Annotated in this window: 44 protein-coding genes (1 of these 44 running past the window's edge); 13 read left to right on the top strand and 31 right to left on the bottom strand. The window is 71.5% G+C overall.

The window, feature by feature from the left end; translation table 11 throughout:
* Positions 1–147: 147 nt before the first annotated feature.
* The 3 genes from ACIQMV_RS34535 to ACIQMV_RS34545 form a co-directional block, all read right to left on the bottom strand.
* A complete protein-coding gene (locus ACIQMV_RS34535) occupies positions 148–1,740 on the bottom strand; it encodes a cation acetate symporter (protein ID WP_141357612.1) in 1,593 nt (530 codons plus the stop codon).
* Positions 1,737–2,291: a DUF485 domain-containing protein gene (locus tag ACIQMV_RS34540; protein ID WP_141357614.1), complete on the bottom strand. Its 555-nt coding sequence runs from the start codon at positions 2,289–2,291 to the stop codon at positions 1,737–1,739. Before ACIQMV_RS34540 ends, ACIQMV_RS34535 begins: the two co-directional genes overlap by 4 nt.
* A 176-nt stretch (positions 2,292–2,467) precedes the next feature.
* Complete coding sequence (locus tag ACIQMV_RS34545; protein WP_402597126.1) at positions 2,468–4,591, bottom strand: type IIA DNA topoisomerase subunit B; 2,124 nt, start codon at positions 4,589–4,591, stop codon at positions 2,468–2,470.
* A 442-nt stretch (positions 4,592–5,033) separates the two neighbouring features.
* Between ACIQMV_RS34545 and ACIQMV_RS34550 the strand changes: the two genes are divergently transcribed.
* Complete coding sequence (locus ACIQMV_RS34550) at positions 5,034–5,264, top strand: hypothetical protein (RefSeq protein ID WP_141357618.1); 231 nt, start codon at positions 5,034–5,036, stop codon at positions 5,262–5,264.
* 97 nt (positions 5,265–5,361) lie between these two features.
* Here the strand turns inward: ACIQMV_RS34550 and ACIQMV_RS34555 are convergent, their stop codons facing one another.
* The 6 genes from ACIQMV_RS34555 to ACIQMV_RS34580 form a co-directional block, all read right to left on the bottom strand.
* The gene (locus tag ACIQMV_RS34555) at positions 5,362–6,219 is read right to left on the bottom strand and encodes a serine protease (RefSeq protein WP_402597127.1); all 858 of its coding nucleotides are present in this window, start codon (positions 6,217–6,219) and stop codon (positions 5,362–5,364) included.
* A gap of 120 nt (positions 6,220–6,339) precedes the next feature.
* A complete protein-coding gene (locus ACIQMV_RS34560) occupies positions 6,340–7,878 on the bottom strand; it encodes an RNA polymerase sigma factor (RefSeq protein ID WP_402597128.1) in 1,539 nt (512 codons plus the stop codon).
* A gap of 440 nt (positions 7,879–8,318) precedes the next feature.
* Positions 8,319–9,206, bottom strand: a complete 888-nt coding sequence (locus ACIQMV_RS34565; protein WP_402597129.1) for a FadR/GntR family transcriptional regulator — start codon at positions 9,204–9,206, stop codon at positions 8,319–8,321.
* 162 nt (positions 9,207–9,368) lie between these two features.
* Positions 9,369–12,449: an ATP-binding cassette domain-containing protein gene (locus ACIQMV_RS34570; protein WP_402597130.1), complete on the bottom strand. Its 3,081-nt coding sequence runs from the start codon at positions 12,447–12,449 to the stop codon at positions 9,369–9,371.
* A gap of 172 nt (positions 12,450–12,621) precedes the next feature.
* A complete protein-coding gene (locus tag ACIQMV_RS34575) occupies positions 12,622–13,380 on the bottom strand; it encodes an NUDIX domain-containing protein (protein ID WP_141357628.1) in 759 nt (252 codons plus the stop codon).
* A 108-nt stretch (positions 13,381–13,488) separates the two neighbouring features.
* A complete protein-coding gene (locus ACIQMV_RS34580; protein ID WP_402597131.1) occupies positions 13,489–15,042 on the bottom strand; it encodes a DUF4192 domain-containing protein in 1,554 nt (517 codons plus the stop codon).
* A gap of 156 nt (positions 15,043–15,198) precedes the next feature.
* Between ACIQMV_RS34580 and ACIQMV_RS34585 the strand changes: the two genes are divergently transcribed.
* Positions 15,199–17,364 (top strand): RecQ family ATP-dependent DNA helicase, encoded by a 2,166-nt coding sequence (locus ACIQMV_RS34585; RefSeq protein ID WP_402597132.1) that lies wholly within the window; start codon positions 15,199–15,201, stop codon positions 17,362–17,364.
* 261 nt (positions 17,365–17,625) lie between these two features.
* A complete protein-coding gene (locus ACIQMV_RS34590; RefSeq protein ID WP_402597133.1) occupies positions 17,626–18,240 on the top strand; it encodes a hypothetical protein in 615 nt (204 codons plus the stop codon).
* 225 nt (positions 18,241–18,465) lie between these two features.
* Here ACIQMV_RS34590 and ACIQMV_RS34595 read toward each other — a convergent pair whose 3' ends face one another.
* The 5 genes from ACIQMV_RS34595 to ACIQMV_RS34615 form a co-directional block, all read right to left on the bottom strand.
* On the bottom strand, positions 18,466–19,095 hold the full coding sequence (locus tag ACIQMV_RS34595; RefSeq protein ID WP_402597134.1) for a hypothetical protein: 630 nt from the start codon (positions 19,093–19,095) through the stop codon (positions 18,466–18,468).
* Positions 19,096–19,163: 68 nt separating this feature from the next.
* A complete protein-coding gene (locus tag ACIQMV_RS34600; protein WP_141357638.1) occupies positions 19,164–19,865 on the bottom strand; it encodes a ribonuclease HII in 702 nt (233 codons plus the stop codon).
* 429 nt (positions 19,866–20,294) lie between these two features.
* Positions 20,295–21,203 (bottom strand): ADP-ribosylglycohydrolase family protein, encoded by a 909-nt coding sequence (locus ACIQMV_RS34605; RefSeq protein ID WP_141357640.1) that lies wholly within the window; start codon positions 21,201–21,203, stop codon positions 20,295–20,297.
* A 3-nt stretch (positions 21,204–21,206) separates the two neighbouring features.
* A complete protein-coding gene (locus ACIQMV_RS34610; protein WP_402597135.1) occupies positions 21,207–21,875 on the bottom strand; it encodes a histidine phosphatase family protein in 669 nt (222 codons plus the stop codon).
* 115 nt (positions 21,876–21,990) lie between these two features.
* Entirely contained in the window at positions 21,991–22,596 is a 606-nt protein-coding gene (locus ACIQMV_RS34615) for a YdbC family protein (RefSeq protein WP_402597136.1), read from the bottom strand.
* Positions 22,597–22,752: 156 nt separating this feature from the next.
* On the opposite strand from ACIQMV_RS34615, the gene ACIQMV_RS34620 reads away from it, so the two are divergent.
* Entirely contained in the window at positions 22,753–23,286 is a 534-nt protein-coding gene (locus tag ACIQMV_RS34620; RefSeq protein WP_402597137.1) for a TerD family protein, read from the top strand.
* A 63-nt stretch (positions 23,287–23,349) separates the two neighbouring features.
* Here ACIQMV_RS34620 and ACIQMV_RS34625 read toward each other — a convergent pair whose 3' ends face one another.
* The gene (locus tag ACIQMV_RS34625; protein WP_402597138.1) at positions 23,350–26,244 is read right to left on the bottom strand and encodes a vitamin B12-dependent ribonucleotide reductase; all 2,895 of its coding nucleotides are present in this window, start codon (positions 26,242–26,244) and stop codon (positions 23,350–23,352) included.
* Positions 26,245–26,404: 160 nt separating this feature from the next.
* Positions 26,405–26,959, bottom strand: a complete 555-nt coding sequence (gene nrdR / locus ACIQMV_RS34630; RefSeq protein WP_402597139.1) for a transcriptional regulator NrdR — start codon at positions 26,957–26,959, stop codon at positions 26,405–26,407.
* A gap of 564 nt (positions 26,960–27,523) precedes the next feature.
* Here nrdR and lexA point away from each other — a divergent pair.
* Positions 27,524–28,303, top strand: a complete 780-nt coding sequence (gene lexA, locus ACIQMV_RS34635; protein WP_141357653.1) for a transcriptional repressor LexA — start codon at positions 27,524–27,526, stop codon at positions 28,301–28,303.
* 169 nt (positions 28,304–28,472) lie between these two features.
* Here the strand turns inward: lexA and ACIQMV_RS34640 are convergent, their stop codons facing one another.
* The 4 genes from ACIQMV_RS34640 to ACIQMV_RS34655 form a co-directional block, all read right to left on the bottom strand.
* Complete coding sequence (locus ACIQMV_RS34640; protein ID WP_401772693.1) at positions 28,473–30,446, bottom strand: ATP-dependent DNA helicase; 1,974 nt, start codon at positions 30,444–30,446, stop codon at positions 28,473–28,475.
* Positions 30,447–30,591: 145 nt separating this feature from the next.
* Entirely contained in the window at positions 30,592–31,332 is a 741-nt protein-coding gene (locus ACIQMV_RS34645; protein WP_402597140.1) for a GNAT family N-acetyltransferase, read from the bottom strand.
* A gap of 90 nt (positions 31,333–31,422) precedes the next feature.
* Positions 31,423–33,351 (bottom strand): IucA/IucC family protein, encoded by a 1,929-nt coding sequence (locus ACIQMV_RS34650; RefSeq protein ID WP_402597141.1) that lies wholly within the window; start codon positions 33,349–33,351, stop codon positions 31,423–31,425.
* 356 nt (positions 33,352–33,707) lie between these two features.
* Positions 33,708–35,282, bottom strand: a complete 1,575-nt coding sequence (locus tag ACIQMV_RS34655; RefSeq protein ID WP_402597142.1) for a diaminobutyrate--2-oxoglutarate transaminase family protein — start codon at positions 35,280–35,282, stop codon at positions 33,708–33,710.
* 495 nt (positions 35,283–35,777) lie between these two features.
* On the opposite strand from ACIQMV_RS34655, the gene ACIQMV_RS34660 reads away from it, so the two are divergent.
* The 3 genes from ACIQMV_RS34660 (at position 35,778) to ACIQMV_RS34670 (ending at position 39,692) form a co-directional block, all read left to right on the top strand.
* Positions 35,778–36,815, top strand: coding sequence for a MerR family transcriptional regulator (locus ACIQMV_RS34660; protein WP_402597143.1), 1,038 nt, complete (start codon positions 35,778–35,780; stop codon positions 36,813–36,815).
* A gap of 217 nt (positions 36,816–37,032) precedes the next feature.
* Positions 37,033–38,271, top strand: a complete 1,239-nt coding sequence (locus ACIQMV_RS34665) for a trypsin-like serine peptidase (RefSeq protein ID WP_402597144.1) — start codon at positions 37,033–37,035, stop codon at positions 38,269–38,271.
* 203 nt (positions 38,272–38,474) lie between these two features.
* On the top strand, positions 38,475–39,692 hold the full coding sequence (locus tag ACIQMV_RS34670) for a trypsin-like serine peptidase (RefSeq protein WP_402597145.1): 1,218 nt from the start codon (positions 38,475–38,477) through the stop codon (positions 39,690–39,692).
* Positions 39,693–39,762: 70 nt separating this feature from the next.
* Here the strand turns inward: ACIQMV_RS34670 and hflX are convergent, their stop codons facing one another.
* The 6 genes from hflX to miaA form a co-directional block, all read right to left on the bottom strand.
* Complete coding sequence (hflX, locus tag ACIQMV_RS34675; RefSeq protein ID WP_402597146.1) at positions 39,763–41,274, bottom strand: GTPase HflX; 1,512 nt, start codon at positions 41,272–41,274, stop codon at positions 39,763–39,765.
* Between the two features lie 190 nt (positions 41,275–41,464).
* Positions 41,465–42,943, bottom strand: a complete 1,479-nt coding sequence (locus ACIQMV_RS34680) for a M1 family metallopeptidase (RefSeq protein ID WP_402597147.1) — start codon at positions 42,941–42,943, stop codon at positions 41,465–41,467.
* Positions 42,944–43,055: 112 nt separating this feature from the next.
* Complete coding sequence (locus ACIQMV_RS34685) at positions 43,056–45,281, bottom strand: RelA/SpoT family protein (RefSeq protein WP_402597148.1); 2,226 nt, start codon at positions 45,279–45,281, stop codon at positions 43,056–43,058.
* A gap of 298 nt (positions 45,282–45,579) precedes the next feature.
* Positions 45,580–46,449, bottom strand: coding sequence for a diaminopimelate epimerase (gene dapF, locus ACIQMV_RS34690; protein ID WP_402597149.1), 870 nt, complete (start codon positions 46,447–46,449; stop codon positions 45,580–45,582).
* Between the two features lie 195 nt (positions 46,450–46,644).
* The gene (locus ACIQMV_RS34695) at positions 46,645–47,142 is read right to left on the bottom strand and encodes a hypothetical protein (protein ID WP_141366182.1); all 498 of its coding nucleotides are present in this window, start codon (positions 47,140–47,142) and stop codon (positions 46,645–46,647) included.
* A 108-nt stretch (positions 47,143–47,250) separates the two neighbouring features.
* Positions 47,251–48,189, bottom strand: a complete 939-nt coding sequence (gene miaA, locus ACIQMV_RS34700) for a tRNA (adenosine(37)-N6)-dimethylallyltransferase MiaA (protein ID WP_141357677.1) — start codon at positions 48,187–48,189, stop codon at positions 47,251–47,253.
* Positions 48,190–48,376: 187 nt separating this feature from the next.
* Between miaA and ACIQMV_RS34705 the strand changes: the two genes are divergently transcribed.
* Positions 48,377–48,703 carry an antitoxin gene (locus ACIQMV_RS34705; RefSeq protein WP_402597150.1) on the top strand — a complete coding sequence of 109 codons (327 nt, stop codon included), beginning with the start codon at positions 48,377–48,379 and terminating at the stop codon, positions 48,701–48,703.
* Positions 48,704–48,770: 67 nt separating this feature from the next.
* On the opposite strand, the gene ACIQMV_RS34710 is transcribed toward ACIQMV_RS34705, so the two are convergent.
* Together ACIQMV_RS34710 and miaB are read right to left on the bottom strand one after the other, a co-directional pair.
* Positions 48,771–49,484: a class III extradiol dioxygenase subunit B-like domain-containing protein gene (locus tag ACIQMV_RS34710; protein WP_401772667.1), complete on the bottom strand. Its 714-nt coding sequence runs from the start codon at positions 49,482–49,484 to the stop codon at positions 48,771–48,773.
* A gap of 58 nt (positions 49,485–49,542) precedes the next feature.
* Entirely contained in the window at positions 49,543–51,072 is a 1,530-nt protein-coding gene (gene miaB, locus ACIQMV_RS34715) for a tRNA (N6-isopentenyl adenosine(37)-C2)-methylthiotransferase MiaB (protein WP_402597151.1), read from the bottom strand.
* A gap of 179 nt (positions 51,073–51,251) precedes the next feature.
* Here miaB and ACIQMV_RS34720 point away from each other — a divergent pair, with 179 nt between their 5' ends.
* A complete protein-coding gene (locus ACIQMV_RS34720; protein WP_253266043.1) occupies positions 51,252–52,526 on the top strand; it encodes a glycosyltransferase family 87 protein in 1,275 nt (424 codons plus the stop codon).
* Here the strand turns inward: ACIQMV_RS34720 and ACIQMV_RS34725 are convergent.
* Positions 52,463–52,867, bottom strand: coding sequence for a MazG nucleotide pyrophosphohydrolase domain-containing protein (locus tag ACIQMV_RS34725; RefSeq protein ID WP_141357687.1), 405 nt, complete (start codon positions 52,865–52,867; stop codon positions 52,463–52,465). The two genes, ACIQMV_RS34720 and ACIQMV_RS34725, sit on opposite strands and share 64 nt — an antisense overlap.
* A gap of 95 nt (positions 52,868–52,962) precedes the next feature.
* Between ACIQMV_RS34725 and ACIQMV_RS34730 the strand changes: the two genes are divergently transcribed.
* Positions 52,963–53,961, top strand: coding sequence for a TAXI family TRAP transporter solute-binding subunit (locus tag ACIQMV_RS34730; protein WP_402597152.1), 999 nt, complete (start codon positions 52,963–52,965; stop codon positions 53,959–53,961).
* On the opposite strand, the gene ACIQMV_RS34735 is transcribed toward ACIQMV_RS34730, so the two are convergent.
* Both ACIQMV_RS34735 and ACIQMV_RS34740 read right to left on the bottom strand, forming a co-directional pair.
* Positions 53,951–55,366, bottom strand: a complete 1,416-nt coding sequence (locus tag ACIQMV_RS34735) for a sensor histidine kinase (protein ID WP_402597153.1) — start codon at positions 55,364–55,366, stop codon at positions 53,951–53,953. The genes ACIQMV_RS34730 and ACIQMV_RS34735 overlap by 11 nt on opposite strands.
* Before the next feature lie 9 nt (positions 55,367–55,375).
* Entirely contained in the window at positions 55,376–56,062 is a 687-nt protein-coding gene (locus tag ACIQMV_RS34740) for a response regulator transcription factor (protein WP_402597154.1), read from the bottom strand.
* A gap of 284 nt (positions 56,063–56,346) precedes the next feature.
* Here ACIQMV_RS34740 and ACIQMV_RS34745 point away from each other — a divergent pair, with 284 nt between their 5' ends.
* Together ACIQMV_RS34745 and ACIQMV_RS34750 are read left to right on the top strand one after the other, a co-directional pair.
* Entirely contained in the window at positions 56,347–57,123 is a 777-nt protein-coding gene (locus ACIQMV_RS34745) for an amino acid ABC transporter ATP-binding protein (protein ID WP_141357695.1), read from the top strand.
* Between the two features lie 99 nt (positions 57,124–57,222).
* Positions 57,223–57,671: the 5' portion of a glutamate ABC transporter substrate-binding protein gene (locus ACIQMV_RS34750; protein ID WP_141357697.1), read on the top strand. It continues 397 nt past the right edge of the window; the window shows 449 of its 846 coding nt (coding positions 1–449); it begins with the start codon at positions 57,223–57,225; the stop codon falls past the right edge of the window.

Raw genomic sequence — 57,671 nt, forward strand, 5'->3', positions numbered from 1 at the left:
CCCTGCCGACCGACGACAACGCGGCTGGGGGTACCCCCTGCTCGAAGAGCTTGGGGGAACGGTGCCAGGACCCGCGAGCCCGGCATGATCCAAACGAGAGGCCCGAGGGGCCGGGACGGACGCACGGCAGTACGCCGCCGCGCGGCGCTACACGGCTCCCGCGCCCGTCAGCGACCTCACCTCCGTCTCGGCGTGTTTGGCCTCGTCCGGCGCCTCGGTGGAGGTGACGGTGCCCAGCCAGCCGGCGAGGAATCCCAGCGGGACGGAGACGATGCCGGGGTTCTCCAGCGGGAAGAGCTGGAAGTCGACACCCGGGAACAGCGCGTCGGGGCTGCCGGAGACCACCGGGGAGAACACGACGAGCCCGAGCGCGGGAACCAGCCCGCCGTACACGGCCCACACCGCGCCGCGGGTCGTGAAGCCGCGCCAGAACAGGGAGTAGAGCAGCACCGGCAGGTTCGCCGAGGCGGCGACGGCGAACGCGAGGCCCACCAGGAAGGCCACGTTGAGGTTGCGGGCGAGCAGGCCGAGGGCGATCGCGACCACGCCGATGCCGACCGCGGCGACGCGCGCCACGGCCACCTCGCCGCGCTGCCGGGCACCGCGGCGCCGCAGCGACGCGTACAGGTCGTGGGCCACCGACGCCGAGGAGGCGAGCGTGATCCCGGCGACCACCGCGAGGATCGTGGCGAAGGCGACCGCGGCCACCACCGCGAACAGGACCGTGCCCGCCGTGGAGTCGGCGCCGCCGCCGAGGTCGAGGGCCAGCAGCGGGACCGCCGTGTTCCCGGACGCGTTGGACCCGCGCAGGGCGTCCGGTCCGACGATCGCGGCCGCACCGAAGCCGAGGACGATCGCCATCAGGTAGAAGCCACCGATCAGTCCGATGGACCAGATCACCGAGCGCCGGGCAGCCCGCGCGGTCGGCACGGTGTAGAAGCGGGACAGGATGTGCGGCAGCCCCGCCGTGCCGAGCACCAGCGCCAGTCCGAGACTGATGAAGTCCAGGCGCGCGGTCAGGTCCCCGCCGTACTTCAGTCCGGGCACCAGGAAGGCGTCCCCGTGGCCGCTGCGCTCGGCCGCGGTGAGCAGCAGCCGGTCGAGGTCGCCGTGGAACCTGACCAGGACGAGCACGGTCAGCACGACGGTGCCGCCCAGCATCAGGACCGCCTTGACGATCTGGATCCAGGTGGTGGCCCGCATCCCTCCCAACGACACGTAGATCACCATCAGCGCGCCGACGCCGATGACGGTCCAGGTCTGCACCCCTGCGCCGGTCCGGCCCAGGAGCAGCGCCACCAGGCTGCCCGCGCCCACCATCTGCGCCACCAGATACAGAACGGACACGGTGACCGAGGAGGTTCCCGCCGCGATCCGCGCCGGCCGCTCGCTCATCCGCGCGGCGACCACGTCGGCGAGCGTGAACCGCCCGCAGTTGCGGACCAGTTCGGCGACGAGGAAGAGCACGACCAGCCAGGCCACCAGGAAGCCCACCACGTACAGCACCCCGTCGTAGCCGAACAGGGCGATCAGTCCGGGGACTCCGAGGAAGGAGGCGGCCGAGGCGTAGTCACCCGCGACGGCAAAACCGTTCTCCATGGGCGTGAACAGCCGCCCGCCTGCGTAGAACTCCTCCGCCGATCCGTGCCGGTTGCGGCTCACCCAGGTGGTGATCCCCAGGGTGACCGCAACGATCACGCTGAACAGCACCAGTGCCAGCGTCTGGTGGTTGCCCGTCACGAGGCACCTCCGCGCGCGCCGCGCGTCAGCTCCTGGGTGTCCCAGCGCAGTTCGAGCGCCACGCGGTCCCTGCGCAGCCGTGCGTGCCGGGCGTAGGCCCAGGCGAGGAGGAAGGTGCTGAGGAACTGCCCGAGGCCCGCCAGCATCCCCACGTTCACCGCGCCCGCCACCGGTCGCGCCATGAACCCCGGCGCGGTCGTGGCGGTCACGACGTAGCTCACGTACCAGACGAGGAAGAGGGCGACCGCCGGCATCACGAACCTCCGGTAGCGGCTGCGCACCTCCTGGAACGCCGCGCTGCGCTGCACCTCGAGGTACGCCTCGGCCGCCGCACCGGCCTCCGGCCCGGTCCGCCCCTCCCGGCGAGCCGCCGGTACCGGTGCGGCGGGAGCTCCCGTGCCGTTGCCGTCGCCCCAGCCGGAGGCCAGCGCGTCGTACCAGGGGTCGCGGTACCTGATGTCCTCGGGCTCCGGGTCCTGGCCTTCGTCGGTCCCGGGCACGTTCCCGGGATCGTCACCGCCAGCATGGAAGCGGTCGTTGCTTGACTGCATGCCCAAGGATGGACAGAACCGGAAGTTCCCTGACTTCTCTTCCCCCCGCTCTTCACCCCATCAGGTGACGCAACCCTGTCGGTGGACGCGCCGGCACCGACAAGTCGGCGCGGGCCTCCCCCGGAAGGGAAGGCCCGCGCCGGAAGGGACCGGAAAGGACCGGAAGGGCCGGTGCCCTAGGCGTCGATGCGCGAGCGGTCCAGGGTCGCGGCCGAGCTGGCGATGAACTCCTTGCGGGGTGCCACGTCGTTGCCCATCAGGAGGTCGAAGACCTGCTCGGCGGCCTCCAGGTCGGAGAGGTTGATCCGGCGCAGGGTGCGGTGGCGCGGATCCATGGTGGTCTCGGCGAGCTGGTCGGCGTCCATCTCACCGAGGCCCTTGTAGCGCTGGATCGAGTCCTTGTACCGCACGCCCTTGCTCTGGAACTCGAGCAGCTTGTCGCGCAGTTCGCGGTCCGAGTAGGTGTACACGTACTTGTCCTGGCCCCTCTTCGGCTGGACCAGCTCGATGCGGTGCAGCGGCGGCACCGCGGCGAACACCCGGCCCGCCTCCACCATGGGGCGCATGTAGCGGTGGAACAGCGTCAGCAGCAGGGTCCGGATGTGGGAGCCGTCCACGTCGGCGTCGGTCATCATGATGATCTTGCCGTAGCGGGCCGTGTCCAGGTCGAAGGTACGGCCCGAGCCGGCTCCTATCACCTGGATGATCGCGCCGCACTCGGCGTTCTTCAGCATGTCCGTGACGGACGACTTCTGCACGTTGAGGATCTTGCCGCGGATCGGCAGCAGCGCCTGGAACTCGGAGTTCCGCGCCAGCTTCGCCGTACCGAGCGCGGAGTCGCCCTCGACGATGAACAACTCGCTGCGGTCGACGTCGTCACTGCGGCAGTCGGCGAGCTTGGCCGGCAGCGAGGAGGACTCCAGGGCCGTCTTCCGGCGCTGCGCGTCCTTGTGCTGACGGGCGGCGATGCGCGTGCGGGCCGCGGCGACCGCCTTCTCCAGCACCACGCGCGCCTGTTGTGCGGCGTCGCGCTTGGTGGAGGTCAGGAACGCCTTGAGTTCCTTGGTGATGACGTTGTTCACGATGCGGCGGGCCGCCGAGGTGCCGAGGACCTCCTTGGTCTGGCCCTCGAACTGGGGCTCGGCCAGGCGGACCGTGACGACCGCGGTGAGGCCCTCCAGGGCGTCGTCCTTGACGATGTCGTCCTCGGCGACGCGCAGCATCTTCTTGGCCCGCAGCACCTCGTTCATCGTCTTGGCGACGGCCTGCTCGAAGCCGGCCACGTGCGTGCCGCCCTTGGGTGTGGCGATGATGTTGACGAAGGACCGCAGCGTGGTGTCGTAGCCGGTCCCCCAGCGCATGGCGACGTCGACGCCGAGCTCGCGGGTGACCTCGGTGGGCGTCATCTGGCCGTGGTCGTCGAGGACCGGGACCGTCTCCTTGAAGATCCCGTGCCCGGTGAAGCGGAGGACGTCGCAGACCGCCCTGTCGCTCGCCAGGTACTCGCAGAACTCACTGATGCCGCCGTCGTAGCGGAAGGACTCCTCACCCTTGCTGCCGCCGTCGCCGAGACCGTACTCGTCACGGACGACGATGGTCAGCCCCGGCACCAGGAACGCCGTCTGGCGGGCGCGCTGGTGCAGGGTCTCCAGGGAGAGCTTGGCGTCCTTGAGGAAGATCTGGCGGTCGGCCCAGTAGCGCACGCGGGTGCCGTTGCGGCTCTTGGGGATCTTCTTGGCCTTGCGCAGCCCGCTCCCGGCCTCGAACCTGGCGTCGGGGCCGCCCGCCGTGAACGCGCCGGGCACGCCGCGCCGGAAGCTGATCGCGTGGGTGTGGCCGCCGCGGTCCACCTCCACGTCCAGCCGGGCGGACAGGGCGTTGACCACGGAGGCGCCGACGCCGTGCAGACCGCCGGAGGCGGCGTACGAGCCGCCGCCGAACTTGCCGCCCGCGTGCAGCTTGGTCATCACGACCTCGACGCCGGACAGGCCGGTCTTGGGCTCGACGTCGACCGGGATGCCGCGGCCGTTGTCCCGCACCTCCACCGAGCCGTCGTCGTGCAGGACGACCTCGATGTGGTCGCAGTAGCCGCCGAGGGCCTCGTCGACGGAGTTGTCGATGATCTCCCACAGGCAGTGCATCAGACCGCGGCTGTCGGTCGAGCCGATGTACATGCCCGGGCGCTTGCGCACGGCTTCCAGTCCCTCGAGGACGAGCAGGTGCCGAGCGGTGTAGTTGGAACCGTCGCGGTCTGCTCCTGCCAGCAGCGCTGTGGACGGCACGGACGTCTCGGCGGTCACGCGGTTCGCTCCTCGCTGAATTTCAGTTGGGGCCCTGATGGGTAAGGGCACGGCTCGGGTAGCCGCTCAGAGAGTACCGAGGCCTGGTAGAGCCCTTGTAACGCAACCCTCGGCAGAAACACAGACTAGTAGAGAGTCGCATACACGTTCGATCCTTCAGCCGAGTGAAGCACATATCACGTTCCCTTCGAGGCATGAACCATTTAGGCTCCGGGCACGTCCTCATGAACAACCGGCAACCCGGCCGGGGAGGACCGACCATGACCGATAGCGCGAACCCGTACGACACATAGACACGCAATACGGCACATTCGCCGCCAAACCGGCAGCAGCCGACCGCCCCGAAGCAGAATCTTCGAGGAAAAGCCACGATCGGGAACGTTTGGGGCTGGTTGGATGTTGACCCTGGTACGACAGCTCGTCGAGCTAGAGAAGAGGCGACGTGACTACTGTTCTGACCCCCGCGAGCCCACTGACGGCCGCTGATCGCTGCGACCGCTGCGGCGCCCAGGCATACCTGCGCGTCGTCCTGCTGAGCGGCGGAGAACTGCTCTTCTGCGCCCACCACGGTCGCAAGTTCGAGCCAGAACTCAAGAAGATCGCCGCTGAGATACAGGACGAGACCGAGCGTCTGACCTCCGTTCCGGCGAACGCCTCCGAGGAAGAGCGCTGACCTCCCCGCCCGACGAGCTTCCGGCGCAGGCCGGCGAACGGGCGGTCGCTTCTGGCACCCAGGAGCGACCGCCCGTCCTCGTGACCCGCGACGCCGATCAGGACTCGCCGGACGACGGGCGGGGCGCCTTCGTGTGGGCCCGGCTCAGCGCCCGGACCACCTCGGACACACGCGTGTAGACGCCGGGGCTCCCGGCGCGCCCGCAGCCGCTGCCCCACGACACAAGCCCGATCAGCCGCCCCTGCGCGACCAGGGGCCCCCCGCTGTCCCCCTGGCATGCGTCACGGCCCCCGGCGGTCTCCCCCGCGCACAGCATGCTCTGGGGCAGGTATGTGCCCTCGCCGCCGCCCGGATAGGCCTTCTTGCACTCGGCGTCGGGCAGGATATGGAGAGGCGCGGCATACAGGCTGTGGGCATAGGCGCCGGTACCGGTGGTGTCCCCCCATCCGTAGACCGTGGCACTCATGCCCGGCGAGTACGCCGGGTCGCCCGCCCTCGCCATGGGGATGACGGCACTCTGCGGCAAGGACTCGGCAAGAGTGAGCACGGCGAAGTCACCGGCATTGGTGGTGGAATCGTAGTGCGGATTGACCCAGGTGCCACGCACGGAGACCTCCTTGCCCTGCTGTGAGAGCAGATCCGTACGTCCCGTGATCACCTTCAGATCCGGCGTCGGTGGCGCGCCCACGGCCTCTCCGGACAGACAGTGGGCCGCGGTGAGCACCGCGGTGCGGCCGATGGCCACGCCCCCGCAGAACTGCCCCGCACGGGTGCCTCCGAACCGGTCACGGCTGGAGAGCGCCACCGTCCACGGGCTCTGCGAGACATCGACGGGGAAACCGCCGATGACAACGCTGTCGGCGGCGACGGGCGCCGCCGCGGCCAGCGGTATCACGCCTCCGGCGGCCGCCATGACCAGCGGCCCGATCAGGGCACGGGCAATACGGCGTCGCATGGATGCTCCTCACTCTCAGGTGATCACGGAACACCCAGAGTCATGCACGGTAGCGCGACGCGCAGCACGAGGGCCCGGTCCCCGCTGGGGGGACCGGGCCCTCGGTGTCATAGGTCCGGACTAGTCGAGGTAGTCGCGCAGCACCTGCGAACGCGACGGGTGGCGCAGCTTCGACATGGTCTTGGACTCGATCTGACGGATCCGCTCACGCGTGACGCCGTAGACCTTGCCGATCTCGTCGAGGGTCTTCGGCTGACCGTCGGTGAGACCGAAGCGCATGGAGACGACGCCCGCCTCACGCTCGGACAGGGTGTCGAGGACCGAGTGCAACTGCTCCTGGAGCAGCGTGAAGCTGACCGCGTCGGCCGGGACGACCGCCTCGGAGTCCTCGATGAGGTCACCGAACTCGCTGTCGCCGTCCTCGCCCAGCGGGGTGTGCAGCGAGATGGGCTCGCGGCCGTACTTCTGGACCTCGATGACCTTCTCCGGGGTCATGTCGAGTTCCTTGGCCAGCTCCTCCGGGGTGGGCTCGCGGCCCAGGTCCTGGAGCATCTGGCGTTGCACGCGCGCGAGCTTGTTGATGACCTCGACCATGTGCACCGGGATACGGATGGTGCGGGCCTGGTCGGCCATGGCGCGGGTGATCGCCTGACGGATCCACCAGGTGGCGTACGTGGAGAACTTGTAGCCCTTGGTGTAGTCGAACTTCTCCACCGCGCGGATCAGACCGAGGTTGCCCTCCTGGATGAGGTCCAGGAAGAGCATGCCGCGGCCGGTGTAGCGCTTGGCCAGGGAGACCACCAGACGGAGGTTGGCCTCCAGGAGGTGGTTCTTGGCGCGGCGGCCGTCCTCGGCGATGATCTCCAGCTCGCGCTTGAGCTTGGGGGCGAGCTTGTCCGAGTTCGCCAGCTTGTCCTCGGCGAAGAGACCCGCCTCGATGCGCTTGGCCAGCTCCACCTCCTGCTCGGCGTTGAGCAGGGGGACCTTGCCGATCTGCTTGAGGTAGTCCTTCACCGGGTCGGCGGTGGCACCGGCCGCGGCGACCTGCTGGGCGGGCGCGTCGTCCTCGTCCTCGTCGGAGAGCACGAAGCCGGCACTCTCGGCGCCCTCGGGCTCCTCCGCGCCCTTGGCCTCCTCGATCACCTCGTCCTCGAGAAGCTCGGCGTCGTCCTTCTTGGCGGAGGTGGTCTTCTTGGCCACCGTCTTCTTGGCGGCCGTCGTCTTCTTGGCCACCGTCTTCTTGGCGGCGGTCGTCTTCTTGGCAGCGGCCTTCTTCGCGGGGGCCTCTTCCTCGACGGACGCGCCGGCGGCGGGCGCCGCCGGAGCGGCGGCGGTGGCCTTCCTGGTGGTCACCGTCTTCGCCGCGACCGTCTTGGTGGCGGTGCGCTTGGCCGGACTCTTCGCTGCGACGCTCTTTCGGGTGCGCTTGTTGGGCTCCGCGGCACTGACCATCAGCGTCACACCCTCTTCCTCGAGGATCTGGTTGAGGCTGCGCAGTACGTTCTTCCACTGAGTGGCCGGAATCTGGTCAGCTTCGAAGGCCCGACGCACATCGTCGCCGGCGATCTGCCCCTCAGCCTTTCCCCGCTCAATGAGCGCCATGACAGAGACGGACTCGGCGATCTCCGGCGGGAGCGTACGGGATGTGCTGGCCGACACGAACAACCTCTCGGAACGTTGGAAAACGGCTTCCGGCCCCGTCCATCGTGGACAGGAGCCGACCACCGGCCTGGGGATTGGGCCGACGGCGCGGGCGGGGGCCGGGAAGTTGCACAGCGCCGTGTACGGCGTCCGTATTCCCTCCGCGGCTGTCACCTCTTAGGTCATCGCGTTGTACCCAGGAGTGTTACGCCCAATCTGCGTGGCCCCAGTCACACCCCGTAAGTGCGTAAAAACGGCCAGACGTGGGCAGATGGAGTGGGCTGGTCGCCACGCACATACGACCCCACCGGCGGCTCGCCCCAGTCACTTGTGACCCCGCCGACTCGCGGAGGGATCCGCGTCCGCGGTCGGCCGGCGAACCGCCTCTCACCGGACCCCGCCGGAGGACGGCAGGGCCACAGCCGTGCCGCCCACGCAGGGATCGCCGCCCGAGCGGTTCAGTGCTCGCGCGGCGCGGGGACCACCCGCTCGACCTCCGGGTGCACCGTGAGCAGTTGGCGCATGGCGTTCTCCGCCGCGGTGCCGTCCCCGCCCGCGACCGCGTCGACGATCCGGGCGTGCTGCGCCAGGGAGGCCTCGTTCGGCCGGTCGCATCCCGTGACGGGGCCGCCGGACACCTGGAGGGCGGCCGAGACGATGCCGGAGAGGTGCTCCAGCATCCGATTGCCCGCGATCTGGATGAGCAGCGAGTGGAACTCGGCATCCGCGCGGGAGAAGGTGAGCGCGTCGCCCTGCCCCAGGGCGTGCCCCATGATCTCGACCATGTCGGACAGGCGCTGCTGGATGTCCTCGCGCGCGTGTCCGGCGGCGAGACGCGCGGCGAGCGGCTCGATCGTCCAGCGCAGTTCGCTGAGCTCGCGGCGCTGGTCGTCGCGCTGCGGCCCGAAGGCCCGCCACTCGATGATGTCGGGGTCGAGGAGATTCCAGTCGCTGACCGGGCGCACCCGCGTGCCGACATTCGGGCGAGCGCTGACCAGGCCCTTGGCCTCCAGGACGCGGAGCGACTCGCGGACGACGGTACGGGAGACCTCGAAGCGCTGGCCGATCTCCTCGGGCACCAGCGGACGGTCCGCGCCCAGGTCCCCGGAGACGATCATCTGACCCAGCTGCTGGACGAGTTGGCCGTGCAGCCCGCGGCCGCGGCTGCCCGCGGTACGCCGGCCCACGCGCCCCAGTTCCGAGTCGGCGCCCTCCCAGGCGGGGCTCGCGACGCGGTCGGGGGCGGTCGCCTCGGTGTAGGGGTAACGGTCGAGTTCGCCCGGGCCGACGAGACCTGAGTCTGTGGAGCGGGCGGCGGTCATCATGGTGTGCGCAAGGGTACTCACGGATCCTTTGTCGGCGTCGCCTCCAACTCCCTTGAGGTCTTTGGTGAAAAGCACACGAAAGGGTGATCGCTCACTTCGCCTCAATTGACGCCTTATCGGAAAGAAATGGGCTCTCCCTGGGAAGTTGCGTGCAGAGCCCGACCGAAAGGGAGCGAACCCCCGTCATCGGGTCCGGCTCCGCAGGGCTGTCAGCAGGTAGGCGCAGAGCAGCGCGACGAGCGTCAACGCCAGGGCGCCGCCCACGGGTTGGGCGATCATCCGCGCCGCGGCGGCCAGGCAGCGGCCACCGCCGAAGGGCCACTGGAGCAGGAGGACGTGGCGCAGCCGGGCGGCCAGACCGGTGGCGTTCCACGCCTTCCCTCCCATCGCCCACCGCACCAGGGGTACGACGAGCACCGGTACGGAGAGCACGGCCGCGAGACCTCCCGTGGTGGACCGGAGCACTCCCCCGGCCAGCACGCCGGCCCAGGCGCATCCCACCACGAGGCCGATCCAACTCACGCTCAGTGAGGGCCAGTCGCCGAGAACCTGGGTGAGTTCCTGCCCGTACACGGCATAAAGCACTTCGGCGTTGCAGCCGACCGTGAGGAAGGCGAGCAGCAGCGCGGTCGCGGTGGCCACGATCAGCTTCGCGGTCAGCAGCCCGAGCCGGCGCGGGACGGTGCCCCGGTCCGCCGCCAGCGCGGGGTGGCGGAACTCGTCGCCGAAGGCGAGCGCTCCGAGCAGTCCGGCGCCGAGCGCCGCCGGCGGCAAGGGCAGTTGTCGCGGCCATGCCGCCAGCAGCCGGGGCTGGGGGGCGTGCCCGATCCGCCCCATGACCAGGGCCGTGACGGCGGAGCAGACGAGGACGGCGGCACTGACGAGGAAGCCGGTGCGGACACCGGCGGCCCGGCGCAGTTCGTACCGCAGGGGACGCAGGGGGCTGGGCCCGGGGCGGACGGAGATCGGGGGTGGGAGAGCGGACGAGACATCGAGTGCGACGACCTCGGCGGAACGCGGAGTCGGGATCGAGGGCTGTGGGTTCGAGGGCTGTGGGATCGAGGGCTGCCCGGTCGTGGGGTGGCCGGGTGCGGGGTGTTCGGTCGTGGGGTGGCCGGGTGCGGGGTGTTCGGTCGCGGGGAGGCCGGGTGCGGGGTGTTCGGTCGCGGGGAGGCCGGGTGCGGGGTGTTCGGTCGCGGGGAGGCCGGGTGCGGGGTGTTCGGGCGCGGGGAGGCCGGTCGCGGGCAGGCCGGTCGCGGGCAGGCCGGTCGCGGGCAGGCCGGTCGCGGGCAGGCCGGGTGCGGGCAGGCCGGTCGCGGGCAGGCCGGTCGCGGGCTGCCCGGCCGAGGGGTGGACGGTCGCGGAGTGCGCGGCCACGGGCTGCCCGGTCGTGGCGTGGCTAGCCGCAGAGTGCCCGACCACAAGGTGCCCGGCCGCGGGATGCCCGCTCGTGGGGTGCACGGCCACGAGGTGCGCAGTCGCGGGATGTGCGGCCGCCCGCTGCTCGGCGGGGGGTTGGTCGGGGCGCGTGGTTGCCGCGGCGGCTCCGTCCGGGGCTTCCGCAGGCGCAGACGGCTCCCGGGAGGGCGAGGAGACGCGGACGGCGCCGGTGGCGGTGGCGGCCCTGGCCTCGGAGCCGGCGGTCGAGTCGCGGGGTTCGGGGGTGGTGGGGCCGAGGGCTTCGGAGCCGCTGGTCGAGTCGCGGGTTTCGAAGTCGGCAGTGGAGTCGAGGGTCAGGGAAGCGGTGGCCGGGGTGCTGGCCCCGGGGATGGCAGCCGGTCCCGGCGGCTGGGAACCATTGGTGTGAGCCGCACCGCCGGGGTGGGTGGTGGGCCACGAAGCACCGGCACCGGCACCGGTTAGAGCGACCGAGTCGTCGGGGTGAGTGGTGACGTCCGGGCCGTCGGAACCGGGTGTGAGATCCGGGCCGTCGGAACGGGTGGTGGGCACCCCCTCGCCGGGGCCGGCCGCCAAGACTCCGCTTCCCGTGTGAGTCGCGGAGGAAGCCACCTTCGCCCGCGGCTCCGGGGGCGCGCCGAGACCGTGCGCGGTGCCTGACGCATTGTCGGGACGGGGACTGACCGACGACGTCTCGCGCGTGGCGACGGACGGCTCCCCTGGGCACGTGGTGACGGACAGTTCCTCCAAGCTCGGGCTGATGGAGCCGCCGCCTCTGGCCGAGGCGACGTGGATGCCCTGTTCACCCCCCGCGAGCCGGGCCCCCTCGGAGCACGGGACGCCTGCGGCGCTCGCCGCGGCCGCGGCCGACTGCCTCTTCCCGGCGGCCGGTACGACAGCGGACGGCTGCCGCCCGTCGGGCGCCGTCACCGTGTCCTCGGCCCCGGACTCCTCGACCGGGGCCGCCACCGAAGGCGTTGAACCCGCACCGGCGCCCATGTCACCGGTCTCGTCGGCGAGTTGATGGATGAGGATGCCGTGCCGGAACGCCGCCTCGCCGACATCGGCACACGTACTGCCGTAGACGTACAGACGGTTGCCGCTCTCGCCTACGACCTCGACGGAGCGGCGGGCGGTTCGGGCCTCCTTGGTCAGGAGGGCTCCTAGGCGGGAGGCGTACGGGCTGCGCACGGTGACTCGGGGACGCAGCCGGTGGCAGGCGAAGTCCGCGGCCTCCTGATCCGCGACGAGCCTGCCGCGTTCGAGCGTGACGACGCGGTCGGCGGCGTGGGCCGCCTCTTTGGGGTCGGCCGTGGTGAACAGGACCGTACCGCCCTGGTTCGCATGGGCCCGCAGCACACCGTGCAGCCAACGGCATTCCCGCGCCGGCAGTCCGTCGGTGGGGGCGTCGAGCACCAGCGTGTGCGGGTCGGCCAGCAGGACGCAGGCCAGGCCCAGTCGGCGGTCCACCCCCCGGGACAGTGTGCCCAGACGCTCCTCTCGGAAGCTGACGAGGCCAACGGCCTCAAGGACTTGGTCGGCGCGCCGTGCCGGAAGACCCGCCACGGCACAGAGCATGCGCAGATGGCCACGAACCGTGCGTGCGGGGTGTCCTGGGACGCCGCCCAGAAAAACGCCGACCTCGCGCGGGGGATGGGCGACACGGCGCAGGGGGCGACCCCTGAAGTAGGTGATGCCGCAGCCCTGTTGGAGCTCGAGCATGAGTCTGAGCGTCGTCGTCTTACCCGAGCCCGCCGTTCCGAGGAGGGCGGTGACACGACCCGCGTCCGCTTCGAAGGAAACGTCGTCGACGGAGGGCGGAAGGTTCTTACGGGAATCGCTGGTCAGTCCGAAGGCCTGGATCACCCGCAGCAAGATAGCGCGTCATGTCCGGTTTTTCCGGGTATCACGCCTCGCATTCGACAACCGCCGGCGTTACTCGGCTCCCTTCTCCGATGCGGCGACAGGATCGGTTCGGCGGGCCTGGCATCCGACTTGGCGGACGCGCCGACTCACGACGGCGACGGGCGGACGAGGGTCAGACCTCCGGGCGCAGCATCGGCGGGTTGAGCAGGGTGGCTCCCCCGGCCCGGAAGAGCTGGGCAGGCCGGCCGCCCTGGCGGGTGGTCGTCCCTCCGGTCGGCACGAGGAAGCCCGGGGTGCCCGTCACCTTGCGGTGGAAGTTGCGCGGATCGAGGGCCACGCCCCACACCCCCTCGTACACACGGCGCAGTTCACCGACGGTGAACTCGGGCGGACAGAACGCGGTCGCCAGCGAGGAGTACTCGATCTTCGAGCGTGCCCGCTCCACTCCGTCCGCGAGGATCTGGGCGTGATCGAAGGCCAGCGGCGCCACCGGCTCTCCGTCACGGCCGTAGCCGCCCTGTTGCAGCAGTTCCTCCACGGGCGCCCAACGGGCGTGTTCGGCGTCGCCGCCCGCCCGAGGCGCGGGCAGATCGGGAGCCAGGGCGAGGTGAGCGACGCTGACGACCCTCATCCGCGGGTCACGCTTGGGGTCGCCGTAGGTCGCGAGCTGCTCCAGGTGTGCGCCGTTGTCCTGGACCGGGGCCAACGGGTCGTGCACGCACAGCCCGGTCTCCTCCACCAGTTCCCGCGCCGCCGCCTGCGCCAGATCCTCGTCGGCCCGTACGAAGCCTCCGGGAAGCGCCCACCGGCCCTGGAACGGCGGCTCACCCCTGCGCACCGCCAACGCGCACAGGGAATGACGACGCACGGTCAGCACGACCAGGTCTACAGTGACGGCGAAAGGCGGAAAGGCTGACGGGTCGTAGGGCATGCCGCGATCATAGTCGTCTGCCTGACGATAAACACTCCCTTCGCCGGTCGCATCGATGGCTGATCCACATCGGTCCTCCGCTCTCCCGCGGGCCCCGCGGGCGTTCGTTCACGGACGCTTCCCGGCGGCGCCGCTCCCCCGGCCGGCACCCGACTTGTCGGCGCCTCGGCGACGCGGACCACCCCGTCCCGAGGAGCGCGTACGCGGACGACCCGGCGTCCTGGAAGGACCCGCGCATGGGCCGTCGGTCCGCGAGGTCGCGGGGCGCGACCCGACCGGGACGGGTCCGTCCACGCGCCTCCGGCGGCAAGGGAGGGACGGCGGTTCCGGCGCCGTCGGGGCAGCGCCTCCGTCGGTTCCGATCACCTCGCGCGGCACCGTGGCGACCGCGTCGGCCCCTGCGGCCGCGTCGTCCCTGGTGATCGGTCCGTCCTGCGGCGTCTCGGTCCCGACCGCAGCCGCCACCGCACCGGCGTCCGCGGTTTTAGACCGAGCGCGTCCCTGTCGCTCGGCGCGCAGGCAGCGCCGGACCGACTCGGGGTCGAGCCCCTCGTTGCAAGCCTGGTGCAGGAGGCGGGCGAAGAGGTAGTCGGGGTCCGCTCCCAGCGCCATGGCCAGGGCCTCCCGGGCCTCCAGCTGGTCCCCGGCGGACCAGGCCACCCAGCCCGCGAGGGTCAGGGGCGCCGCGGCGTGTTCTCCGTACGGGCCGACGCAACGTCGGGCGAGCGCCCGCCACAGCCGCAGCGCCGGACCCTCCTCGTCTCCCTCCATCCACTCGGCGGCGCGGTCCCGTGTCGTACGGTCCTGGAGGCCCAGGATCAGCGCTGCCGCTTCCTCATGGTCGAGCAGCTGGTCGTCGCGGAGGTCCGCACGGGCGTCACCGGGCAGGGAAGGCGTCTCGGCGAACCGGGTCATGACGCGCTCGGCGAGCTTCAGGGTCTCCTCGACCACCGACGCGCGCTCGACCTCGTCGAGGATCCTGGGCACCAGGGACAGTCCGGCGGTGTCCAGGGCGATCTCCTGTTCCAGGGCCGCGGCGGTCTCCCAGGGGAGCAGCCTGGCCCGCAGCTCCTTCAGGCTTCCTCTGACCTGGACGCCCGCGTACGCCGCCGCGGCGGCCAGCACGGAGGTGCCGGGCAGTCCCATGGGCAGTCCGTCGTCGGGGCAGCAGCCGTCGGTCGGGCAGCAGTACGACCAGAAGCGCCCGTCGGAGATGCACAGCGCCTCGATCACGGGGACGTCGAGGTGGCCGCATTCCGTACGCAGTTTCTGGGCCAGCGGCTCCAGCCGCCGCACGACGTCCCGGCCCGACTCGTCCGCCGCCGGCTCCTGGCAGAGGAAGGCCACCATCTGCTCGGGCTTGGCACCCCTGCGCTCGCTGCCCGTGATCAGGCCGTGGGCCAGCTGACGGGCGGCGAACGGCCAGTCGTCCTTGCTGGCGGGAATGCCGAGCCGGGCACGGCCACCGAACCGGCCGCGCCCGCCCCGGCCGTTCAGCGCGACCAGGACGATGCTGTCCTCGGGGCGGTACCCGAGGAGATACGGCAGGGCGTCGGCGAGCTCGGCGGGAGTGCGGAGGGTGACCTGGTGTTCGGGGGCGGATCCGTCGTACGCGATGTCACCGTTTTCGAAGGATCCTGTCGTTTCGCTGTGATTCGTCATGTGCCGACGATCTCGCGGATCACAAAAGTCCGCTTGGGCCTGTGGACAACTCTGGACGAGGACACGTCAGCCGCAGCCCGCGTTCCGGCTCCGGCCCGACTGCCGCCCACCTCAGGTCTTTCCCGGTTGTCAGTGCCGTCCTGTTGTATGGGACGCATGGAGCACACGAACAACGCGGACCTCAGGAAGGCGGCCGACGCGGTCCTCGCCCGTCTGGTCGGCGACGGCACGGGCACGGCCCGACTGCGCGAGGACCAGTGGAAGGCCATCGAGGCCCTGGTCGCAGACCGGCGCCGGGCCCTGGTCGTGCAGCGCACCGGCTGGGGCAAGTCCGCGGTCTACTTCGTGGCCACCTCCCTGCTCCGGGCGCGCGGAAGCGGCCCCACCGTGATCGTCTCCCCGCTGCTCGCCCTCATGCGCAACCAGGTCGAGGCCGCGGCCCGCGCCGGCATCCACGCCCGGACGATCAACTCGGCGAACACCGAGGAGTGGGACACCGTTCAGGGCGAGATCGCCGAAGGGACGGTCGACGTCCTGCTGGTCAGCCCCGAGCGGCTGAACAACCCGGACTTCCGCGACCAGGTCCTGCCCAAGCTCGCCGCGGCGACGGGACTGCTCGTGGTGGACGAGGCGCACTGCATCTCCGACTGGGGCCACGACTTCCGCCCGGACTACCGGCGGCTGCGCACCATGCTCACCGAGCTCCCGCCCGGCGTCCCCGTCCTCGCCACCACCGCCACCGCCAACGCGCGCGTGACCGCGGACGTCGCGGAGCAGCTGGGGACAGGAGACTCCTTCGACACCCTGGTACTGCGTGGTCCGCTGGACCGGGAGAGCCTCAGCCTGAACGTGCTGCGGCTGCCGGACGCCGCGCACCGGATGGCCTGGCTCGCCGACCACCTCGGCGAACTGCCGGGTTCCGGAATCGTCTACACGCTCACGGTCGCAGCGGCCGAGGAGGTCACCGCCTTCCTGCGGCAGCGCGGCCACACGGTCGCGTCCTACACCGGCAAGACGGAGAACTCCGACCGGCAGCAGGCCGAGGAGGACCTGCTCGCGAACAAGGTCAAAGCCCTGGTCGCCACCTCGGCGCTGGGCATGGGCTTCGACAAGCCCGACCTCGGTTTCGTCGTGCACCTGGGGTCGCCGTCCTCCCCCATCGCCTACTACCAGCAGGTGGGCCGCGCGGGCCGTGGCGTGGAGCACGCCGAGGTGCTCCTGCTTCCCGGGAAGGAGGACGAGGCGATCTGGGAGTACTTCGCGTCGCTCGCCTTCCCCTCCGAGGATCTGGTGCGCCGGACCCTCGACGTGCTCGCCCGTGCTGAGGGGTCCCTGTCGCTGCCCGCCCTGGAGCCCCTGGTGGAGCTGCGCCGTTCCCGGCTGGAGGCGATGCTCAAGGTGCTCGACGTGGACGGAGCGGTCAAGCGGGTCAAGGGTGGCTGGATCGCGACCGGCGGGCCGTGGACGTACGACGCGCAGCGGTACGAGTGGGTCGCGCGGCAGCGGGAGGCCGAGCAGCAGGCGATGCGCGAGTACGCGGCGGCGACGGGCTGCCGGATGGAGTTCCTGCAACGCCGGCTCGACGACGACAGCGCCAGGCCCTGCGGTCGCTGCGACAACTGCGCGGGCGCCCGCTTCACCGCGGACACGTCCACCGCGGCGCTGGACGCCGCGCGCGTGGACCTCGGCCGGGCCGGTGTGGAGGTGCAGCCCCGACGCATGTGGCCAACTGGCCTGCCTGCGGTCGGCGTCGACCTCAGGGGGCGTATCCCGGCCGGTGAACAGGCCGCTGAGGGGCGGGCTTTGGGACGTCTCTCGGACATCGGCTGGGGCAACCGGCTGCGGCCGATGCTCGCGTCCCGGACCCCCGACGCTCCCCTGCCGGAGGACGTGGCGCGTGCGGTGGTGGGCGCACTGGCCGACTGGGCGAAAGGACCCGGCGGCTGGGCCCCGGGCGCGGCGGACGCGGGAACGCGCCCGGTCGGCGTCGTCACCATGCCCTCTCGCACCCGGCCCCGGCTGATCCACTCCCTGGGCACGCACATCTCGGAGGTCGGCCGTCTGCCGCTGCTGGGCGGCGTGGAGTACACGCCGGACGCGCGGCGGGTGCCGCGGAGCAACAGCGCCCAGCGTCTGAAGGCCCTGGACGGGGCACTGACCGTACCCTCCGACCTGGTCTCCGCCCTGGCCGCCCATCCCGGCCCGGTGCTGCTCGTGGACGACTTCACCGAGACCGGCTGGACCCTCGCGGTCGCCGCCCGCCTGCTCAGAAGGGCCGGCGCGAAGGCGGTGATGCCACTGGTCCTGGCGGTGCAGGGCTGATGGGACACGTCTGCGTCCCACGTGCACGACGCGGGCGGTCCCAGGAGTCGCGGGGCGAGCGCCGGGTAGGGATATAAGCCGTGCGTCGCCCGATAACGGCCGGTGCCCTCAATTGCTCGTTGCCGCATCCCAGTTCGACAGGAAGAATTGAAGTCCGCTCCCCGCACGGCTCAGCCGTTGGCCGGTAGGGCTTTCCTGCGGTGTGCGCTCCCCCGAATCCGATCCCGCCCGCAGTGTGGGCGCGTAGCCGAAGGGAGGAACGTGACCTTCGGATTCGCTCCGTCCTCGGCGGCATCGTTGTTGACGTCCGCCACCTCCGTCCACCGCGTGCTCGAACCCGCGGAGTGGGCGGCCGCGGGCATCCCGCTGCTGCGCAATCCGCGGGAGGTCGTCAGCGGACTGCACGCCCGGCATCACCCCCGGCCCGCCACCGCCGTGGTCGCGGTCCTCGACCTGGACGAGCGGCTGCGGGCGAGCGCCTCCTTCGCCCACCGGTCGGCGCCCGCCGACGGCTGGATGTTCCGCAACGCGCTGCTGGCCCAACTGCGTCAAGTCATCCCGCACGACCTGCGGCGCCGTACCCCGGTGCGCACCGCCGTACTGCTCTACTGCCGTGACGGGGACGCGCGTTGGACCGAGGAGGACGGGGCCTGGATGTGGGGACTGCGTGACGCCTGCACACTGCACGGGCTGCGCTGCGGGGCGTACATCACACTGACCCGGGACGGCTGGCAGGTCCTCGGCGAGGGCCGCGGGGGCCGACGGCCGCACGCGTACTCGGCACCCGAGCCCTTCGGCACCGCCGAGGCTCCGTCCCCGCTGCCACGCACCGGCGGCGCGGCCTCCGAGGTGCTGCGCCGCGCGGCGGCCCGCTGAGGACGGCACGCCCACCGTCGTCCGCTCATGCCTGACGGGCAACCGGAGTACGCACGCCGAAGGCCCCGCCGCCGGTCTTGCGGCGCGGCGGGCACGACGTCACCTACTCTCGGCCCCCGGGCGGGTTCAGGGCCCCCGGACGAGGGCAGGACCGCCGGACGGACTGAAGGCCGCACGGACTGGAAGCCGTACGGGCTCAGGACCGCCGGACGGGCCGGACGCGGCTCAGACAGCCGCGCCCAGCACCGAGTTGATCTGCTGTGGGTCGCCGCAGACGACCAGCAGCGCGCCGGCCTTGGTGTGCGCCAGGGACAGGGCCTTGGCACCAACGGCCTCGGGGCCGCCGTTGACCGCGACCACGACCACGGGGCGGGACGCGGCACGCGAGGCCACGGCTGCGTCCGTGTAGAACACGTCGTCGCGCGCGTCGTGCTGCGCCCAGTAGGACGCCTCACCGAAGGACAGTTCGTGCACGGCCCACGGATGCGACTCACCGGTGGTGATCACCAGTACGTCGCCGGGGGCACGGCCCGACTCCAGGAGCAGGTCGACCGCTTCCTCGGCGGCGTCGAGCGCGCCGTCCGCGGAAGCCGGAACGAGTTGGATCTGAGGGGTCGCCGAGGCGGCGGGGGCCGTCGCCCGCGACGGCGCGGGCTTGGCCGGGGCCGACTCCCGCGGCACGCGCTGCGCCGGCGGCGCGGGCCGTGCGGGACCTGGACGACCGGGGCGCGGCGGAGCCGCGGGACGGGGGCCGGGAACGGGGCGGGGGGTCGGCGCGGTACGGCCGGCGGACGGCGTGACGCGGGGACCCTGGGCACTCTCGTGAATCTGAGGCTCCTCGGGAATGAGAGGCATGGGCTGATATTTATCAAACGTTGGTGCGGCTCGCGTGGGCGGGTGGCACTTCGGGCCGAGCGGAACGATCAGAAGTCGAAGCCGAGCTGACCTTCGACCTCCGGAACGCCTCCGTCTGCCCAGACGCGGACCTTCTTGAGATGCCGCCACCGGGGCAGCGCATCAAGATACGCCCACGACAGCCGGTGGTACGGGGTGGGTCCCCGCTCCTCCAGCGCGGCCTTGTGCACGGGCGACGGATATCCGGCATTGGCCGCAAAGCCGAAGTCTGCATGCTCGATACCCAGTTCGGCCATCATTTTGTCGCGGTGAACCTTGGCGATCACCGAAGCCGCCGCGACGGCCACGCACGACTGGTCCCCCTTGATGACCGTACGGACCCTCCAGGGGGCGCCGAGGTAGTCGTGCTTCCCGTCGAGGATGACCGCGTCCGGGGGGATGGGCAGTGCCTCCAGGGCGCGCACGGCCGCGAGCCGCAGCGCCGCCGTCATCCCCAGGCTGTCGATCTCCTCCGGAGAGGAGTTCCCGAGGGCGTACGCGGTCACCCACGTCTGCAGTTCCGCCGCGAGTTCGGTGCGTCGCTTGACGGTCAGCAGTTTCGAGTCGGTGAGCCCGACGGGCGGCCGGCGCAGTCCGGTGACCGCCGCGCAGACGGTGACGGGACCGGCCCAAGCGCCGCGCCCCACCTCGTCGACACCGGCAATGACCTTCGCTCCGGTCGTGGCCCTGAGAGAGCGCTCGACGGTGTGAGTGGGTGGTTCGTACGGCATGGCGCCCTTAGCCTACGCTGCGCGGATCCCGCTGCGACACCCCGGTTTCCCCGGAGAACCACGACGTCCCGCACCCGGACGGTCAGCGGTCGGTCGGGGCGGTGGCGGAACCATCGGCCGACCGGTCATCCCTTGACGATCACGGCCCGCTCATTCGCTCGTGCACATCCCGGCGTGGCGGGTCATCGCCACCCGGACAACTGCGCACACAAGGCTGTTCGCAGCGTCGGACCCCGCTCCACCCGGCCGCGTTCCAGGGGTGACGACGTCCAGAAGAAGCCTGATCGTCGACTCGATCGCCCCTTCGGAGATCACATCTGGAGGCACTCCGCTCACGCTTGATCGCATTCGTGAATCGACATGCGAAACACGGAGCGGGGACGCCCCGGGCGCTCGCCTCCCGCGCCGGCAACGACCGCGAGCCGGAGGTCACACGGACATCGGGACCCAGTCGGGCAGCGCCTCCGTGCGCCGCACCCACTCGGCGGGCGGGGCCCCGGCCTTCCCCGAGGCGAGCACGCCGCCCACGATGGCGCAGGTGGTGTCCACGTCGCCGCCGGCCCGGGCGGTCGTCCAGAACGCGTCCTCGAAGTCGGCCAGGCACCTGGCGGCGGACCACAGAGCGAAGGGCACCGTGTCGTGTGCGGTCGTGCGCCGTCCGCTGCCGAGGACCGCGGCGACGGTGGCCACGTCGCCGTAGTCGAGCATGTCGCGGGCACGCCGCAGACCGGCGCCGACGGCGCTCCTGGCCGGTACGAGGTCGATGACACCGCCGAGCAGCGCCTCCGCGCTCGGCGGTCCGCCGGGTGCGGCGGCCAGCGCGGCGGCCGCGGCCACGGCCATGGCGCCCACGACGGCCTCACGGTGCTGGTGGGTGGGGTAGGCGGAGATCTCGGCCTGGTGGGTGGCCTGCTCCGGGTCGTCCGCGTACCAGGCGCCCAGGGGCGCCGTGCGCATCGCGGCGCCGCTCCCCCACGACCCATGCCCCTTGAACAGCGCGGGCGCCAGCGTGCGCCAGTCGCCGCCCTCACTGATCCGCCGCAGCAGACCGGCCGTCCCCGCGCCGTACCCGCGCTCCGGTGCGTGGCGCCGGGCGAAGGACTCGGCCAGGGCGTCCTGGTCGACGCGGTGATGGGCGGCCAGGACGGTGACGACGGAACAGGCCATCTCGGTGTCGTCCGTCCACTGCCACGGGCCGGACGGCAGCTCGCGACGCCTGAGCAGCGGGTAGTTCACCGGGGCGAAGAACTGCGAGCCCAGCGCGTCCCCCACCGCGAGCCCGCGCGTGCTGGCCAGGGCACGCTCCAGGCGCACGCCCGGAGAGGAGTCAGGGGTCATCGCTCAGCCGCTCCATCCAGTGGTCCCGTACGATTCCGGCTCACACCACTGCTCGAACGGACGGTCGAGCGTGTACTTGCCGTCGCCCCCGAGAACGAGCATCCGCATCTCGGCGTTCCCCGGGTTCGAAAGGCTCTCGAACTCGGCGACGGTCCAGTGGAACCAGCGCATGCAGAAGAGCCGCATGGCCAGGCCGTGGGTCACCAGGAGGACGTTGGGCGGGTGGTCAGGATCCTCGAAACTGCGGAAGAGGCTCTCCAGGAAGCCGCCGACCCGGTCGTAGACGTCGGCTCCGGACTCGCCCTGGGCGAAGCGGTAGAAGAAGTGCCCGTAGGCGTCCCGGTAGGTCTTCTGGAGGCGCACGTCGTCGCACTCCTGCCAGTTCCCCCAGTCCTGCTCGCGCAGCCGCGGCTCTTCGCGCACGCGTATGAGGTCGGGGTCCAGGTGGAAGGAGTGGAGGGTCTCGTGGGTGCGCTGGTAGGGGGAGACGTAGACGCTCACGCGTTCGCGCCCGAACAGGTCCCGCAGCTCCTTGCCGGTCTCCTCGGCCTGTCGTCGGCCCCGCTCGGTGAGTGCCAGCGCGTGGTCGGGTTCGCGCTCGTACACGGTGTCATCGACGTTGCCCGTTGACTCGCCGTGCCGGACAAGGATGATGCGCCGTGGTCGTGCCATGCCAGAACAGTAGATCGGGTCGGCGCCGATCGAGGACTCCAGCGGGCCTCGTACGGCGCAGATCACACAAATCGTGCGGCCCGCGCCACACAAGCCCGTGGGCAACCGTCCGCTGTCAGACCGTCCAGGTGCTCTCGAGTTCCACGATGTCGCCCGTGAGCGAGGCCACGTCGGCCTCCGTCTGGGCGCGCAGTGCCAGGCGCTCCACACGCTCCGTGCGGTACTTGCCGTGCTCGGCGGAGGACTGCCACATGGACAGCACGAGGAACTCGTTGCCGGGAGCCTCACCGAACAGGCCGCGCACCATGCCGGGCGAGCCGGCCATCGCCGGGTTCCAGACCTTCTCCTGCATCAGCGTGAAGTGCTCGGCGCGCTCCTCGTGGACCCGGCAGAGGGCGACCCGCAGCAGATCGGCGTCCGCGAAGCGGGGTTCGAAGCCCGTCTTCACGTCGAACCGGTAGTCGAACAGCCGGACCTGGGCGTCCTTGAAGGTGCCGGCCTGCGCCGCCGCCAGCCGGTCGTGGGAGCGGGCCATGAAGGAGTCGTAGAAGGCACGGCTCTCCCAGAAGGCGAAGATGTGCGCGACACCCGGCCGTCCCCGGCTCCACCCGCCCCCCTGTCCCCGAAACCCCGGCTCCCCCAGAAGCCCCGCCCACTTCCGCTGCCCCCGCTCGAAGCCCCGGCGGTCCACCACGGTGCAGCGAATCCACTTGACCAGCACCGCGCCATCGTAAGGCCCTGCGACGTGGCATCGGTCACTCCTGTGGGGACAGCGCCCGCGCAAGCGCCCCCGCGCGCGTGGCACGATGGACAACAAGCGTCCCTGGAATGGAAGTTGAGGCAGAGGGGCGCACGGTGTCGGTCAAGGGGGAGTCAGATGAGCGGACTCAGCAAGGGGATCGGCAAGGTCGAGGTCGCGGTCAAGTGGGATCCCAGTCCCGCGGGGCAGCCACCCACTGATCTGGATCTGGTCACCGCGGTCTACAGGGCCGGCGACCCGCATGGCGATCCGGCGTATGTGGTGCATTTCGAGAGCCGTTCCCCCGACGGAACCATCTATCTCAACCGGGACAGCAGGGACGGCCAGGGCTTCGGGTGGGACGAGGTCATGACCCTCGAACTCGACCGGCTCGACGACGGGTACGCGCGCGTGGTGGTCGGCGTCGTCATCCAGCAGCGTCCGGCGCACCGCACCTTCGCCGGCGTGCTCGGTCCCGGAATGCGCGTCCGCGAGGGATACACCGTCCTGGCGGAGGACGACTTCGGCGGTGTGCTCGGCGCGACGGCGGCCACGGTCGCGGAGTTCGCGCGGAACGGGGCGGGCAACTGGGAGTTCCGCCCCGGCGTCCTCGGCTTCGAGGACGATCCGGAGGCCTTCACCCGCGTCATGGGCCGGGCGCGCCCGTCGTAGCCGAAACGCGTAAGGGGCGCGGCCCATGGCCGACGCCCCTTACTTCACGGCGTTACCGTCAGGTCAGCTGCAACCGCTGGTCGAGCCGCAGCCCTCGCAGATGTAGCAGGAGCCGGCCCGCTGCATCTTCGTACCGCAGGAGAAGCACAGCGGGGCGTCGGCCTGAATGCCCAGCTGCATCTCCACCAGCTCGGCGCTGGTGTGTGCCTGCTTGGGGGCGGGCTTGGCCGCCTCGACCTCGGCCTTCGGCGTGGCGACCGCCTTCAGGTCGGTCTGCCGGGGCGCCGACTGGGCCAGGCCCTCGACGTCGAGCTCGTCGTCGGTCGGCTCGTAGGAGCCGGTCTCGAGGTGGCGCTGACGCTCCTCGGCGGAGTGGATGCCGAGCGCGGAGCGCGTCTCGAAGGGCAGGAAGTCCAGCGCCAGGCGGCGGAAGATGTAGTCGACGATCGACTGCGCCATCCGCACGTCCGGGTCGTCGGTCATACCGGCCGGCTCGAAGCGCATGTTGGTGAACTTCGAGACGTACGTCTCCAGCGGCACGCCGTACTGAAGGCCCACCGACACGGCGATCGAGAAGGCGTCCATCATTCCCGCGAGCGTCGAGCCCTGCTTGGACATCTTCAGGAAGACCTCGCCGAGACCGTCGTCCGGGTACGAATTGGCGGTCATGTAGCCCTCGGCACCGCCGACCGTGAAGGAGGTGGTGATGCCGGGCCGACCCTTGGGCAGGCGCTTGCGGACCGGGCGGTACTCGACGACCTTCTCGACCGCGCTGCGGATCGTGCCCTCGGCCTTCTCGGTGATCTCGGCCTTCTCGTCCTCCTTCTTCTTGGCGGAGAGCGGCTGGCCGACCTTGCAGTTGTCGCGGTAGATGGCGAGCGCCTTGACGCCCAGCTTCCACGCCTCGAAGTAGATCTCCTGGACCTCCTCGACGGTCGCCGACTCCGGCATGTTGACCGTCTTGGAGATGGCACCGGAGATCCACGGCTGGATCGCGGCCATCATGCGGACGTGGCCCATCGGGGAGATGGCGCGCTCGCCCATGGCGCAGTCGAACACCTCGTAGTGCTCGTGCTTGAGGCCGGGGGCGTCGATCACGTTGCCGTGCTCGGCGATGTGGGCGACGACCGCCTCGATCTGCTCCTCCTGGTAGCCCAGGCGGCGCAGGGCCTGCGGGACGGTGCCGTTGACGATCTGCATCGAGCCGCCGCCGACCAGCTTCTTGAACTTGACCAGCGCGAGGTCGGGCTCGACACCCGTGGTGTCGCAGGACATGGCCAGTCCGATGGTGCCGGTGGGCGCCAGGACGGACGCCTGGGAGTTGCGGAAGCCGTTCTTCTCGCCGAGCCGCAGCACGTCCTGCCAGGCCTCCGTGGCGGCGGCCCAGACCGGCGTGTCCAGGTCGTCCATGCGGACGGCCGTGGTGTTGGCGTCGGCGTGCTGCTTCATCACCCGCAGGTGCGGCTGCGCGTTGCGGGCGTAGCCGTCGTACGGGCCGACGACCGCCGCGAGCTCGGCCGAGCGCTTGTAGGCGGTACCGGTCATCAGGGAGGTGATGGCACCGGCGAGGGCACGGCCGCCGTCGGAGTCGTAGGCGTGGCCCGTCGCCATCAGCAGCGCGCCGAGGTTGGCGTAGCCGATGCCGAGCTGGCGGTACGCGCGCGTGTTCTCGCCGATCTTCTGGGTCGGGAAGTCCGCGAAGCAGATGGAGATGTCCATCGCCGTGATGACCAGCTCGACGACCTGGGCGAAGCGCTCGACCTGGAAGGACTGGTTGCCCTTGCCGTCGTCCTTGAGGAACTTCATCAGGTTCAGCGAGGCGAGGTTGCAGGACGTGTTGTCCAGGTGCATGTACTCGCTGCAGGGGTTCGAACCGTTGATGCGGCCGGACTCCGGGCAGGTGTGCCAGTGGTTGATCGTGTCGTCGTACTGGATGCCCGGGTCGGCACAGGCCCAGGCGGCCTCGGCCATCTTCCGGAACAGGTCCTTGGCGTCGACCTGCTCGATGACCTCGCCGGTCATCCGCGCGCGCAGACCGAACGTGCCGTCCTGCTCGACCGCCTTCATGAACGTGTCGTTCACGCGGACCGAGTTGTTGGCGTTCTGGTACTGGACGGAGGTGATGTCCTCGCCACCGAGGTCCATGTCGAAGCCCGCGTCGCGCAGGGCGCGGATCTTCTCCTCCTCCTTGACCTTGGTCTGGATGAAGTCCTCGATGTCGGGGTGGTCGACGTCGAGGATGACCATCTTGGCCGCGCGGCGGGTGGCACCGCCGGACTTGATGGTGCCCGCGGAAGCGTCGGCACCGCGCATGAAGGAGACGGGCCCGGAGGCGTTTCCGCCGGAGGAGAGCAGCTCCTTGGAGGAACGGATGCGGGAGAGGTTCAGGCCGGCGCCGGAGCCGCCCTTGAAGATCATGCCCTCTTCCTTGTACCAGTCGAGGATCGACTCCATGGAGTCGTCGACGGACAGGATGAAGCAGGCGGAGACCTGCTGGGGCTGCTTGGTCCCGACGTTGAACCAGACGGGGCTGTTGAAGCTGAAGATCTGGTGCAGGAGGGCGTAGGCCAGCTCGTGCTCGAAGATCTCGGCGTCGGCGGGCGAGGCGAAGTACTTGTAGTCCTCGCCGGCCTTCCGGTACGTCTTCACGATGCGGTCGATCAGCTGCCTGAGGCTGGTCTCGCGCTGCGGGGTGCCGACGGCACCGCGGAAGTACTTGCTGGTGACGATGTTGACCGCGTTCACCGACCAGAAGTCGGGGAACTCGACGCCACGCTGCTCGAAGTTGACCGAGCCGTCGCGCCAGTTGGTCATGACGACGTCACGGCGCTCCCAGGCCACCTCGTCGTACGGGTGCACGCCGGGGGTGGTGTGGATGCGCTCGATACGCAGCCCCTTGCTGGCCTTGGTGCCCTTGGCTCGGGAACCTCGTGCCGGGCCGCTCGCCGTCTCTGTCATGCCGCCTCCCTGTACGGGCGTAAACGCCCTGAAGTGCCCCTGTGTTCCGGAGCACGGTGTTCTGTCTGGTGTCGCGGGCAACCCTCGCTGCCACCCACGACAGGTCTTCTTCACCGCCGCTGAGCCGGGTCAGGACGCACCGTCCGGACCGGCCCGCTGCTCAGTCGGCGGTGCCTGCGGGCAGGGGGACCTCAGCCGTCCCGCCGCGCCCGCGGCCGTCTTCCTGGCACCCCTCACAAGCGCCGTCGCCGTTCTGCGCGGCGGGGTGTCCCGTTGCTTCCCTGAGTTCCGCGATGGCGGACTCGAAGTCCTCGAGCGAGTCGAACGCCCGGTAGACCGACGCGAACCGCAGGTAGGCGACGAGGTCGAGCTCCTTCAGGGGGCCGAGTATGGCGAGCCCCACGTCATGAGCGGCCACCTCGGCGCTCCCGCTGGCGCGCACCGCCTCCTCGACCCGCTGGCCCAGCTGGGCGAGCGCGTCCTCGGTGACGGGCCGCCCCTGGCATGCCTTGCGCACACCGTTGATGACCTTGATCCGACTGAAGGCCTCGGTGACTCCGGACCGCTTGACCACCATGAGCGAGCACGTCTCCACTGTCGTGAACCGACGGGAGCAGTCAGGGCACTGGCGGCGCCTGCGGATGGACGTGCCGTCGTCCGTCGTACGACTGTCGACCACGCGGCTGTCGGGGTGCCTGCAGAAGGGGCAGTGCATGGACTCCAACCCTCCTCACAGCAGGCTCAATAGCCTCACCAGACCCATGGGCCCCGCGAAGCAGCCACCAGCATAGGCGATGAACGGCGACTCGAAGACCGGGGGGAACACAATCTGTGGGCCGCTGTAGCTATCCAACCACTACATGTGGGGATTGACTCCATACAGGCAGGCGAGGCGCGCGTGTCGCACGGATACGGCGGCGCGCCGTGCGCCGGAGCCGCCGCGGGCAACACGTCGGTGGCGCCCGCGCCCCCCGGGGAGCTTACGGAGATACCGTGAGCGCCGCACGGAGGACGCGTGGGACTCCTGGGCAGACGGGAGGCGGCGCCCGGCCGGCGGGACCCCGGATGGCAGACTGGGGCGGCAACCCACGAGGTCGCCATCCCGGCGGTGAAGAGTACAACAATGAGCCCTTTTGCCAGCCGGACACCGCGTTGCCCATACACCCAGAAACGCGATCAAGTCCGGCTGACGGCGTTTTTTCACTCGAACGTGTGTTTGGCGCAACCTTTCGAAAGCAACTACCGTTGTGCCGGAGGGAGACCATCGAGAGGGGCCGACGTGACCACCACCGCAGACAGTGCCACCATCACTGCCCAGGACCGCTCCCAGGGCCGACTCGAGCCGGTGCATGCGATGAACGAAGCCACGAATCCCGAGGGGCACAAGCGCTCCCTGCCGGGCCGACCTCCGGGCATCCGGGCCGACAGCTCGGGCCTCACCGACCGTCAGCGCCGGGTGATCGAGGTCATCAGGGACTCCGTGCAGCGGCGCGGCTACCCGCCGTCCATGCGGGAGATCGGGCAGGCGGTCGGCCTCTCCAGCACTTCCTCGGTCGCACACCAGCTGATGGCCCTCGAGCGCAAGGGTTTCCTGCGGCGTGATCCGCACCGTCCGCGCGCGTACGAGGTCCGCGGTTCGGACCAGGCCACCGCGTTGCAGCCGACGGACACGGTGGGCAAGCCGGCCGCCTCCTACGTCCCTCTGGTCGGCCGGATCGCGGCCGGTGGTCCCATCCTCGCCGAGGAGTCGGTCGAGGACGTCTTCCCCCTCCCCCGCCAGCTGGTGGGTGACGGAGAGCTGTTCGTCCTCAAGGTCGTCGGTGACTCGATGATCGAGGCCGCGATCTGCGACGGCGACTGGGTCACCGTCCGCCGCCAGCAGGTCGCCGAGAACGGCGACATCGTGGCCGCGATGATCGACGGCGAGGCCACCGTCAAGCGCTTCAAGCGCGAGGACGGGCACGTCTGGCTCCTCCCGCACAACGCGGCGTACGAGCCGATCCCGGGCGACGACGCGACCATCCTCGGCAAGGTGGTGGCGGTGCTGCGGCGCGTGTGAGAACCGCGCCGGGCGGGCTCGCCCACCTGCCCCCTGATCGGGCCCCGGGACCCCTGCGCCGGTTCCGGGGCTCCGTGCTGCGCGTCGCCCCCGTTCTGAACGGCCCTGGTCAACGCGCTTTCGGATCGCGGGGGTAGCCTGACCGGCGCCGGTCAGGCTACCCCCGCGATCACTTCCCCTCCTGCTCGGCCATCGCGTTGATGGCCGCCAGTGACTTGCGCACCTGGTTGCGGTCCGTGGTGTTCCAGAAGTCGGGCAGCGACGCCTTCAGATAGCTGCCGTACCGGGCCGTCGCCAGACGCGGATCCAGTACGGCGACCACACCCCGGTCCCCCGAGGCCCGTACGAGACGTCCGGCGCCCTGGGCCATGAGGAGCGCCGCGTGGGTGGCGGCCACCGCCATGAAGCCGTTGCCGCCGGCGTCCTCCACGGCCTTCTGGCGGGCACTCATCACCGGGTCGTCGGGGCGCGGGAACGGGATCTTGTCCATGACGACCAGCTGGCAGCTGGGCCCGGGGACGTCCACGCCCTGCCAGAGCGACAACGTGCCGAAGAGGCAGGTCTTCGGATCCGCCGCGAAGTTCTTGATCAGTTCGCCCAGCGTCTCCTCGCCCTGGAGCAGGATCGGGAACTCGGGGATACGGCTGCGCAGCTCCTCCGCGGCCAGCTGGGCGGCCCGCATGGAGGAGAACAGGCCGAGCGTGCGTCCGCCCGCCGCCTGGATCAGCTCCGTCAGCTCGTCGAGCATGTCACCCCGGTCACCGTCCCGCGCGGGACGCGACAGGTGCTTGGCGATGTACAGGATGCCCTGCTTGGGGTAGTCGAACGGGGAGCCGACGTCGACGCCCTTCCACTGCGGAACGTCGTCGCCCTCAGTGCCCTCCGGCGCGAGACCGAGGGAGGCGCCGACGCCGTTGAAGTCGCCGCCGAGTTTGAGGGTCGCTGAGGTCAGGACGACGGAGCGGTCCGTGAAGAGCTTCTCCCGCAGCAGGCCCGAGACGGACATGGGGGCGACGCGCAGAGAGGCGCCGAAGCGGTCGTGGCGTTCGTACCAGACGACGTCCCACTCGGAACCGTTGGTGATGCGCTCCGCCACGTCGTGCACGTTCTCCACCGAGGCCAGCGCCTGTTTGCGGACGGCGTCCTCGTCCTGGACCGACCTGTCCCGGGTCGCGCCGAGTGCGGAGATGACGTTGCGCGAGGCGTCCCGCAGTGCCAGCAGCACATAGCCGAGGTCCTCGGGGATCTCCTCCAGGCGGCCGGGCAGGGCGAGCTCCATCAGGCGCTCGAAGCCCTCGGCCGCGGTCTGCAACTGATCGGCGGCCTTCTCGTTCACCAGCTTGGCGGCACGGCGCACCGCGCGATTGACCTGCCCGGGGGTGAGCTCACCGGTCGCGACGCCCGTGACCCGGGAGACGAGTTCGTGTGCCTCGTCGACGATGAGCACCTCGTGCTGCGGGAGGACCGGCGCGCCCTCGATGGCGTCGATCGCGAGCAGCGCGTGGTTGGTGACGACGACCTCGGCGAGCTTGGCGTGCTCACGGGCCATCTCGGCGAAGCATTCCGCGCCGTAGGCGCACTTGGAGGCGCCCAGGCACTCCCGCGACGAGACCGACACCTGCGCCCAGGCCCGATCGGACACTCCGGGCGCCAGGTCGTCGCGGTCGCCGGACTCGGTCTCGTCGGCCCAGTCGCGCAGCCGCAGCAGGTCCTGGCCCAGCTTGCTGGTGGGCGCGGCCGCCTCGAACTGGTCGAACAGTCCCTCCTCCTCGTCCTGCGGCATGCCCTCGTGCAGGCGGTGCAGGCACAGATAGTTCGACCGGCCCTTGAGCATGGCGAACTCCGGGCGGCGGCGCAGCAGCGGGTGCAGGGCGTCGACCGTGCGCGGCAGGTCCCGCTCGACGAGCTGGCGCTGGAGGGCGAGGGTGGCGGTGGCCACGACCACTCTCTCCCCGTGGGCGAGGGCGGGCACGAGATAGCCGAGGGACTTACCGGTGCCGGTGCCGGCCTGGACCAACAGATGCGAGCTGTCGTCGATCGCGTCCGCGACGGCTTGGGCCATGGTCACCTGGCCGGGGCGCTCCGTACCGCCGACGGCGGTGACGGCGGCATGCAGGAGTTCGGGGAGGGAGGGCTTCGTCATAGCGCGACCACCCTACGGCTCGGGACCGACAATCGGGCGATCAAGGCGGGGACCGGTGGCTGGGTATGTCTCATGCGGATCCGGCGGAGCGGGAACCGGATCGGCCCGAGGGGTGTACCAGAAGTGATGACCCTGTGGCGCGCTGTCACAGCAGATCACGCAGGGACCGGTCGCGGATCATGAGGGCGGCCCGCTTGGCGGGCAGGTCGACCTCGGCGGCGAACCGGAAGCCGGCGCTCAGAAAAGCGGCCAGGGAGGGTGCGTTGCGAAGGTCGGGTTCCGCCAGGACGCGGGCACAGCTGACGCGTTGGCCGAGTACCAGGTCGGCCACGGCTCTGAGCAGGGTGCCGCCGAGCCCCCGCCCACGGTCGGCGACGCCGCCGATGAGGAGATGGATACCGGTGTCGTGCGGTCGGGCCGGGTAGTGCCGGGCCAGCGGATCGAGGTCGGCCCGATAGATCTCCCAGTAGCTCATCGGAGTGCCTTCGAGCAGGCCGATACAGGGGACGCTGCGACCGTCGCCGTCGAGTTGCGCGAGCAGATGGGCCTCGGTCACCTCCCGCGGCCCGGCCAGCTGCCAGAACTCCGCGACGGCGGGGTCGTTCATCCAGCGGCTGATCAGCGGTAGATCCTGCTCGAGCCGGACGGGGACCAGCTGGAAGGCGCCGGCGGGTGTGAGGACGGGGCCCCAGTCGCCCACGCCGTCGAGCAGGTCGGCCGTGGCCGGGGCGTCCGTCCCGATCGTCTCCCGGAAGAGCGCGACGAAGTCGTCCGGCAGACGCAGGTCGAGCGTGTCCTCGCCGTCGGCGCCCGCCTTGGCCGGACGGCGGTGGGGAGCGGTTGCCTGCGCTTGACCGGTGTCGGCGCCGGCATCGGTGGGAGACATGGCGCGCTCCTCTCGGAAGACGGGTTTACGGGGGACGGAGGGTTTACGGCAGACGCGATTCGACGTGTGGGTCAGAGGTAGGGGTGCGGATCAGAGGTACAGGGGGTTGGCGATGGTGACGTAGACGGACTGGGTGTCGACCGGGCCGACGAGTTCGTCGAGGCCGTGCAGCCGGGTCAGCAGGTTGGCCTTGCAGCGCAGGACCGGGGAGTCGAGCAGGCGGAAGGGCAGGGTGGAGCGCGTACGGGCGGGGCCGGAGGCCGCGTCGGCGAGGAAGCGGCGGAAGGCGGCCAGCAACAGCCGCTCGTCGGCGAGCCGTTGGGAGCCGAAGGCGCCGATGAGACCGAACACGTTGTTGACGGCGAGGTAGTAGGCGAAGCGTTCGTCGGTGACGTCGTCGGAGACGAAGGTGTCACTGTGCTCGCCGATGCCGGGCAGCCGGGCGTCGAGTTCCGCGTGCCGGGAGACGCGGAAGTAATAGCCCTGGTTGTCACGGTAGCGACCGCCCGCGGGCCAGCCTTCGTCGTCCAGCAGGAGCAGCGTGTTCTGCTGGTGGGCCTCCAGGGTGACTCCGGCCTCGCCGTCCAGCCACAGCACGGGGCGGACCACCTGCTCGAGGTAGCGCAGGAACCACTCGGTGGCGACGGCTCTCGACGGGCGGCCGGTGCGGACGGCGAGGCTGGTGACGACTTCAGCCAGGCGGGACCGCAGGGTGAGGGGGGCACCGGCCCGGCGGTAGGGCCGGGGTGCCACGAGTCCGGCGACGCAGGAGACGTCGTCCGACGGGTTGAACGGGTTGTGCCGGATCATCACGTCCAGGCCCGGCACGGGTGTCCCGTCCTGGTCGTCCACGGCAAGCCAGGCCGGGTCCCGGACGATGTCGAAGCCGGGGTGCGCCGCACGCCACTGCTGGGAGAGCCCGCTGCGCAGCAGCCGGTGGACCTCTACACCCCGGTGCAGTTCCTTGCGGAGGTTCTCACGACGGGAGTTGGTGATGTACAGGCCCAGTGACAGCTTGAGCATGGCGGCCGCGCCGGTGCGGTGGACGGTGCGTACGGAGGAGGTGGGGTGCCAGGGCGGTCCGTAGGGACCCAGATCGCGCAGCAGTCCCGCGTCGAGCAGGGCCGCCGTACCCGCGCGGTGGCGCACCTCGCGCAACTGCCATGGATGCAGCGGCAGGGCGGCGTATCCGTCGGGCAGGGGCAGCCCCGCTCCGGCGAGCCGGGCGGTGAGCAGGTCGGCGGGTACGGTCCGGCCGCATTCGGTCCAAGCCGAGTCGGTGGCCAGGACGGAGCGGGCGACCGCCATCCAGTGCAACGGGAAGGAGCCTCGCAATTCGGGCGAGTAGTGGCGGACTTCGGCCTCCGACAGGCCCTCGCGGCTCTTGGGGGTCGGGTGCAGCGGGTGTCCGAGCAGGAGGGCCTGCTCGGCGGAGAGGAAGCGGTCGGTTCCGTCGGTGGGACGGTGCCAGCGGTCGCGAAGGAAGAGGGTGGTGCCACGAACGGAGTCGGCGACACGGGTGACGAGGTCGAGGGCGGCGGTGCCGGTGGGCTCGGTCAAGGCCCGGTTCGGGGACGGCGCGGCGGCCGTGGGCATCTGCGGGGCCCTCGGAGCGCGGTTCCTGGTACGTGCTTCCCGGACCAGCAGGGTGGCGACCGTGACGGCGTCGGCCGGCGGGGCGTCTTCCGGGGCGTCGGCCAGATACGGAAGGCCGAAGCGGTGCCAGCCGGTTGGGGACCAGTGGTGAACGGGGACGAGCAGGGCCGTCCCGCTGGCCCGGAGGGGGATGCGGAGGGTGCCGTAGCAGGGAGCCGCCGTGCCGGTCTCGCGTACCCAGCAGCGCAAGAGGTTCTCCACGGCCGCGGCCTGGGCGGCGGTGTGCGGGTCGGGGTGTTCGAGGAGGTCGGTGGCCGTGCCGTCGGGCCGCAGGGCGGCCGATGTCCTTCTCGGCTGACGGGGGACTTTCTCGGCCGGGTCGTGGGTGTGGGAGCGGCCGCGGGGGGCGGAGGTGAGGTTCAAGACGGCTCCTCAGGTGACGTTCGGGGCGATGCGTCCGGGCAGATGGCGGGTCGGCCGGGCGTCGGTGGGGCGGGGCGGACCAAGCGGTAAGGGCTCGGAAGGGGTGAGGGTCTGGGTGTTTCGAAGGGTGCCGGTGGGGCGGCCGGGGTGCGGGGCGGTCGCCGTCGGCGGTCCGTCCGGCTCCAGGCTCCAGGGTTCAGGGTCTGGCGGGGTGGGGGCGGCGGGGCCGGACGAGGCGATCAGCTCAGCCGTCCGAGTCCGCCCCGGTGGCACGGTCCAGGTCGGCCGAGCGGGGCCGGCATCGGCTCGGACCTGCTCGCCCCGGGGCGCCCGCCGACAACCGCGGCCGCGGGACGCTACCCCGCGCCTGCCGAGTGGCCGGTGGGTTGCGGCCGTCTCCGTGGGGCCCCGCGCTCCTGACCGTCTCGGCCGGTGTGGCTCCGGGCCGCCGCCTCGACCGCGTCGGCCAGGCGACCGAGGACCGCGGCGGCCTGCTCGTCGCTGATCGTCAGCGGGGGAAGGAGCCGTACGACGCTTGCGTGGCGGCCGCCGAGTTCGACGATCAGGCCCCGCCGCAGGCATTCCCGTTGGACGGCGGCGGCGAGTTCGGGTGCGGCGGGAAGGGGGTCCCGGACGCGGGGCAACATCGGCCCGGCACCCGGGCTGTTCGCGACACCGCCACTCCCGCCGCCATCCCCGTCGACGCCCCCGGCGCCACCCCCGCCGCCCCTGGGGCAGATCAGGTCCGAGCCGGCGCCGGCCCCGCTGTCGCCCTCGGGTTCCTCCTCCGGGTTCACCAGTTCGAGGCCGATCATCAGCCCCCGTCCCCGTACCTCGCCGACGCAGGGGAAGTGGCCGGCCAGGTCGCGGAGTTGGGTCAGCATGTGGAGGCCGAGGGATGCCGCGCGTTCGGCGAGGCGGTTCTCCCGGACGTGGGCCAGGGTGGCCGTGCCCGCGGCCATGGCGAGCTGGTTGCCGCGGAACGTTCCCGCGTGGGCGCCGGGTTGCCAGACGTCGAGGTCGTCGCGGTAGACCACGACGGCCAGCGGAAGGCTGCCGCCGATGGCCTTGGACAGCACCATCACGTCCGGTGTCACACCGCTGTGCTCCACCGCCCAGAAGGTGCCCGTGCGGCCCACCCCCGTCTGGATCTCGTCGGCGATCAGCGGGACGGACCGGTCCTCGGTGATCCGGCGCATGCGCCGCATCCAGTCGTCCGGGGCGGGAATCACCCCGCCCTCACCCTGGACGGGTTCGAGGATCATCCCGGCGGGCAGCGGTACGCCCGACTTCGGGTCGTCCAGGACCGACTCGGTCCAGCGGGCGGAGAGTTCGGCCCCGCGCGCGCCGCCGACGCCGAAGGGGCAGCGGTAGTCCTGCGGGTAGGGCAGGCGCGCGACCCGTACGTCGGTGGCGTGGCCCGAGGCGGCGAGCGCTCCCTCGGTCATCCCGTGGTAGGCACCGGAGAAGGCCAGGAGTCCGGTGCGGCCGGTGGCGGCCCGGACGAGTTTGAAAGCGGCCTCCACCGCGTCCGTGCCCGCCGGGCCGCAGAACTGCACGCGCGCCCGCTCGGCGAGTCCGGGCGGCAGAGTGTGGAACAGCTCGGTGACGAAGGCGTCCTTGACGGGCGTGGCGAGATCGAGGGCGTGCAGGGGCGCGCCCGAGTCGAGTACGTCGCGGATGGCCTCCAGGACTGCGGGGTGGTTGTGGCCGAGGGCGAGGGTGCCCGCGCCCGAGAGGCAGTCCAGGTAGCGGCGGCCGTCCGCACCCTCGATGCTGAGCCCGCGGGCCCGGACGGGCACGATCGGCAGGGCGCGCGCATAGGTGCGCGCCGCCGACTCACGCGCCGACTGCCGCCGCAGGATCCCCTCGAACGAGGCGGGCGCCCCCGCCGACGCACAGCCTCCGGGCGCAGACTCCGTCACGGTCACGGTCCTTGTCCTCCCGCTGTCCCAGAGCGTCGGCCTGCCACTGATGCAAGGCGCCGGCCTCACGCCGCCGGGGCGCGTGGCCGCCCGCGGCAGGGGGTCCCGGACGCAGACATCAGGACCCTCACCGCTACAACCCCGGACGGTCCGCGCGGTTACGGGTGCTCTCAAGATCCTTGCGGTCGTGGAGCGTTGCTCACCGGCGTCCTCGGCCGGACCGGGCGAGACCACGGGACCACTCACGGCCCGCGGCCGCACAAGGCCGGCGAGCGACGGCAGAGGGCGGGAGGCCAAACAACAGACGCCGGGAGGCACCGTGAGGCGGCAGGTACATCACCACGCGGCGGGAGGCACCGTGAGGCGGCAGGCGAATCACCATGCCGCGGGAGGCACCGTGAGGCGGCGGGTACATCACCATGCGGCAGGAGACAACTCGCATCGGTCTCGCATCGGACAATGGGGATCGCAGGGGAAGCCGGCCGAGCGAGGTGCGGGGACATGAGCGACGAAACACCGCCCGTGGCGGGGCTGACCACGGGCGCTCTGGCCCGCCGCCTGGGCGTCTCCCCGACCACCCTGCGCTCCTGGGACCGCCGGTACGGTCTGGGGCCCGCTGTGCGGGCGCGGGGACGACACCGCCGCTGGAGTCCCCAGGACGTCGCGATGATGGAGGGGATGTGCCGGCTGACGGCGGCGGGCGCGCCACCCGCCGAGGCCGCCCGGGTGACCCGCCTCGGGCGCGGCCCGGCCGGGCGTGCCGAACCGGCCGCCGCCGTGCCCTCCGACCGGCCCGCGCCGTCGTCCGGAGCGGGGGAGCCGCCCCGCCGCGGGGGCGCCGGCGGCGGGCTGCCGCTGGGCGACGTGCGGCAGGAGTGCCGGGGCCTGGCCCGCGCCGCGGTGCGCCTGGACTCGCCGGAGCTGGAGAGCCGGCTGTTGGAGGCGGTCGGGCGGTACGGGCTGACGGTGGCGTGGGAGGAGGTGATGGTGCCGACCCTGCGCGCGGTGGGCCGCAAGTGGGAGTCGTCCGGCGACCGGTACGTGGAGGTGGAGCACCTGCTGTCCTGGCAGGTGTCGAGCACACTGCGCAGCTCGCCGCTGCTGCTGCCGCGCGCAGCGGCGCGGGTGGACATTCCGCCGGTGGTGCTGGCCTGCGCGCCCGGTGAACAGCACTCCCTCCCCCTGGAGGCGCTGAACGCGGCGCTGGGCGAGCGCGGGGTGCCGACCCGGATGCTCGGCGCCGCCGTGCCGGTGGAGGCACTGATCGCCTGCGTGCGGCGCACCGGTCCGACCGCCGTGGTCCTGTGGTCGCAGGCCCGCTCCACCGCGTCGGTGCCGCTGGCGCGGCACGTCGCGATCCTGGAATGGGGGGCGCCGGGTGCGCGCAGGCGGCCTGCCGTCCTGCCCGCCGGTCCGGGCTGGGAGCGGCGGACCTGCGGGGGCTTCCCGCGCTGCGTCGGCCTGCGGGACGCGGTCGAGACGCTGAGCCGCCTCTGCGGTGACGACGGTGCCGTGGCGCACGCCCCACGGGCGCGCTGAGGGGCAGGACCCGGACGAACTGCCAGACCAGACAGCCTGTGACGAAACCGCTGCCCGTAGCGAAACCGTTGCCGATCCGTCGGCGGTCCCCCACGCCGAGCGCATAGTGTGTGGTGCCGTTCGCGCCCACCGTGAGACCAGGGTGAACTGGGCCTGATTTCACGGTGAGAACGCGACGGCAAGGAGCAAGTCCGTTCACAGCAGGGGGAGTCAGAGCATGCGACCCATACGCCCGTTCTTCAACGCTCGTCGAGGAGGGGGCGCCCGCCGCACAACCTCACCCGTGCTGACCTCCGTGGCCCTGGCCTCGGTGCTCGCCCTCTTCGCCACCGGCTGCGACTCGGGCGACAGCGAGGCCGACAACCGGCCCACCGCCGTTGCGACCGCCGACGACACGGGCGCAACCGGCGACGGAAAGATCAAGATCCCGGACGACCTCAGGAAGAAGCTCAAGGAACACGGGATCGACATCGACAAGTGGAAGAACGGCGCCTGGAAGGACTGGAACGAGGACGACTGGCTCCGTGAGGCGAAGGACTTCGTCAACCCGATCATCAAGGACCTGTGGGATCCCGACCGGATGCGCCGCGCCAAGGACCCGGACAAGGGCGTGGACGACAACGACCTCTCCGGCGACCAGGGTGTCACCGACCCGACCCCGGCCCCGGTGAAGGCGGCTGCGGTCCAGCCGACGTACCACGCGAACGCGGCGACGGCGGGGAAGGTGTTCTTCGACTCCCCCGAGGGCACGATGGTCTGTTCGGCGACGGTCGTTCAGGACCCGGCCCACCCGGGCAAGTCCAACCTCGTGTGGACGGCCGGCCACTGCGTGCACGCAGGCAAGAAGGGCGGCTGGTACCGCAACATCGCCTTCGTGCCGTCGTACAACGACGCGGGCCGCAGCACCGCCGAGCTGGAGAACGCCGGCAAGGACGAGGTCGCGCCGTACGGCGTGTGGTGGGGTGACTGGGCGCAGACCTCGGAGCAGTGGATCGAGCAGGGCGGTCCGACCGGCGGGCAGGGTGCCGCCCACGACTTCGCCGTCATCCATGTGACGCCCGAGCAGGGCGGCGCCGGCAAGTCGCTGGAGGAGACCGTCGGCGCGGCGCTGCCCGTGGACTTCGCCGCACCGGCCGTACCGCAGGTGCGGAGCCTGACCGCGACCGGTTATCCGGCCGCGCCGCCGTACGACGGACAGCGGCTGTACCAGTGCCAGGACAAGCCGGGCCGGCTGTCGCTGAACGCCTCGGACCCGACGATGTACCGCATCGGCTGCACCATGACCGGCGGCTCCTCCGGCGGCGGCTGGGTCGCGACCGGCTCGGACGGCAAGCCCGCTCTGGTCTCCAACACCTCGATCGGTCCGGTGACGGCCGGCTGGCTGGCGGGTCCGCGGCTGGGCCCGGCCGCCAAGGGCGTGTACGACTCGGTCAGCGGGAAGTTCGCAGGACAGTAGGCAGGCCGAAGGCGGCGGGGTGTCTCACGGGAACCTTCACCATCCCGCCGCCGTTCGCACTCGACTCCCCGGGCATAGTGGGGTGCCGCTCCGGACGGCTCCGCAGGGAAACGCCCGGATGACAAGCGCATGACACCAAGGGCGCACGGCGCTCGGTCCGGGCGCACGGCATCTCACACCAACCGACGGGGGTTCATCGCACCATGCAGTTCATACCTGGTTCCGCCACGCCCCGGCGCGCGCGCCGGCGCTCCGTCCTGGCCACCACCGGGCTCGTCGCGGCCCTGGCGCTCACCGCCACCGCCTGCGACGGATCGGGCAAGGCCGACGCCGCCGGCACACCGGACGCCGCCGCCTCGCAGTCCGCGGACGGCGGCAGCGGCGACGGCAAGGTCAGGATTCCGGCCGACATCGCGGACAAGCTCAAGGAGCACGGGATCGATGTCGACAAGTGGCAGCGCGGCGGCTGGAAGGACTGGGACAAGGACAAGTGGCTCAGTGAGGCCAAGGACTTCGTCAACCCGGTGATCAAGGGCCTGTGGCAGCCCGAGCGGATGAAGTCCGCCCAGGAGGCGAACAAGACGGTCTCCACCCAGGACGCCGCCGCAGACCAGGGCGTCAGCGACCCGGCGCCGCAGCCGGTCCGGGCGCGGGCGGAGAAGACGCCGTACCACGAGAACGCCGCTCCGGTCGGCAAGGTCTTCTTCGACTCGCCCCAGGGCTCGATGGTCTGCTCGGGCACGGTCGTCAAGGACGTCAACCACCCGGGCAAGTCCAACCTGGTGTGGACCGCCGGCCACTGCGTGCACGCAGGCAAGAAGGGCGGCTGGTACCGCAACATCGCGTTCGTGCCGGCCTACAACGACCTCGGCAAGTCCGCGGCGCAGCTGAGCAACGCGAAGGCCTCCGAGGTCGCCCCGTACGGCGCCTGGTGGGCGGACTGGGCGTCCACCTCCCACCAGTGGATCCAGGGCGGTGCGGAGACGGGCGGCGCGGGCGCGGCGTACGACTACGCCGTGCTGCACGTGAAGCCGGAGTCCGGTTCCCGGTCGCTGGAGGAGACCGTCGGGGCGGCGCTGGACGTGGACTTCTCCGCGCCGCCGACGACGCAGGTCGCCACGATGGGCGCCTGGGGCTACCCGGCCGCGCCTCCGTACAACGGTCTGAACATGTTCCGCTGCGTCGACCGGCCGGGCCGGCTGTCGCTCAGCCCGTCGCTCCCGACGATGTACCGCATCGGCTGCACCATGACCGGCGGTTCCTCCGGCGGCGGCTGGTTCCGCGTGGTGGACGGCAGGACGAAGCTGGTGTCCAACACCTCGATCGGCCCGGCGGACCACACCTGGCTGGCGGGTCCGCAGCTGGGGCGGGGCGCGGAGGCGCTGTACCAGAACATGAGCAGGACCTACGGCGGCCGGTGAGCCGGTGACGCGACGCCGAGGGCCCGCCCCCTTCGACAGGGGGCGGGCCCTCGGGCCGTGCTGCTGTGGGTCAGAGTGCGGGGGCGGGCACGTACGGCGCCAGTTCCGCCGCGAGCTCCTCGTGCACCCGGGCCTTGAGCAGGGTGCCCTCCGCGGTGTGCTCCTCGGAGATCACCTCGCCCTCGGTGTGGGCACGGGCGATCAGCTTGCCGTGGGTGTACGGCACCAGCGCCTCGATCTCGACGGACGGCCGGGGCAGCTCGCTGTCGATCAGCGCGAGCAGCTCGGTGATGCCCTGCCCGGAGCGGGCCGAGACGACGATCGAGCGCTTCTCGATCCGCAGCAGCCGCTGGAGCACCAGCGGGTCCGCCGCGTCCGCCTTGTTGACCACGACGATCTCGGGTACGTCGGTGGCGCCGACGTCCCTGATCACCTCGCGCACCGCGGCCAGTTGCTCCTCCGGGTCGGGATGGGAGCCGTCCACCACGTGCAGGATCAGGTCGGAGTCGCCGACCTCCTCCATGGTGGAGCGGAAGGCCTCGACCAGGTGGTGCGGCAGGTGCCGGACGAAGCCGACGGTGTCCGCCAGGGTGTAGAGCCGCCCGCTCGGGGTCTCGGCCCGGCGCACGGTCGGATCCAGGGTCGCGAACAGCGCGTTCTCGACCAGGACACCCGCGCCGGTGAGCCGGTTGAGCAGGGAGGACTTGCCGGCGTTGGTGTAGCCGGCGATGGCGACGGAGGGCACCTTGTTGCGGCGCCGCTCCTGGCGCTTGATCTCGCGGCCGGTCTTCATCTCCGCGATCTCCCGGCGCATCTTCGCCATCTTCTCGCGGATCCGGCGACGGTCCGTCTCGATCTTGGTCTCACCGGGACCGCGTGTGGCGAGGCCGCCGCCGCTGCCGCCGCCCATCTGCCGGGACAGCGACTGACCCCAGCCGCGCAGCCTCGGCAGCATGTACTGCATCTGGGCGAGCGCGACCTGCGCCTTGCCCTCTCGGGACTTGGCGTGCTGGGCGAAGATGTCCAGGATCAGGGCCGTACGGTCGATGACCTTGACCTTGACGACGTCCTCGAGGTGGATCAGCTGGCCCGGGCTGAGCTCACCGTCGCAGATGACGGTGTCCGCGCCGGTCTCCATGACGATGTCGCGCAGCTCGTTCGCCTTGCCGGAGCCGATGTAGGTGGCCGCGTCGGGCTTGTCGCGGCGCTGGATGACGCCGTCGAGCACGACCGCGCCCGCGGTCTCCGCGAGGGCGGCCAGCTCGGCCAGGGAGTTCTCCGCGTCCCGCGCGGTCCCCGAGGTCCATACGCCGACGAGCACGACTTGCTCCAGGCGGAGCTGGCGGTACTCGACCTCGGTGACGTCCTCGAGCTCGGTGGACAGACCCGCGACACGGCGCAGCGCCGCCCGCTCGGAGCGGTCGAACTGATCGCCGTCCCGCTCTCCGTCGAACTCGTGGCTCCAGGTGACGTCCTCTTCCATCAGGGCATCGGCCCGGAGACCTTCGGGGTAGGAGTGCGCGAGGCGCTTGCTGTCCTGGGACGCCTCAAACGACTGGGAAGAGGAAGAAGAGGAGGTCATTTGGTCCTTACGTGGTGGGAGAGTCCGTCACCGGTCACAACGTACGGGCGCCCCGGGAGATTCCCGTGGCCCCGTGCGGCGCCGGTCTGAAGATGGTCGCACGGTACGGCCCGTCTCGTCACTGCGATATTCCTCCGGGTGCCACCACCGGGTTCCTCCATTCGCGTTCCCCACGTCCGTTCACGTCCACTCACTTCTTCGCCGTCTTCGGCGGCGGAGCGGGCTTCCAGTCGGGGTGGCCGGGCATCGGCGGGGTCTTCTCGCCGTACAGCCAGGCCTGGAAGAAGCCGCTCAGGTCACGTCCGGCGATGCCCGAGGCCAGGCGCTCGAAGTCGGCCGTGGTGGCCGTGCCGTCCCGGTGGGCCCGCACCCAGGCGCGCTCCAGTCGCTCGAAGTCCGGCTTGCCGATCTCCTGGCGCAGCGCGTACAGGACGAGCGCGGCGCCGTCGTAGACGTTCGCGCGGAAGACCCCGATCTTCCTGCCGGGCTTCGGCGGCTTGGGCAGCGCGGGCGGTCCGCCGGCCTCGCGCCAGCGGTCCGAGGCGCCGTAGGCGGCCTTCATACGGGTCTCCAGCGGCTTCTTCGCCTTCTCGTCGGCGTACAGGGCCTCGTACCAGGTGGCGTGGCCCTCGTTGAGCCACAGGTCGGACCAGGTGCGGGGGCTGACGCTGTCGCCGAACCACTGGTGGGACAGCTCGTGCACCATGATCGACTCGACGTACCACCGGGGGTAGGCGGGTTCGGTGAACAGCTTCTTCTCGAAGAGGGACAGGGTCTGCGTCTCGAGTTCGAAGCCGGTGGCGGCGGAGGCCATGAGCACGCCGTACGTCTCGAAGGGGTACGTCCCGACCTTGCTCTCCATCCAGGCGATCTGGTCGGGGGTCCTGGCCAGCCAGGGTTCGAGCACCTCGCGGTCCTCGGTGGGGACGACGTCGCGCAGGGGCAGGCCGTGCGGGCCGGTGCGGTGCACCACGGTGGAGCGGCCGATGGACACCTGAGCCAGTTCGGTGGCCATGGGGTGCCGGGTGCGGTACGTCCAGGTCGTCGTCCCGCCGGTCCGGGTGACGCCGGCCGGGAGGCCGTTGGCGACGGCCGTGTACCCGTCGGGCGCGGTGACGTGGAAGGTGAACATCGCCTTGTCGGAGGGGTGGTCGTTGCACGGGAACACCAGGTGGGCGGCGTCGGCCTGGTTGGCCATGGCGAGACCGTCCGTGGTGCGGACCCAGCCGCCGTCGCGTCCCTTCTTGGACACGGGATCGCTGGTGTGGTGCACGGTGACACGCATCCAACTGCCCCGCGGCAGCGGGATCTTCGGGGTGACCACGAGATCCTCGCCCGCGGTGGTGAACTCGGCCGGCAGTCCGTCGACCTCCACGGCGTCGACGGTGCCGTGCGCGAAGTCGAGGTTCACGCGCTCCAGGTCCTCGGTGGCCCACGCGTCGATCGTGGTGACGGCCTGGAGCGGCTTGCCGTTGTCTCCGGCATAGGTGAACGACAGGTCGTACGACGACACGTCGTACCCGGGGTTGCCCAGGTACGGGAAGAGCCGGTCACCGACTCCCAGCGGCTCGGCCGGAGCACTCGCGGCGACGAGACAGACGGAGACGGCGGACGCGAGGAGGGTCGCCTTCAGGCGACGCGGGACACGTGATCCAAGGCTGAGCGGCATGGACCACCGCTACCAGCGCCCACCCTCCCCACCGCGCCGACGCGCGCCCAACCCACCCGAAAGAGCCCCACGGGAGCACGCCGAGGGCCGCGGAGGCGCGGAGTCCTCCCGCTCATACCCCTGGTGGCTGGGGCTGGGTGCGGCTCACGTCGTAGACGCCCGGGACGTTGCGCATCGCGCGCATCAGGGCCGGGAGCCCGGCCGCGTCGGGGAGTTGGAGGGTGTACGTGTGGCGGACACGCTGCTGGGCCGGCGGGGCCACGGTCGCGGAGACGATCTCGACGCCCTCGAGGGCGATGGCCTCGGTGAGGTCGGCCAGCAGGTGGGGGCGGCCGAACGATTCCGCGAGCAGGGTGACACGGCACGCGGCGGTCTCCCCCCAGTGCACGCCGAACTCCGCGCGCCCCGCGTTCCTCATCCGCGCGACCGCGGCGCATTCCACGCGGTGCACGGTCACCATTCCCCCACGCACGGCGAAGCCGGTGATCTCGTCGGGCGGCACAGGCGTGCAGCAGCCCGCGAGCCGTGCGGCCGCGTCGGGCCGGCCGACGACCACGACGCTCGCCGTGTCCGGCCCGAAGGCGCCCGGCACGTCGAGCCCGACCGACGGGACCGCTCCGGCGGGCACCGGAACCGGCGACGGGCCGGGGCCCGCACCGGCCCGCGCAGCCGCGGCGGAGTCGGCGCGCGCGGAGCTGCCCGCGGCCGGTGCGGCGTTCCCGCCGGCGTCCTGGACTCGGTCCGCGGCCGACTGACGGGTGGCCAGGCGGCGTTGGATGGCGATGCGGGCGGCCGGGGTGTGGGCGTGGTCCAGCCATTCCCGGGAGGGCTCGGAAGCCGGGTCCTGGCCCATCAGCAGCTGGACGGTGTCGCCGTCCTTCAGGACGGTGCTCAGCGTCGCCAGACGGCCGTTGACACGGGCGCCGATGCACGCGTGCGCGTCCTCGCCGTACTGGGCGTACGCGGCGTCCACGCACGTGGCGCCCTCGGGCAGGCCCAGGGTGCCCCCGTCGGGCCGGAAGACGGTGATCTCGCGGTCCTGGGCGAGGTCTTCGCGCAGGGTGGACCAGAAGGTGTCGGGGTCCGGTGCGGCCCGCTGCCAATCGAGGAGGCGGGAGAGCCAGCCGGGGCGGGTGGGGTCGGCGCGCTCGCCGTCACTCGCGGCGTGCTCCTCCCCGGGAGGGGCGTAGGGGTTGCCGAGTGCGACGACCCCTGCCTCGGCGACCTTGTGCATCTGGTGGGTGCGGATGAGGACTTCGACGACCTGTCCGTCCTCGCGGGCCACGGCGGTGTGCAGCGACTGGTAGAGGTTGAACTTGGGTACGGCGATGAAGTCCTTGAACTCCGAGACGACGGGCGTCATGCAGGTGTGCAGCTCGCCGAGGACGGCGTAGCAGTCGGCGTCCTCGTTCACCAGCACCAGCAGCCGCCCGAAGTCGCAGCCGCGCAGCCGGCCGCGTTTGCGCGAGACCCGGTGCACGGAGACGAAGTGCCGTGGTCTGACGAGCACTTCGGCGGGAACGTCCGCCTCGCGCAGCACCCCGCGCACCTGCTCGGCGACCTCGGTGAGCGGGTCGCCCGGGCGGCCCGCGTTCTCCGCGATCAACTCCCGCGTGTGCGCGTACTCCTCGGGGTGCAGGATCGCGAAGACGAGGTCCTCCAGCTCGGTCTTGAGCGCCTGCACGCCGAGCCGTTCGGCGAGCGGGATGAGGACGTCCCGGGTCACTTTCGCGATACGGGCCTGTTTCTCCGGGCGCATCACGCCGAGGGTGCGCATGTTGTGCAGCCGGTCGGCGAGCTTGATCGACATCACGCGGACGTCGTTGCCGGTGGCGACGAGCATCTTGCGGAAGGTCTCGGGCTCGGCGGCCGCGCCGTAGTCGACCTTCTCCAGCTTGGTGACGCCGTCGACGAGGTAGCGGACCTCCTCGCCGAACTGCTCGCGGACCTGGTCCAGCGTCACGTCGGTGTCCTCGACGGTGTCGTGCAGCAAGGACGCGGTCAACGTCGTGGTCTCGGCGCCGAGTTCGGCCAGGATGAGGGTCACGGCGAGCGGATGCGTGATGTAGGGCTCGCCGCTCTTGCGCATCTGGCCGCGGTGCGAGGACTCGGCCAGGACGTAGGCGCGGCGCAGCGGTTCGAGATCCGTTTCCGGGAAGTGCGCGCGATGGGCCTCGGCCACGTGGCCGATGGCGTCCGGCAGCCGGTCGCGGGCGGTCGTCCCGAGCAGTGCGGCACGGCCGAGCCGGCGCAGGTCGATCCGCGGGCGGGCCCTGCGCCGTGGCCCCACGGGAACCACTGGGCCCGGGGCCGCAGGATTCGTGGCATCCGCACTCATGCGCACCTCCGGCTGCGTGGACCGGCGGACGGGGCGCCCCAGGGCGTACTCGGCACAGGGGTTGGCTACGGATCCCCCGTCCGGGCCGGTGATTGATGCTACCGAGCCCAGCACGCCCGACCGGCCGTCTCTCGACGAGCGTGAAACGGATCACCCATTCGAGCGATGCCCAGGAGGTTTACGGTATTGAGTCACCTGACAGGCGGTCAGCCGTGGATTCGCCGCCCGCTCCCGTCCCCGGGCATACGTATGACCTCCCCATGGGCCGCCGGGGCTGCGATATCCAGCCGACCGACCATCAGCCGGCCGCTGTTTCCAGCCACTTCGCGTCGATCTCGCCCTCGGCGACGATCACGGCGGGGCCGGTCATCTCGATCTCGCCGTCCGGCCGCTCGGTGATCACCAGCGTTCCGCCGGGGAGGTCCACCGTGTACGTCGCCGGGGTCCCGGTGGCCGTCGGGTCGGCGCCGTCGCGCCGGGCGGCCGCCACGGCGACGGCACACGCGCCCGTGCCGCACGAGCGGGTCTCGCCCGAGCCGCGTTCGTGCACGCGCAGGGCGACGTGGCGGGGACCGCGGTCGACGACGAACTCGACGTTCACGCCGTCCGGGTAGGCGGAGGCCGGGCCGAAGGGCGGCGGGGAGAGCAGATCGCCGGCGTCGGCGAGGTCGTCGACGAAGGCGACCGCGTGCGGGTTGCCCATGTTCACGTTGCGCGCGGGCCAACTGCGCCCGCCGACGCTCACGGTGACGTCCCCTTCGGGGAGCCTCGCCCGGCCCATGCCGACGGTGATGTCACCGTCCTTGGCGATGTGCACCGTCTTCACGCCCCCGCGCGTGGCGATCGCGAGGTCGCCCTCCGTCGTGTGTCCGGCGTGCTGGAGGTAGCGCGCGAACACCCGCACGCCGTTGCCGCACATCTCCGCGACGGAGCCGTCGGCGTTGCGGTAGTCCATGAACCACTCCGCCTCGGCCGCCATGCCGCGGGCCTCGGGGTGCGCGGCGGAGCGCACGACGTGCAGCACCCCGTCCCCGCCGATGCCCGCGCGGCGGTCGCACAGGGCGGCGACGGCCGCCGGGGACAGCTCGACGGCGTTCTCCGGGTCCGGGACGATCACGAAGTCGTTCTCCGTGCCGTGGCCCTTGAGGAAGGGGATGCGCGTGCTCATGGCTCGATCGTACGGGGCCGCTCCGGCAACCCGGTGATCATGTCCGGCGGCCGCAGGGGCCGGTCCGCGGTGAGCGCGGTGCCCGGGTCCTGGCGGAGCCGGGGTCCGGGCGCGCTGCCGGTGAAGCCGGGGCCCGGTGCGCGGCCCAGTGCTGTGACCGGAAAGGTTCACCGGCTCGCGACGCCCGGCACGGCACTAGCGGAGCCGGGCGACCCGCCAGACGGCGAGGACCACGACCACGGCGACGACGAGGACGTACGCGCCGATCACCCGCCAGTCCGGGCGCCGCCCGGAACCGCGCGGCGGCAGGCCCGGCCAGGTGTGGCCGACGCGACGGGCGGCCATCATGCCCCAGCCCGCCGAGCAGGAGCAGATCAGCAGGCCCAGCATGGCGATCACGGCGCCGTTGTCGCCGTCGAAGGCCAGTGGGAAGGCGAACATCAGGGAGCCGACGACGGCCAGGCCCACGATCGGGGCCAGCTGCCAGAGGCGCAGCCGCCGCTGCGGGCGCAGCTCGACCTCCACCTCGGGCCCGGCGAACATCTCCTCGGGCCCGGGTCCGTCCGCGGTCACGCCGCCCTGCGTCTCGTCGGGCCCGTCGGGGCTCAACGAGTCGTCGTCCGGTTCCGCGCCGCCGCGCTCCACGGTGATGCGGTCGGTGTCTTGTGCGGTGTCGCGAGGGCCGGCCTCCATCGCCACGCGCCCTCCCAACTAGGACTTCACTCGGTCGATCCGAGCTTGATGATGGCACGGCGCCGGAGGCCTGGATGACGGCCTGGGCGTCCCGATGCCATGACGTGATCAGGCTGTAACCGGTCGTTCGACCAACGCCAGGGCGAGATGCGGAAGTTCTGTGAGATCCGCCGCAGCCCCGCTCAGCCAGTGCACACGGGGGTCCCGCCGGAACCACGAGTCCTGACGCCGCGCGAAGCGTTTCGTGGCACGTACGGTCTCCGCGCGCGCCTCGTCGAGCGTGCACTCCCCCGCGAGCGCCGCGAGCACCTGCTGGTAGCCGAGCGCACGCGATGCCGTACGCCCCTCGCGCAGGCCCCGCGCCTCCAGCGCGCGCACCTCGTCCACGAGCCCCGCCTCCCACATGCGGTCGACCCGGCGCGCGATGCGTTCGTCGAGTTCGGGGCGGGCGACGTCGACGCCGATCTGGACGGTCTCGTAGACCGAGTCGTGGCCCGGGAGGTTCGCGGTGAAGGGGCGGCCGGTGATCTCGATCACCTCGAGGGCCCGGACGATCCGGCGGCCGTTGCTGGGCAGGATCGCCCGCGCGGCCTCGGGGTCGGCGGCGGCGAGGCGGGCGTGCAGAGCGCCGGAGCCGCGCAGCGTGAGCTCGTCCTCCAGCCGGGCGCGCACCTCGGGATCGGTACCGGGGAACTCCAGGTTGTCCACGGCCCCGCGGACGTACAGACCGGAGCCGCCGACCAGGACCGGCCAGCGCCCCTCGGCGAGCAGCGCGTCGATCCGCTCCCGGGCGAGCCGTTGGTACTCGGCGACGGAGGCCGTGACCGTCACGTCCCAGATGTCGAGCAGGTGGTGCGGCACGCCACCGCGCTCCTCGGGCGTCAGCTTCGCGGTGCCGATGTCCATCCCTCGGTAGAGCTGCATGGAATCGGCGTTGACGACCTCGCCGCCGAGGCGCTGGGCCAGAAAGACGCCCAGATCGGACTTTCCGGCCGCAGTGGGGCCGACGACGGCGATGACGCGGGGGGCGGGGGGTGCGCTGCTCACCGCACCAGTCTCCCAAACCCCGCAGGAGGTGCCTCGCACGAGTCGTGTGACGGCGGGTGACGGGGTAGGACGAGTAGGGTATCGACTGAGTATGGGCGTTTTTGCGTGACTCCTTCGGTAGTCGAGAGGCCGGAGGGGAACTCGACCGCCGGGGAGAAGGAATCCGCCCCGTCAGGGAAGGTGAACCATGGGTCTGCTGGACAACATGAAGGCCAGGATCGGCCCGGCGAAGGAGAAGGTGTCGGACCTCGCCCAGCGCCACGGGGGCTCGATCGGGCAGAGTCTCGACAAGGCCGCGAAGGTGGTCGACGAGAAGACCAAGGGCAAGTACAGCGACAAGATCCACGCGGGTACGGACAAGGCCAAGGACGCCATGGACCGGCTCGCCCACAAGGGCGGGACGAGCCCGGAGACACGTACGGCGCCGGAGGCGGGCACGAGCCCGGACCAGGGCACCGGCACGGCGCCGGGTGGCACTTCCGCTCCGACGGAGGGACCGCCGTCCACGTCCTGAGAGGCGTCGGCGGACGGCCGGGAGGCGCGATGCGTCCCGGCCGTCCGCCGTGTCCGCCGCGTTTCGCTCACGACCAGGCCGCGACCAGGTACCCCACTCCGTACGGCGCGTCGTCGTGGAGCAGCGTGCCGGAGAGACCGGCGCCCTCGGCCGCGCCGGCCAGCACCTGCCAGGGGGCCCGGCCCGAGGCCTTCAGTTCGTGCGCCGGCTCCAGGCCGAGCGCCAGGAGAGCCGGCGTGTCGGCCTCCCCCAGTGCGCGGGCGATGCCCGCGTCGAAGGGTTCGGCCCGTTCGTCGAGATAGCCCGGCGCCTTGAGCGTGCGCCGCGCGCTGGCGTCGCCCATCACCAGCAGCGCCACGCGGCCTGCCCGCGCGGCGAGGTCCCGGCCGGCCGCCGCACACCGCTCGGGTGCCGACGACTCCCCCACACCGAGTCCCTCGACCGGGGCGTCGGACCAGCCGGTGCGCTCCAGCAGCCAGGCGGCGACGGAGAGCGAGGGCGGCAGCTCGCCCCCGGCCCCGGTGCCCGTGTCCCGGCCGAGCCGTACCTCCAGGTCCACGCCGAAGCCGCGGAACGAGCCCCGGGTGCCCTCCGGGAAAACGCCGTGCCCGGAGGCCTCGGCGGGTCCGACGACCACCAGCAGGTCGGGCCGGGCGGCGGCGAGCACGCCCAGCGCGTCCGTGCAGGCGGCCCGGGCGGAGTCCAGCTCGGGTGCGGCTCCCGCGGCGAGCTCGGGTACGAGGAGGGGCGGGCAGGGGCAGACAGCGGCGGCGACAAGCATGATCCGCAGGGTAACGCCGCCGGACGGCCGGTCGTCGGGCGGCCGCTCGCCCGACGGGTCAGTCGCAGCCGCAGCCGCTGTTCGCGGCGGCCGGCAGCGGCTCGGGCACCCCCACCTTCGGCAGGCCGAGCATGACACCGGCCGGCTGGGCGGCCTCGGCGGCGTTGCGCTTCTCCCACGCGTCACCCGCGCGCGTGCGCCGCACGTCGAGCACCGGGCCCTCGGCGAGGAGGTGGTGCGGGGCGGCGTAGGTGATCTCGACCGTGACCACGTCGCCGGGGCGCACGTCCTGCTCGGGCTTGGTGAAGTGGACCAGGCGGTTGTCGGGGGCGCGGCCGGAGAGACGGTGGGTGGCGCCGTCCTTGCGGCCCTCGCCCTCGGCGACCATGAGCTCCAGCGTGCGGCCGACCTGCTGCTTGTTCTCCTCCCAGGAGATCTCCTCCTGGAGCGCGACCAGCCGCTCGTAGCGCGCCTGGACGACCTCCTTGGGGATCTGGTTCTCCATCTCGGCGGCCGGGGTGCCCGGACGCTTGGAGTACTGGAAGGTGAACGCCTGCGCGAAGCGCGCCTCGCGCACGACGTGCAGCGTCTGCTCGAAGTCCTCCTCGGTCTCGCCGGGGAAGCCCACGATGATGTCGGTGGTGATCGCGGCGTGCGGGATGGCGGCGCGGACCTTCTCGATGATCCCGAGGTAGCGCTCCTGCCGGTAGGAGCGGCGCATCGCCTTCAGCACCGTGTCGGAGCCGGACTGGAGCGGCATGTGCAGCTGCGGCATGACGTTCGGGGTCTCGGCCATCGCGGCGATCACGTCGTCGGTGAAGTCGCGCGGGTGCGGCGAGGTGAAACGGACCCGCTCCAGGCCGTCGATGTTCCCGCAGGCCCGCAGCAGCTTGCTGAACGCCTCGCGGTCCCCGATGTCGGAACCGTAGGCGTTGACGTTCTGGCCGAGCAGCGTGATCTCGGAGACGCCCTCGGCGACCAGGGCCTCGACCTCGGCGAGGATGTCGCCGGGGCGGCGGTCCTTCTCCTTGCCGCGCAGCGCGGGGACGATGCAGAACGTGCAGGTGTTGTTGCAGCCGACGGAGATCGAGACCCAGGCCGCGTACGCGCTCTCGCGCCGCGTCGGCAGCGTGGAGGGGAACGCCTCCAGGGACTCGGCGATCTCGACCTGCGCCTCCTGCTGCACGCGGGCGCGCTCCAGCAGGACGGGCAGCTTGCCGATGTTGTGCGTGCCGAAGACGACGTCCACCCAGGGCGCCCTCTTCACGATGGTGTCCCGGTCCTTCTGCGCCAGGCAGCCGCCGACCGCGATCTGCATCCCGGGCCGCTTCGCCTTCTGCGGCGCGAGGTGCCCCAGGTTGCCGTACAGCCGGTTGTCGGCGTTCTCCCGGACGGCGCAGGTGTTGAAGACGACGACGTCCGCGTCGCCGTCCGCCCCTTCCGGCGCCCGCACGTAGCCGGCGTCCTCGAGCAGGCCCGCCAGCCGCTCGGAGTCGTGGACGTTCATCTGGCACCCGTAGGTGCGGATCTCGTAGCTCTTGGGTCCTTGAACGTCCACTGCGGGGCTCCGGTCGCTGCTGCTGGTCATGCGTCAAGGGTAGGTGGTTCCCGGACGGCCCCGGGACGGCGGAGCGTCACGCCCTTCCAGGCCGGGCACGGCGCGGATCCCGGGCGGCGACGGCCCGGCGGAGGGCTTTGCGCCCTCGTGACGGCGACACGACCGGCCGCTTCCTCCCGCATGGGGTCAACTGGCCCAAAATGACACGCGTGACGGAGCTTCGTGACGCCCTGCGGGCACCCGCGCCGGACGTGCCCCCGACCGCGGTGCTGCGCGCATGGCTGCTGCGGCCGGCCGGACCCGTCCCGGTCGCCCTCCTCGCCGTCGTCCTGTTCGCCCGCGCCGCGCGCGTGGCCGTCGTGTTCGCCCGGGGAGGCATGGACAACGCCTTCGTCGTCCATGCCGGGCAGATCTGGCTGGGCGGTGGCGCTCCGTACGCCGACCGGCGCTTCCTGTACCTGCCGAGTGCCGTGCTGTTCGCCGCCGGTCAGGCCGCGCTGCCGGTTGCCGTGGTGCGCGTTGCCGCGCCGCTGGCCTGCGTGGTGCTGATCACGGGCGGCTGGTGGTGTGCGGTGCGCCTGTTCCGGGTGCCGGCGTGCAGCCGGTTCGCGGTGCTGGGACTGCTGGGGCTGGTCCTGTGCTGGGCGCCCGTCGGCCACCTGGTGAACCTGGGGAACTGGACGGCGGTCAGCGCCCTGGCGTTGCCGCTGGCGCTGCTGCTGGCCGACCGGGGCCGCTGGGACCTGGCCGGGGTGGTCCTGGGCCTCTCGGTGGCGGTGAAGCCGCTGCTGCTGCCCGTGGTCGTCCTGCTGGTGCTGGCCCGGCGGTGGCGGGCGCTGGCCTGGATGGTGGCGGTGCCCCTGGCCCTGTCGCTGGGCGCGGCCCTGATCATGCCGGACCCGGGCGGCTTCTTCACCCGCACCCTGCCCTTCCTGCTCAAGGGCGGGGACGGTCTGATGCGGCCGTTCGACTCCTCCCTGCCGGCGGTGCTGCCGCGGCTGGGGCTGCCGCCCGTCCCGGCCGAGGCCGTGGCCCTGGCCGCGGCGGCGGCCGGTGTGCTCTGCGCCCGGCTGCGCTGGCTGCGCGCCGATCCCGGTCCGGCACGGCTCGCGGACACGGCCGCGCTGCTGATGCTGGCCTCCTACCTGGTGTCCCGGCCGTCCTACGACCACTACCTGGTCGCCGTGGTGCCGCTGCTGGTCGCCGGGGCGCTGGAGGCGGACTCGGTGACGCGTTCGCCGTGGTTCTGGGTCGCGCTCGTCCCGCAGGTGCCCCAGTTCACCTTCCCGTACCTGGACGCCTCGACCCGCAGGGCGTTCAAGGACGCGGCCACGCTGTCCGCGCTCGCGCTGGTGCTCGCCGTGCGGTGCGCCCGGTCCTCACCGCGGTGGCCCGCCGGCTCGGACGTAGGCAGCCCGCGTCAGGCGCCGTCGGGGACCCAGCCCTGCCGGCGCAGCACGGCCGACACGTCGGGCGCCACGTAGTGCTCTCCCTTGAGCACCTTGCCGTCGGCGCGGCGGGCGACCCGGCCGTCCGGGCCGAGCTTGGTCATGTTGGCGCGGTGGATCTCGGCGATCACCTCGTCGAGGTCGATGCCGTGCACCAGGGCGGTGCCGTACGCCACGTACACGACGTCCGCCAACTCGTGCGCGAGCCGGTCGAGAGGGCCGCCGACCGAGACCTCCGCGACCTCGGCCGCCTCCTCCGCGAGCAGTTCCCCGCGGTGCGCGGCGAGCTCCGGCGGCACCCGGGTGGGCGTGGGGCGGGCGTCGAGCCCGAAGGCACGGTGGAACTCACGGACCAGATCGGCGGGCGAGGAACTCATACCCGCGAGGTTAGCCGCCGGCCGGGACGGCACCGGCCGCCCGCCGGGCCGCCCGCCCCTGGTCAGCACGCCGTCCCGCTGGCAGGATCGCGCGCATGCCAAAGCCGTTCCCCCGCATCGGACGACGTCGTGGCCTCCAGGGCACGGCCGCCGGGGTCGTGGTCCTCGGGCTGCTGCTGTGGTGGCTGCTGCCCCTGGGCGAAGCCCCGCCGAGCGGGACGATCACCTTCAGCACGGGGACCCTGCGCGGGGTCTACCAGGAGTACGGCGTGCGGCTGCGCACCGCGTTCGCCAAGGACATGCCGGATCTGAAGGTGCGGCTGCTGACCAGCGACGGCTCGCAGGAGAACGTCGCGCGGGTGGCGACCGGCCGGGCCGACTTCACCATCGCCGCGGCGGACGCGGTGGAGACGTACGAGGTGAACCACGGCCCGGGCGCCGCGGGGCTGCGCGGTGTGGCCCGCCTCTACGACGACTACGTGCAGCTCGTCGTCCCCAGCGACTCGCACATCCGCTCCGTGTCGGACCTGCGCGGCAAGCGGGTGTCGGTCGGGCCGCCGGAGTCCGGTGTCCGGCTGATAGCCGAGCGGGTGCTCAGGACGGCCGGGATCGACCCGGAGACGGACATCCGCCCGATGGGCGACGGCATCGGCACCGCTCCGGACCGGCTGCGGCGGGGCGAGCTCGACGCGTTCTTCTGGTCGGGCGGGCTGCCGACGGACGGTCTGCGGCGGCTGGCCGAGAAGTTCGCGTTCCGTTTCGTGCCGATCGAGGCCGAGCTGGTGGCCAGGCTGCACGCCGAGGGCGGCGCCACACGCTACTACCGCGCCACCAACATGCCGGAGTCGGCGTACCCGTCGATCCAGAAGGGCCAGACCGTCCCGACGATCGCCGTGTCCAACGTGCTGATGACGCGCAAGGACATGGACCCGAGGCTGACGGAGTGGGTGACCCGCACCGTCATCAAGAGCCGGGACGGCATCGGCGCCCACGTCCATTCCGCCCAGCTGGTCGACCTGCGCACCGCGATCTACACCGACCCGCTGGCCCTGCACGAGGGCGCGCGGCGCTACTACCGTTCGGTCAAGCCGTAGGCACCGACCTCGGCACGGCCACCGTCACCCGCAGTCCGCGCGGCTCCTCCTCCCGGTGCCGGACGTAGGAGATCGAGCCGCCGCCCGCCGCGAGCAGCGCGCGGGAGATGGACAGGCCGAGGCCGGAGCCGTTGATGTTCTGGTGGCGTCCACTGCGCCAGAAGCGGTCGCCGACGCGGGCGATCTCCTCGTCGGTCAGGCCGGGTCCGTGGTCGGCGACCACGATCGTCGACGTGTCGCGGTCGAAGGAGACCGTCACCTCCACGCGCTCGCCGCCCGGCGTGAACTTCACCGCGTTGTCGATCACCGCGTCCAGCGCGGACGACAGTGCCACGGGGTCGGCCCAGCCCGTGGTGGCCGGGCAGTCGCCGACCAGCCGCACCCCCTTGGCCTCGGCGGCCGGCGCCCAGGCCGCCACCCGCTCGGCGGCCAGCTCCCCGATGTCGATGAGCTTCAGATCCGGTTCCGCGTGCTCGGCGAGCGCCAGGTCGAGCAGGTCGTCCAGGACCTGGGCGAGGCGTTTGCCCTCGGTGCGCACGGAGGCGATCTCCTCGTTGTCCTCGGGCAGTTCGAGCGCGAGCAGTTCGATGCGCAGCAGCAGCGCGGAGAGCGGATTGCGCAACTGGTGCGAGGCGTCGGCGACGAAGGCGCGCTGCTGTTCCAGCACGTCCTCGACGTTGTCCGCCATCTCGTTGAACGACCGGGCGAGCCGCCGCAGTTCGGGCGGACCGCCGGCGGCCGCCACCCGGGACTTCAGCCGCCCTGTGGCGATGTCGTGGGTGGTGGCGTCGAGGATCCGCACGGGCCTGAGCACCCATCCGGTCAGCCGCAGCGCCGCGCCGACGGCGAGCAGCATCGCGGCGATCTCGCCGGTGCCGATGAGCAGCCAGCCGTTCACGGTCCGCGAACGCATCTGCCCGGTCGGCGAGTCGGTGACGACGACCGCGACGACGTCACCGTCCCGGATCACGGGGGAGGCGACGACGAGCCGGTGGCGCTGCCAGGGCCAGACCTGTTCCGGGTCGTGGCTGCGCCGGCTCAGCAGTGCCTCGTCGAAGGCGTCGCGGACCTCGCCGAACGCGGGCAGCGACCAGTCGGCCGGGGCGTTGGCCATCGGGATGCCGGTCCGGTAGAAGACGCCGGCCCGGATGCCGTAGACCCCGTGGTAGCTCCCGAGTTCGCGGCGGAGGGTCTCCAACCGCTCGTCCGGGACCGTACGTCGGGGACCGCTGGTCCCGTCGGTGACGAACTGGGCCAGGGCGGCGAAACGCGCGGCGTCGTCGATGCGGTCCACGACCGCCTTCTGCTGCTCGGCTCCGGCGACGCTGACGGCGAGTGGGACGCCGAGGGCGAGCAGGACGGCCGCCATCAGGACGATGAGCAGCGGCAGCAGACGTGAACTCACCCGTCCCCGCTAGGCGGCCGGGGCGACGAGGCGGTAACCGACGCCGCGTACGGTCTCGATGAGCGCCGGTGTGCGCAGCTTGGAGCGCAGGGAGGCGACGTGCACCTCCAGGGTCCGTCCGGTGCCCTCCCAACTGGTCTGCCACACCTCGCTGATGATCTGCTCCCGCCGGAAGACCACTCCGGGGCGCTGGGCGAGCAGCGCGAGCAGGTCGAACTCCTTGCGGGTGAGCTGGACGACCGCGCCGTCCACGCTGACCTGCCGGGTGGGCAGTTCGATGTGCACGGCGCCCAGGCGCAGCGTGCTCTCGCCGCCGGCGTTCGCGTCCTCGTGGGCGGTGCGGCGGCTGACGGCGTGGATACGGGCGAGCAGTTCGCCGGTGTCGTAGGGCTTCACCACGTAGTCGTCGGCGCCGAGGTTCAGGCCGTGGATGCGGGAGCGGACGTCGGAGCGGGCGGTGACCATGATCACGGGGATGCTGGTGCGCTTGCGGATCCTGGCGCAGACCTCATAGCCGTCCTGGTCGGGCAGGCCCAGGTCGAGCAGGACCACGCCGAAGGAGGCGCTCTCGGGGACGAGCGCCTGGAGGGCCTCCTCGCCGCTGCGGGCGTGCGTGACGTCGTACCCGTGCCGCGCCAGGACCGCGGACAGGGCGGCGGCAACGTGGTTGTCGTCCTCGACGAGGAGCAGTCGCATTCCGGCCCCCTCCGGTTCATGTGTCATACGGTCACGGCGTGTAAACGTGGTGCACGCGCGCGTGCACCATGGAAGTGACGCCGATGGACGAGGACGGCGTCAAGAGGGTTCCGGTTGCGCACCGTGTGTCGTTATCCAGCCGGTACGTGCCCCGGCCGGTCACGCTACGACATGTGTGCGCCCGCTACCGGATCGTGATGCTCAGATCTCCCTCAGATGTAATGACGCAGGTCGCACAGGTCGTTACTGTCCCCCGAAACCGAGGAGGACGGAGCCTGAAAGCGATGACCGAAGTATCGATGGCCAAGGAAGACGTGGCCTCGACCGCCGATCTGGTCGTCCTGAAGAGCGTCAACAAGCACTTCGGCGCGTTGCACGTACTCCAGGACATCGAGTTGACGATCACCCGCGGCGAGGTCGTCGTGGTCATCGGGCCCTCCGGGTCCGGGAAGTCCACCCTGTGCCGCACCATCAACCGCCTGGAGACCATCGATTCGGGCACCATCACGATCGACGGCAAGCCACTGCCCCAGGAGGGCAGGGAGCTGGCCCGGCTGCGCGCCGACGTCGGCATGGTCTTCCAGTCCTTCAACCTCTTCGCGCACAAGACCGTGCTCGAGAACGTGATGCTCGGCCAGGTCAAGGTCCGCCGCACGGACAGGAAGAAGGCCGAGGAGCGGGCCCGCGAACTGCTCGACCGGGTCGGAGTGGGCGCGCAGGCCGACAAGTACCCCGCGCAGCTCTCCGGTGGCCAGCAGCAGCGCGTGGCCATCGCGCGGGCGCTGGCCATGGACCCGAAGGTCATGCTGTTCGACGAGCCGACCTCCGCGCTCGACCCGGAGATGATCAACGAGGTGCTGGAGGTCATGCAGCAACTCGCCCGGGACGGCATGACGATGGTCGTCGTCACCCACGAGATGGGCTTCGCCCGATCGGCTGCAAACCGGGTGGTCTTCATGGCCGACGGCCGGATCATCGAACAGGCTGCGCCCGACCAGTTCTTCAGCAACCCGCGCAGCGACCGGGCCAGGGACTTCCTTTCGAAGATCCTGCACCACTGACGCGACGGCCCCGCCGGTGACGCCGTGCGCCGCCGGCCCGTGATCGTGCCGTCGCCGTCCCGACGGCTCCGCATCTCCTCAACACCGAAGGAAGTTCACATGAAGCTCCGCAAGGCCACCGCCGCCTCGGCCGTCGTCCTCGCCCTCGCCCTCTCGGCGACGGCGTGCGGCTCGAACGACAAGAAGGACGAGGGATCGTCGGGCGGTGGCGGCAAGATCAAGGTCGGCATCAAGTTCGACCAGCCCGGCCTCGGTCTGAAGCAGCCCGACGGCTCGTTCTCCGGTTTCGACGTGGACGTGGCCACCTACGTGGCCAAGGAACTCGGCTACAAGCCCGACCAGATCGAGTGGGTCGAGACCAAGAGCGCCGACCGTGAGAACGCGCTGGCCCGCGGCGACGTGAAGTTCATCGTGGCCACGTACTCGATCAACGACGAGCGCAAGCAGAAGGTCGACTTCGCCGGACCGTACCTGCTGGCCCACCAGGACCTGCTGGTCAAGGCGGACTCGGACATCTCCAAGGGCACGGACCTCAACGACAAGAAGCG

The sequence above is a fragment of the Streptomyces sp. NPDC091412 genome (assembly GCF_044756885.1).
Taxonomy (GTDB): Bacteria; Actinomycetota; Actinomycetes; order Streptomycetales; family Streptomycetaceae; genus Streptomyces.

What these genes read in the sequence shown, in the direction of transcription:
- ACIQMV_RS34540 (WP_141357614.1), bottom strand. Translation starts at nt 2,291, where the DNA reads ATGCAGTCAAGCAACGACCGCTTCCATGCTGGCGGTGACGATCCCGGG.
- ACIQMV_RS34555 (WP_402597127.1), bottom strand. Translation starts at nt 6,219, where the DNA reads ATGCGACGCCGTATTGCCCGTGCCCTGATCGGGCCGCTGGTCATGGCG.
- ACIQMV_RS34575 (WP_141357628.1), bottom strand. Translation starts at nt 13,380, where the DNA reads ATGCCCTACGACCCGTCAGCCTTTCCGCCTTTCGCCGTCACTGTAGAC.
- ACIQMV_RS34580 (WP_402597131.1), bottom strand. Translation starts at nt 15,042, where the DNA reads ATGACGAATCACAGCGAAACGACAGGATCCTTCGAAAACGGTGACATC.
- ACIQMV_RS34585 (WP_402597132.1), top strand. Translation starts at nt 15,199, where the DNA reads ATGGAGCACACGAACAACGCGGACCTCAGGAAGGCGGCCGACGCGGTC.
- ACIQMV_RS34595 (WP_402597134.1), bottom strand. Translation starts at nt 19,095, where the DNA reads ATGCCTCTCATTCCCGAGGAGCCTCAGATTCACGAGAGTGCCCAGGGT.
- ACIQMV_RS34600 (WP_141357638.1), bottom strand. Translation starts at nt 19,865, where the DNA reads ATGCCGTACGAACCACCCACTCACACCGTCGAGCGCTCTCTCAGGGCC.
- ACIQMV_RS34605 (WP_141357640.1), bottom strand. Translation starts at nt 21,203, where the DNA reads ATGACCCCTGACTCCTCTCCGGGCGTGCGCCTGGAGCGTGCCCTGGCC.
- ACIQMV_RS34610 (WP_402597135.1), bottom strand. Translation starts at nt 21,875, where the DNA reads ATGGCACGACCACGGCGCATCATCCTTGTCCGGCACGGCGAGTCAACG.
- ACIQMV_RS34620 (WP_402597137.1), top strand. Translation starts at nt 22,753, where the DNA reads ATGAGCGGACTCAGCAAGGGGATCGGCAAGGTCGAGGTCGCGGTCAAG.
- ACIQMV_RS34625 (WP_402597138.1), bottom strand. Translation starts at nt 26,244, where the DNA reads ATGACAGAGACGGCGAGCGGCCCGGCACGAGGTTCCCGAGCCAAGGGC.
- nrdR (WP_402597139.1), bottom strand. Translation starts at nt 26,959, where the DNA reads ATGCACTGCCCCTTCTGCAGGCACCCCGACAGCCGCGTGGTCGACAGT.
- ACIQMV_RS34640 (WP_401772693.1), bottom strand. Translation starts at nt 30,446, where the DNA reads ATGACGAAGCCCTCCCTCCCCGAACTCCTGCATGCCGCCGTCACCGCC.
- ACIQMV_RS34645 (WP_402597140.1), bottom strand. Translation starts at nt 31,332, where the DNA reads ATGTCTCCCACCGATGCCGGCGCCGACACCGGTCAAGCGCAGGCAACC.
- ACIQMV_RS34660 (WP_402597143.1), top strand. Translation starts at nt 35,778, where the DNA reads ATGAGCGACGAAACACCGCCCGTGGCGGGGCTGACCACGGGCGCTCTG.
- ACIQMV_RS34665 (WP_402597144.1), top strand. Translation starts at nt 37,033, where the DNA reads ATGCGACCCATACGCCCGTTCTTCAACGCTCGTCGAGGAGGGGGCGCC.
- ACIQMV_RS34670 (WP_402597145.1), top strand. Translation starts at nt 38,475, where the DNA reads ATGCAGTTCATACCTGGTTCCGCCACGCCCCGGCGCGCGCGCCGGCGC.
- hflX (WP_402597146.1), bottom strand. Translation starts at nt 41,274, where the DNA reads ATGACCTCCTCTTCTTCCTCTTCCCAGTCGTTTGAGGCGTCCCAGGAC.
- ACIQMV_RS34680 (WP_402597147.1), bottom strand. Translation starts at nt 42,943, where the DNA reads ATGCCGCTCAGCCTTGGATCACGTGTCCCGCGTCGCCTGAAGGCGACC.
- ACIQMV_RS34685 (WP_402597148.1), bottom strand. Translation starts at nt 45,281, where the DNA reads ATGAGTGCGGATGCCACGAATCCTGCGGCCCCGGGCCCAGTGGTTCCC.
- dapF (WP_402597149.1), bottom strand. Translation starts at nt 46,449, where the DNA reads ATGAGCACGCGCATCCCCTTCCTCAAGGGCCACGGCACGGAGAACGAC.
- ACIQMV_RS34695 (WP_141366182.1), bottom strand. Translation starts at nt 47,142, where the DNA reads ATGGAGGCCGGCCCTCGCGACACCGCACAAGACACCGACCGCATCACC.
- ACIQMV_RS34705 (WP_402597150.1), top strand. Translation starts at nt 48,377, where the DNA reads ATGGGTCTGCTGGACAACATGAAGGCCAGGATCGGCCCGGCGAAGGAG.
- ACIQMV_RS34710 (WP_401772667.1), bottom strand. Translation starts at nt 49,484, where the DNA reads ATGCTTGTCGCCGCCGCTGTCTGCCCCTGCCCGCCCCTCCTCGTACCC.
- miaB (WP_402597151.1), bottom strand. Translation starts at nt 51,072, where the DNA reads ATGACCAGCAGCAGCGACCGGAGCCCCGCAGTGGACGTTCAAGGACCC.
- ACIQMV_RS34725 (WP_141357687.1), bottom strand. Translation starts at nt 52,867, where the DNA reads ATGAGTTCCTCGCCCGCCGATCTGGTCCGTGAGTTCCACCGTGCCTTC.
- ACIQMV_RS34730 (WP_402597152.1), top strand. Translation starts at nt 52,963, where the DNA reads ATGCCAAAGCCGTTCCCCCGCATCGGACGACGTCGTGGCCTCCAGGGC.
- ACIQMV_RS34740 (WP_402597154.1), bottom strand. Translation starts at nt 56,062, where the DNA reads ATGCGACTGCTCCTCGTCGAGGACGACAACCACGTTGCCGCCGCCCTG.
- ACIQMV_RS34745 (WP_141357695.1), top strand. Translation starts at nt 56,347, where the DNA reads ATGACCGAAGTATCGATGGCCAAGGAAGACGTGGCCTCGACCGCCGAT.